The organism is Pantoea sp. nfd-35 (assembly GCF_056892255.1).
In genome coordinates, this window is record NZ_CP122403.1 from 4,314,515 (window position 1) to 4,372,185 (window position 57,671).

Genomic DNA, 57,671 nt, shown 5'->3' on the forward strand with positions numbered 1-57,671 from the left:
GTGCTGTTTTATGGTGAAACCGTTACGCCTGATAAAATGGTAACCTTTGGCTTTATCTGGCTGGCTCTGTTGGTCTTTATTCTGGATGCCGTGGCGTTTTCAGCGCGGAGCCGAATGCGCAAAGCGTGAAAGAAAGCGCGCCATTGCCGGCCCGGTCAGTAAGATGGTGAATAATCGCAGGGTCTGCATCGCCATCACAAAAGCCATATCTACCCGGCTTCCGGCAGCGATAATCGCCACCGTGTCCAGCCCGCCTGGGCTGGTGGCGAGATACGCCGTCATCAGGTCAATATGCAACACGCGGGTTAACATCCATGCCAGCCCACCGCACAGCAGCATCAGGCCAAAAATGGACAGCAGCATCTGCGGCAGCGTGCTTAACGCCAGCCTGAAGATCGGCCGGGTGAAACGTAACCCCACGCTCCAGCCAATCATGGCGTACGCCAGGGCAAGCAGCCATTCTGGCATCTGAAGCACCGCCGTACCGGTTGAATGCAGGGTTGCACCAATCAGCGCAGGTATCAGTAACGCGCCAGATGGGATACGCAGCCATGGGCCAAGCCATGCGCTGCAAACCACCAGGCACATTGTCACCAGGAAACCGCTGTTAAGCGCCGGAAACCACACCAGCGAGCCGGCATGACCGCCATCGCCCAGCCCGATCCGCGCCACCATGGCCGCCGCGCCCGCCACAAACAGCACCCGCAGATACTGCATGAACGCAACCAGCCGGACGTCCGCGCCAAATTCGCCCGCCATCGCGACCATCGCAGAGGCACCACCAGGGGAAGATCCCCATGCGCCCGTCGGGCCCGGAAGCTGGCTGAAACGCACCAGCAGAAAACCCGACAGCCCGCTGGCGGCCAGCGTCAGCAGCAGGACCGCTAACACGACTGGCCAGTCCTGCAGCAGCGGCGTCAGGATAGAAGGTGACAGGCTTTGCGCAATCATGCAGCCCAGCACCGCCTGCGACAGCAGAAATAACCGCTTGTTAATACGCAGTGTGGCACCGGACAGGCCCATGACCACGCCAACGATCATGGGTCCCAGCAACAGGGCGGCCGGCACGTGAAAATACTGGAAGATTGCGCCAAGTAATACAGATGACACTAACAGCAGCAGCCATTGCCAGCGCAACGAAAGAGCGTCCATAGAATGATTAATCAATTATGAAAATTGAGCGGCTAGAGTAGCAGAATTAAGGCGGCAGGCCAGCAAAATGGGCCGTATTAACAGCCCGTGCTGATGATTAAAGCCAGTTTTTACGCTTGAAATAGAGATAAGGTGCCAGGCCTGCAAGCATCATCAGGCAAATGGCGCCAGGATAGCCAAAGCTCCACTTCAGTTCAGGCATAAACTCAAAGTTCATGCCGTAGCTGGATGCCACCAGCGTCGGTGGCAGGAAAACCACGGATACCACCGAGAAGATCTTGATGATGCGGTTCTGCTCTATGTTGATAAAGCCCATCGCCGCCTGCATCAGGAAGTTGACCTTTTGAAACAGCGACTCATTGTGGGGCAGCAGAGATTCGATATCGCGCAGGATCTCGCGCGCCTGCTCCAGCTGATTACCCGGCAAACGGGCTTTTCGGACCAGAAAATTAAGCGCACGCTGCGTATCCATCAGACACAAGCGCACCTTCCAGCCGATATCTTCCAGCTCGGCTAAACGCGAGAGTGCCTGGTCGTATTCCTCACCCTGCTGGCCTTCCATGATGACGCGGCTGAGCTTTTCCAGTGCGCTGTAAATGTTCTCAATTTCATCTGCCAGTTGTTCGATTTTCGTCTCGAACAGATCAAGCAGCAGCTCATAGGCATTGCCATCGATCAATGTCTGGTTACGGGCACGCATTCGATAAAGACGAAAAGCGGGAAGCTCGCGCTCGCGCAGCGTATATAAACGCCCTTCGCGGATGGTAAACGCAACGGTGGAGTTACCGGCGTGATCTTCGGCATCTTCAAAAAAGAAGAAGGAGTGAATGTGCAGGCCGTCTTCATCTTCGAAGAAACGCGCCGAGGCTTCGATATCTTCCAGTTCAGGGCGCGTTGCCAGGCTCTGGCCCAGTTCAGATTGCACGCGGTCGCGCTCGCCTTCTTCAGGCTCGACCAGGTCAACCCACACTGACGTGGTCAGTTTATCGCTTTCATCTTCCAGTTCCAGACGCGTCAGGCGACTGTTATCAAGTTTAAATGCGCTCAGCATAGCAAGACTCCCCATTGCAGACTTTATGGGACAACGCTGTCGGCCGGTCTGAATGCAGACCCGCGAACCTGAACACGGATAAAGGATAAATCAGTGCTGACTCGTGCGACGGATTAAAAAGGGAGGTCGCTGATAACCGCTAAGGCTACCAGCGTAATGAGATAGCCTTAGATGTTATTCCTGAAAACCAGGTTAATGAGCCAGCATCGACTGGGCGTGTCCAAGGCATTGTCCTCTCATGATAATAGTGCGCGCATGTTACGCTGAGACGAAAAAGTCGTCAACCAGCGCCTAGACGGTTTCCAGTTTAGCGTAGGCGGCCACCAGCCACTTGATCCCCTGGCCCTGAAACGCCACCTGCAAGCGGCTGTGTTCTCCGCTGCCTTCGAGATTCACAATAGTGCCTTCACCAAATTTGGCGTGGCGAACGCGTTGCCCCAGGGCGAATCCCGTGTCGTTTTTGCTGATCGGTGTGCCCATGCGCTGATGACTGACCGGTCGCGTCACACTGGCGCGTAAACGGACTTCTTCAATACAGGCTTCAGGCAGTTCGCCAATAAAACGTGAAGGTCGATGGTAGACTTCTTTACCGTAAAGACGACGGGTTTCCGCATAGGTCAGCGTCAGCTTCATCATGGCACGCGTGACGCCGACGTAAGCCAGGCGACGCTCTTCTTCCAGTCGCCCGCCTTCATCCAGCGCCATCTGGCTCGGGAACATGCCCTCTTCCATCCCGACAATAAACACCTGGCTAAACTCCAGGCCTTTCGCGGAGTGCAACGTCATCAGCTGCACCGCATCCTGCCATTTGTCCGCCTGGCCTTCCCCGGCTTCGAGAGCCGCATGAGAAAGGAATGCCTGCAGCGGCATCAAATCTTCGTCTTCATCCTGGTAGCTGAACTGGCGCGTTGCCGTCACCAGTTCTTCCAGGTTTTCGATACGGGCCTGGCCCTTTTCACCCTTTTCCTGCTCGTACATGATCCACAGGCCAGAATCCTTGATGACTCTGTCGGTCTGCACGTGCAGCGGCATATCCACGGTTTCGCTTGCCAGCGAATCCACTAACTCACAGAAGCGTTGCAGCGCAGAGGCCGCACGACCGGCCAGGGCGCGCGACTGAAGCAGCTCGCGCGTTGCCTGCCATAAGGTCATCTGCTTTTCCCGAGCCGTCTGACGCACCACATCCAGCGTACGGTCGCCCACACCGCGCGTTGGCGTATTCACCACGCGCTCAAAGGCGGCGTCATCGTTGCGGTTGGCCATCAGTCGCAGATAAGCCAGCGCGTCCTTGATTTCCTGACGTTCGAAAAAGCGCATACCGCCATAGATACGGTACGGCATGCTGGCCTGTAGCAGGGCTTCTTCCAGCACACGCGATTGGGCATTGCTGCGATACAGGATGGCGCAATCCGCCAGCGCATTGCCGTTTTCCATCCAGGCCTTGATACGGTTGACCACAAAGCGGGATTCATCCAGCTCGTTAAAGGCGCAGTAAACCGAAATGGGCTCACCATCGCTGCCGTCAGTCCACAGTTCTTTCCCCAGTCGGCCGTTGTTATTGGCGATCAGGGCATTCGCTGACTTCAAAATGTTGTTGGTCGAGCGGTAGTTTTGCTCCAGGCGAATGGTATCCGCGCCGGGAAAATCCTTTAAAAAGCGCTGAATGTTTTCGACCTGCGCACCGCGCCAGCCGTAAATTGACTGATCGTCGTCACCCACGATAATCACTTTGCCGCTGTCGCCCGCCAGCATGCGAATCCAGGCGTACTGAATATTGTTGGTATCCTGAAACTCATCCACCAGAATGTTACTGAAGCGCTCACGGTAATGATTCAGGATATGGGGTTTGTTTAACCACAGCTCGTGAGCACGCAGCAACAGTTCAGCAAAGTCGACCAGCCCGGCGCGATCGCAGGCTTCCTGGTAGGCCTGGTATATCCGCAGCCAGGTTTGTTCGACCGGATTGCCGTAGCTTTCAATATGCTTGGGCCGCAAACCTTCATCTTTCTTGCCGTTGATGTACCACATGCCCTGGCGCGCTGGCCACTGCTTCTCATCCAGGTTCATCGCCTTAATCAGGCGCTTGAGCAGGCGCAGCTGGTCTTCACTGTCGAGGATCTGGAAATCCTGCGGCAGGCCTGCGTCAAGATGATGCGCGCGCAGCAGGCGGTGTGCCAGACCGTGGAACGTGCCTATCCACATTCCCCCCTGGCTGGTACCAATGAGCTGCTCAATACGGTGGCGCATCTCTGCGGCCGCCTTGTTGGTAAAGGTCACGGCCATAATGGAGTATGGGGAGCAGTTTTCTACCGACAGCAGCCAGGCGATGCGGTGCACCAGAACGCGTGTTTTTCCGCTGCCCGCGCCCGCCAGCACCAGCAGGTTACTGCGCGGCGCCGCAACGGCCTCGCGCTGTTTGTCATTCAAACCGTCGAGCAGTTCAGAAACGTCCATAAGCACCAATAAGTCAGAAAATGCGAAGCATAAGACTGGATAAATTTACAGCCATTATAACAGCGAGGTGAGTGATGCCAACTGGGAAATTTCAACGTGTGGCAGCAGACGGGCATCCTCGATCTGCATGAGATTACCCTCACGAAGGTTAATCCAGCAGGCCTGCATGCCAAAACGAATCGCGCCTGCCACATCGGTGGTGAGATCGTCGCCAACGTGCAGAATGTGTTCCGGGGCGATATTAAGACGTTGCGCGGCCAGCTGATACATATCCAGCCACGGCTTAGCGCGCCCGTCTGGCCCCGCCCGGAGTGAAAACTGGAAGTAGTGTGCCAGCCCGAGTTTTTCAGGCTGCGCGTTGCCATTGGTGATCGCCACCAGCGGCACTTTCTTCGCCATGGCGTTCAGCGTGTCATGGGTTTCAGCAGGCATATCGACCTGGCTGCGCCACTGATGGAACACATCCATAACCTGCGTCGCGCCCGCCGCGGCTTCGGATGGCGTTAAACCGGCCTGGCACATGACATGTTCAACTGAACGCCGACGCCACTCAGAGACATCATGGTAGATCTCAGGTTCGCTTGCACGTAACTGACTGCGCGAGGCGGCTACGTCTTCCGGCGTTATGGCTCGCAGCGCCGGGTGGAAAGCCTGCAGCGCAGCATGAGAGGCTTCCGTGGTTTTACGGATCACCGGATAGTTGTCGTAGAGCGTGTCGTCTAGATCGAAAGTGATCGCTTTGATGTCACGCAGAGGGCGATAAAACTTCATTCACTCTTTCCTCGTTTGGCGCGGGGATGCGCAGCATCATACACCGATGCCAGATGCTGGAAATCAAGATGGGTGTAAATCTGGGTGGTCGACAGATTCGCATGGCCCAGTAATTCCTGCACCGCGCGCAGATCGCCACTCGACTCCAACAAATGGGTGGCAAAAGAGTGGCGCAGCTTATGGGGATGTATATGACTGGAAAGACCCTGCTTAATTCCCCACTCGGCAAAGCGTTTCTGGACGTTGCGCGCAGAGATACGAGAGCCACGGCTGGAGAGAAACAGCGCATCATCCCCAGGGTTAAACGCGGTGCGTAGCGGCAACCACTGCTGGATCCAGCTGACGGCGGTGCGACCGATCGGCACGCGCCGCTCCTTGCTGCCTTTACCTAAAACCCAAACCTCTCCCGCCTCAAGATCGACATGGCGGCAGTCCATATTGACCAGCTCGGAAAGACGTAACCCTCCGCCGTACATCACTTCCAGCATCGTACGATCGCGGATCGCCAGCGGATCGGTGAGATCAATCTCCAGCAACTGGTTAACGTCATCAACATCGATATTTTTCGGTAGATGACGACCGTTGCGCGGCGTGGCGATCCCTTTCGCCGGATTAGCCGCCAGCATGTCGCGGCTCACCTGCCAGTCAAGGAAACTGCGTAATGCGGAAAGACGTAATGCCAGACTACTTGCAGCCAGACCTGCACGACGGCTGCGGGCCGCCATGCTCCGCACCATGGCGGGATCGAGCTGTGACCACGCGCTGATTTTCATCTCATCGGCAATTGTCACCAGTGCGGCAAGCTGACGCGCGTAGCTGCTCAGGGTAAGCGGGCTGAGCTGGCGTTCAACCTTCAGGTGGCGCAGAAAGCCGTCAACGGTCTCCTGCAACACGCTGCTCATGCGCGCTCCACCCAGCGTTCCAGCAGCGCAGGTATCATCTGCGAAAGGTGCTGAAGCAGTAAGGTGCCCATGCCCGACTGATAGTGCAGGCTGTCACGGCTACTGAAGATAATGATGCCAAGCTCGCCCTCATCACCCATCAGGGACATGGCGACTGAACCAATGGCCTTTGCCTGAGGCAGCAGCAGCAGCAGCTCCGGGCCATTGATATTCCCCAGATAGTGCTGCTCATTACCGAAGCGCTGAATGCGTAACGGTTCGAAAGCCTGACGGGCCAGGCCAAGCTGCACAAAGTCAGACGGCGCACCCAGTCGCCACTTGTCGTTAAACAAGCGGATATTGGCTCCCGCCAGTCCGAGATCGCGCGCCCAGCGATGCAGGCGATTAAGCATATCCTGGAGTGAGCTGGCGGCGGCCAGGTGACTTTGCAGTGAAAGCAGACGTGAGAATAACTGTTGATTTGCGGTCGCCAGCTCCATCAGCAGCGTAATTTCTTCTTCCAGACGCTGGATGTGATTGCGCTGGCGCGCCATGTGCCATTCCACCAGCGATACGCTGCCGCGAACCGGGTGCGGTACCGCCATCTGTTCCACCTGACGGGCGTTGCGCATAAAGAAATCAGGATTCTGACGCAGATAATCACTGACGGCCTGATCGTCCAGCAGGACAGTATTTTCCACCTGCTCTTCGATATTTTTCATAAGTGAATAAACCCATCGTAGACATGTGTGGCCGGACCGGTCATGTAGAGCGGCTGTCCGACGCCTTTCCAGGCGATATGTAACGTGCCGCCTGGTAAATCAACGCGTACTTTCTGACTTAAAATACCCTGCTGGATACCGCAGGCAACCGCCGCACAGGCACCGCTACCGCACGCCTGGGTTTCCCCTGCACCGCGTTCATAAACACGCAGCCGGATGTGTTCAGGGCTGATAATTTCCATAAAGCCCACATTGACGCGCTCCGGAAAACGCTCATGGCTTTCCAGGACCGGTCCCAGAAGCTCAACCTGGGCCGTTTTCGTGCTTTCCACCTGGATTACGCAGTGAGGGTTGCCCATGGAGACGGCACCAAACATCACCGTTTGTTCCGCCACGCGTAACAGGTAAAGGTTTTCGGCTTTATTGGCGCGGAAAGGCACCTGCTGGGGTTCGAAATTTGGCTCGCCCATATTCACACGTACCAGATCGTCTGGTGTCACGCTCAGAACCATGCGACCAGCCTGGGTGCTCACGCGAATATCGCTTTTATTCGTCAGCCCTTTTAACTGAACAAAACGGGCGAAGCAGCGGGCGCCATTCCCACACTGCGCGACTTCACTCCCGTCTGCATTAAAAATGCGGTAGTGAAAGTCGAGATCGGGATCGTAAGGCGGCTCAACGACCAGCAGCTGATCGAAGCCAATCCCGAGATGGCGATCGGACAGCCGGCGGATCAATTCCGGCGAAAAAAAGACATTTTGCGTTACGGCATCCACAACCATGAAATCATTGCCGAGACCGTGCATTTTGGAGAACTGCATTTTTTGCTCCGCCGGATGCGCCATAAGTGTTATTTCATTTGTGAGCTTGAGCTTGAACCACCCGTCACCAGACCACCTACATCCGCTTTAGACGCGTCGGCTTTCTGTTTTTGCGTGGGTGCTGACGTTGGCGCAGCTTGTTTTGGCGTGTCCTGCGGCGGGAAGTAGAGCGGTCCTTTTAATCCACAGCCTGCAAGGCTTGTTAATGCCATTGTCATTGCTAACAGGCTTATCGCTTTCTTCATTCTTTATGCTCTTCATGTCCTGTGACCTGGATGCTTATCATCGCAGTTGAAGTTGGAAAAGCAACAGGAAATGCCAGCTAATCACGTGAGCGCTGTGGCAAGCCCTGAAGATAGCATCATTGCGGGCTTACCGAACTCAATGTACCTGATAGCGTGGCTGATAATCGTTATTGTCGTTATCAGGCTGCGAGGCACAGAGATCGGTGAGGACCTGATTTCTGAATGGAATGACCTGATAACGTTCACCTGTGTTCACGATTTGATAGAACTGCGGCAGGTTAAAATTGATAAAACTTGAGCCATAGGTAAAACGGTCGTGCGACGAGGAGTAAAAACGGCTGACGTCCCGCACCAGCTCTTCCTTGCTGCCTTCACAATGGTGATAGACCTCGACGCGGTTACTTTCATCCAGAATATAAATGTTGAAACCGCGATCGTCGGTAGTATCTTCAAAAAAGAACTGAATGATCCCTTCGCTGGCATAGCCGTTAACCACAGGCGGCAGTGGCGTCTGATTAGACTCGACTTTAATCGACAGGCCGTGAAGCTTGTTGTTGGAAATGGCGCCATAAAACTCAACGGCGTTTTCCAGCTTCTGAACCGATACGCCCATGCGTTCAAAGAACAACCCCCAGGTCTGGCCCGCCATACGCAGTGCTTTGAACCGCCCTGGCTCCTGACGCGTACTGGAAAGGCGCAGTTCGATGCACTCTGACACCAGCTGCTGTACGCGGGTACGAATCAATCCACGTAAATGCTGGCTGTAGCAGAACACCTCAACGGTATCAGGCGGGGAAGCGTCCTGATGCATTTTACCCAGGATGGTTTTCAGGCCTTCGATCATCGCCTGTTCGCCACTGAAGTGCAGCGTACGCACCTCATTCCACGAGTTACGGTACAGCAGGTCGATACTGCCGATTAAACACTGCTGCTGCTGACCAAAGCTGAACACATCGAGTTTGCGGAAATCGAAATGCACCACCTGGTTACGAAACGCCGAGGTGGGATCGTGCTCAAGGTTAACAATGATGGCCAGATGGCGGATTTCACACGGGCTGTAGAGCGCCTTGGGCGTGGGCGCAGGCAGACGCAGCGGGAAATGGCTGGAGACATCGTCGACCAGTTCCTGCAGGCGCGCCAGATCGCATAGCTCATTGCCCTTAATGTGCAGCCGCGTTTTGCTGGTCAGCAGTCCGTTGAACCAGGCCCAGGCGACCAGCTTGTTAAGATAGCGGTTATATTCCAGCGGCTGATGGCTGATGATTGAGCTCATGTCCGGCGACTGGTTATACAGATACCAGCCTGGCCGGTTGGCACGGCCCGGCGGCACGTGAATGAAGGTCAGATTGGATTCGGACAGATCGGGAGAAATCTGCGGATTAACCAGCGTCACCTTGCCCGGCAAGGCCTCAAAGGCGGCGTACAATTTACGGGTCAGCACGCCGATATCCTGCGGGCTGGCGCTGACGCTTAAATTGTTGCGACGAGCAAAGCGGATAAGGTTGCGATAGCTTTGCATCATCGCATCCAGCAACTCATTGTGCGCTTCGCGCACGCGCTCGATTTTCCATTCGGCACGGTTGTCCAGAATAGCAATCTTTTCGTCGTCCCAGCCCCAGGCTTTAACCAGCTGCGACAGGATCTCACGGCGCCAGCCGCTACGCTGCGGGTGATCGTCACTGCTGAGTTTTTCGCAAACTTTTAAATAGAAGCAGCGGCGAACCAAATCAAGGCGGGGCTGATCGTCAATACTGGTGAGATAGCGTGTAACGCGTTCCAGCATCATACAGTAAGGATCAAGGCCAAAGCAGACGATTTCTCCGTCGTGCAGACGCTGCTTGATATCCATCGCGAGCAGTTTGGTATCCGGGTATTCCCAGCTATAAGCTTCCAGCAGCAGCGTTTTCAACACCGCTTTATAGGGCGAATCGATACTTTTATACAGCTGCCACAGGCTGGCACCGAAATACTCTTCTGCTGATAACGTGCTGAGGCCGCCCAAATCCAGCCACTCGTTTGGCGTGAGCACGCCTTTCGCATACAGCGACATCACGTAGTCATCATAGTGATGCTCTTCTTCGCCTGGCACCATATTCCACAGAATACGTTTACCGGCCATTCTTACCGCCGTGCGGTAGAACTCATCCAGCAGCAAAATATGTTGGGTAGAACCGCAGTCTTCACCACCAAGATTGCCGCTTTCGTTGTGGCGGAAGCGGTTTTCATCAATGAGGAAAAAGCTGACTTCGATGGCCTGCGAGGCACACCATTTTTGCAGCAGCGCACATTTACGCTGCAGATTCAGGCGCTCTTCATTATCCAGCCAGGATTGATGGCAAACCCAGATATCCAAATCGGACACGCTGTTTTGCCCAACGGAAGAGGTGCTGCCCATTGAGTAGATGCCAGTGATAGGCAGTTCACCTTTAGGGGCTTCGACCAGGGAGAGTTCCTGTTTGCCCGTTAACTCTGCAAGCAGCTGCAGTTGGTTTTCATCAGGCGTGAAGACGTTGATGCCGTGGGGAACGCTACCTTCGAGGTAACCCGGCATCAGCGGATGTTGATAATGTAGTAAGATCGGAAGCAGACTGTAGACTCGCTGAAAAGCGGGCCCCATGGCAGCGAGTGCGCGATCAACGCGCAGCTGGTTAATTGCATCCAGTCTCTGTTTTAGTGTCTCAATATAGAGGTACAAGACGTTTCGCCTGGTTGTCCTGGAGTTTAAGCACCCTGTTTCCAGTCTCTGCCGCTTAATAAGAGAGATGTCGTGCAGATAATTGCTGGAAACGTGATCAATCTATCACTCGCTGGATTGACCGTAAAGAAAGTTACGCTACCTGCATTTTAGCACGGTTTCGTCTACTTTTCGCTCACTCTGCGCCTGGCCTGAGATTACTGTCTGATATATCAGGTTTAATCCGCAGGCGGTTCTTTTCAATCCGTTGAAACTGACAGCATTCCCTCAACGATGATAGGATATTCGATGAACGATCTAAATGGTTAACGGCATGTTAAACAAAATTTTCAGAATTGCTACACGACAAAGCCCACTTGCCCTGTGGCAAGCACAATATGTACAGCAACGATTGATCAGTGCCCATCCTGGCCTGCGCGTGGAGCTGGTACCTATGGTGACAAAGGGCGATATCATTCTTGATACACCGCTCGCGAAAGTGGGGGGGAAAGGGCTGTTCGTTAAAGAGCTCGAGCAGGCAATGTTAGAAAACCGTGCCGATCTGGCCGTACATTCGATGAAAGATGTGCCCGTGGCATTTCCGGAAGGCCTGGGCCTGGTCACCATTTGCCAGCGGGACGATCCGCGCGATGCGTTTGTCTCCAATCACTACGCGTCAATTGATGAACTTCCACAGGGCGCTGTCATTGGAACGTCAAGCCTGCGGCGTCAGTGCCAGATTAGCGCGCGACGTCCCGATCTGGTGATTCGCTCGCTGCGCGGGAACGTGGGCACACGATTAAGTAAGCTTGATGCTGGCGAATATGACGCCATTATTCTTGCCGCCGCCGGGTTGAATCGACTTGGCCTGGCCGATCGTATTCGCCAACCGCTACCTGCGGATATTTCCTTACCCGCCGTGGGTCAGGGCGCAGTTGGCATCGAATGTCGGTTAGACGACAGCACGTTAATTGCGCTGTTACAGGCATTGAATCACGATGATACGGCGGTCTGTGTGAGAGCGGAACGCGCCATGAATACCCGACTTGAAGGCGGCTGCCAGGTTCCGATTGGTAGCTTTGCCGTACTTGAAGGCGACGAACTCTGGCTTCGCGGTCTGGTGGGTGCACCCGATGGGAGCGTCATGGTGAGCGGTGAACGCCGTGGGCCTCGCGATCAGGCAGAGCAAATGGGCATTTCGCTGGCAGACGAGTTGCTCAACGGTGGCGCACGTGAAATTCTGCGCGACGTTTATCAGGGGCAACCTCCCGTATGACGATTCTGGTGACGCGCCCGGAACCCGCAGCGGCGGAGCTGGTCTCGCGCCTGCACGCCCAGGGTAAACAGGCGTGGAGCCTGCCGCTGATAGAATTCGCGCCGGGTAACGATCTCCTGCAGTTACCGGCCACCCTTGCCACGTTGAAACGCGGCGATCTCGTTTTCCTCCTTTCGCAGCAGGTTATTCACTTTGCACAGCACGCCATCAAAGCATGGCCCGCTGACGTAGACTATTATGCAATTGGTCGCAGCACCGCTTTGGCTTTTCATACGATCAGCGGCCTGCAGGTGACCTACCCTCACGCGCATGAAACCAGCGAAGAGTTGATAAAACTGGCGACATTGCAGCAAATAGCGGGTAAGCATGCGCTTATCCTTCGAGGGAATCAGGGCCGCGAGCTGCTGTCAGAAACGCTGGTGGCACGTGGCGCGCAGGTCACCTATGCAGAGTGCTATCAACGTTGCCAAAAACACTATGACGGCGCCATCGAAGGCCGTCGCTGGCGCGATCGTAATATTCACACGCTGGTCGTGACCAGCGGTGAGATGCTGCATCAGCTGTATTCGCTGTTCCCCGAGGTCGATCGTGAGGAATGGCTGCTCCGCTGTCGACTAGTCGTCGTCAGCGAACGTTTGGCTTCCCTGGCCGCCGATCTTGGTTGGCAGACTATTCAGGTAGCCGATGGTGCCGATAACGATGCGCTGTTGCGCGCGTTATGTTGAACTTAACAATGGGATGTGCCAGATATGACGGAACAAAAAGACACCTCCGCCGTGGTTGACGAAACCACACCAGCGGTTGATCGCCCCTCTTCTACCCAGGAAAAATCACCGCGCAATCGCAATAATGGTGGCATGGTGCTGGGAGCAGTCGCGATTGTCATCGCACTGGCGATTGGCGCAGGGTTATACCTGAACGATAAACACCAGGCCGAACTGCAGGCACAAACCAACCAGGAACTGAGTGATCAGCTGTCCACGCTGCAGAAACAGGCAAACAGCGACAAACAGCAGCTGGCCCAACAGTTGAGCGCGACAGAAAAAGCATTAGAGACCGCTCAGTCACAGCAGGCGGCATCGGCCAAAGAGCTGGAAACGCTGCGTGAAAAAATGGCTTCAATTTCAGGTAATGACGTGCGCAGTTGGTTAGTGGCCCAGGCTGACTACCTGGTGAAGCTGGCCGGACGTAAATTGTGGAGCGATCAGGACGTGACCACCGCTGCAGCGCTGCTGAAAAGTGCAGATGCCAGCCTGGCAGACATGAACGATCCCAGCGTCATGAACGTGCGTCGTGCGTTAACTCAGGATATCAGTACGCTCTCCGCCATCTCCCAGGTGGATTATGACGGCATCATTTTGAAACTTAATCAGTTATCAAACGGTGTGGATAATCTGCGGCTGGCAGATAACGACAGCGATGATGCGCCTATGGACAGCGACAGCGGTGAACTTTCCAGTTCCATTCGTGAATGGCGTCAGAATCTGGTGAAGAGCTGGCATAACTTTATGGATGACTTTATTACCATCCGCCGTCGCGATAATACCGCACAGCCGCTGCTGGCACCGAATCAGGATGTTTATCTGCGCGAGAACATCCGCTCGCGCCTGCTCATCGCTGCTCAGGCCGTACCACGTCACCAGGAAGAGATTTACAAGCAGTCGCTTGAAACCGTCTCAACATGGGTACGCGCGTGGTATGACACCAATGATGCCTCAACCAAAGCGTTTCTGGCCCAGTTGGATGAATTAAGCCAGCAGAACATCAATATGGATCTGCCCGACAGCCTGGAGAGCCAGCCGCTGCTTGAAAAGCTGATGCAAACCCGCGTTCGTAATCTGATGGCACAGCCTTCTGCCGCCGCTAATCAGCAGGGAGGCTAATCATGCTTAAGGTATTTATCCTCTTTGTTCTGCTGATTGCCGGCATTGTACTGGGGCCGATGATTGCGGGTCATCAGGGCTACGTGCTGATTCAGACCGACAACTGGAACGTTGAAACCAGCGTGACGGGCCTGTCCATCATCCTGATTATTAGCCTGCTTGTGATCCTGGCTGTGGAATGGATACTGCGCCGTTTATTTCGCACCGGCGCGCGTACCCGCGGCTGGTTCACTGGCCGTAAGCGTCGTCGTGCCCAGCGCCATACGCAAAATGCCCTGATGAAACTGGCGGAAGGGGATTTCAGACAGGTAGAAAAACTGCTGTCTAAAGACGCAGAGCATGCTGATGTGCCTGTCGCTAACTACCTGCTAGCTGCAGAAGCCGCACAACAGCGTGGAGATGAAATGCGGGCCAACCAGCACCTAGAACGGGCGGCTGAGCTGGCTGGCAATGATGTGATTCCGGTCGAAATTACCCGTACCCGCATTCAATTGGCGCGTCGTGAAGATCATGCAGCGCGCCACAGCATCGATCGCCTGCTCGAAGTCGCGCCTCGTCATCCGGAAGTACTTCGTCTGGCTGAGCAGGCATATGTCCGCACCAGCGCCTGGAGCGCACTGCTGGATATTCTTCCCGCCATGGAAAAATCCGAGGTCGGGACAGAAGAGCAACGCACCCTGCTGCAGCAACAGGCCTGGCTGGGCCTGATGAACCAGGCGATGGCCGATCAGGGCAGCGAGGGACTGAAGCGCTGGTGGGGCAATCTGAGCCGTAAAACTCGCCATGAGACATCATTGCAGGTAGCGATGATTGACCATTTGATTGAGTGTGACGACCACGATACCGCGCAGGACATCTTGCTGGATGGGCTTAAACGTCATTACGATGATCGTCTGGTGCTGCTGATGCCACGTATTAAGAGCGGCAACCCAGAGGCACTGGAAAAAGCCTTACGTCAGCAAATCAAACAGCATGGCGCGACGCCCCTGTTGCACAGTACCCTGGGGCAGTTGTTAATGCGCCACGGTGAATGGCAGCAGGCAGCGGAAGCACTTCAGCAGGCACTGGCTCAGCGCCCTGACGCCTTTGACTACGCGTGGCTGGCTGACGTTTACGATCGCCTTCGCCGTCCGGAAGAGGCGGCAAAAATGCGTCGTGAAGGCCTGTTGCTGACGCTGAAAAATAACCCTGATGCCTGATAGCACAGCATCGCGTTAAGTAAAAAACCGGGCTCGCCCGGTTTTTTTGTGTCTGCGCTTTCAGGCAAAAAAAAAACACCTGCTAAAAGCAGGTGTAAGATCAGGTCGGTTAGACAACCGAGAGGTACCCGACTCAACGTGGTGTCTGATAACCCTGTAAGACTTTCGCGATACAGGCAGGCAGACAACAGGTACCCAAAATTGGCTCTGCGTCATTCCCAGGTTTATGTAGCCGAAGCAAACATAAGAGGTGGAATGAGCATCTACGCGTTAATTATTGCATAATCCATGCCAGTTGTTATTATTATTTTAATTATTTTTATAAATCAGTCACTTATATCTTAATGCTTTTTTTGGGGTTCTTTCTCTTTGCAATGAGCGTCGTGTTATTACGACAAACCAGACAATGGATGTCGCATACAGGCGACAAACAAGGTAAAGACTTGTCAATCCCTGTTAAAACAGTAATTTAAGCGTCTCATTTTTGCGACAGCCATTACTATGACTCCGCTCTGACTCACTTCCGAGAGAAATGACGTGCCCGTCTGAGCGGATTTTCGCCCCTGAAAGACGCCACTGCCTGCGCAACATTGTCTCGCTGACGCCCGGCGCGAATCGCCTTCGGCGGTGCTCATCCTCTTTCATTCAGGCGAAAAAAAACCTGTCTTTGCAGACAGGTTTCTTAAATATGGTCGGCGAGAGAGGATTACGCGCCCCTGCGGGACGCGCCCTTCGGGCCGTTGCGTTCGCAACGTTGTCTCGCTACGCTCGGCGCAACCCTCCTTCGGAGGTTCTCATCCTCTTTTATTCAGGCGAAAAAAAACCTGTCTTTGCAGACAGGTTTCTAAAAATGGTCGGCGAGAGAGGATTACGCGCCCCTGCGGGACGCGCCCTTCGGGCCGTTGCGTTCGCAACGTTGTCTCGCTGCGCTCGGCGCAACCCTCCTTCGGAGGTTCTCATCCTCTTTTATTCAGGCGAAAAAAAACCTGTCTTTTCAGACAGGTTTCTAAAAATGGTCGGCGAGAGAGGATTCGAACCTCCGACCCACTGGTCCCAAACCAGTTGCGCTACCAAGCTGCGCTACTCGCCGATTTTTTTATTTTGTTTTGCCTGGTGCGAAGAGAGGGACTTGAACCCTCACGTCCGTTAAGACACTAACACCTGAAGCTAGCGCGTCTACCAATTCCGCCACCTTCGCGTATCCCAGCAAAATCTGGGGTGGCTAATGGGACTCGAACCCACGACAACTGGAATCACAATCCAGGGCTCTACCAACTGAGCTATAGCCACCACTGTACTGAATGTTGCAAGTCAAACCCACAGCATTTAAATCTTTGTTACTAACGCGGTACTCAAACCACCGAAGCTCTTACGCACAAACTAAATGGCGCGCCCGACAGGATTCGAACCTGAGACCTCTGCCTCCGGAGGGCAGCGCTCTATCCAGCTGAGCTACGGGCGCGTAGCGCCGTTGCGGATGTGCATACTAGAGATAAGCGCCCACGCTGTCTAGTGCTTTTTAAAGAAAATAGCGCGTTTGATTACGCTTTGTGCATTTCGTCGACAATTAACGCATTTATGCCGTTACTCGTGCGAAAAACCTGGCGTTAATCAGCGATCTTACAGATCGCCACGCCAGTGATAACGCAAATATTTCACCAGCTTCAACTGCCTGCGTAGGCGACTGGGCTGTTTGATTAAGCGATAAAACCATTCCAGTCCAAGCTTCTGCCAGATTACAGGCGCGCGCTTTACATGACCGGTAAACACGTCATAGGTACCGCCTACGCCCATATACAACGCCTCAGGCCAGTGCTTCTGACACTCGGCCATTAAAAGTTCCTGACGCGGAGAGCCCATCGCTACCGTTACCAGCCTGGCTCCGCTGGCCGCAACCCTGGCAAACAGTGCATCGCGTTCCGCCGGGACAAAATAGCCATCCTGTGCACCCACAATATTCACGTTCCACTGACGACGCAGTTTATCGCAGGTTTCGTCCAACACTGCCTGCCGACCGCCGATCAAAAACACCGGCGTTCCGTTGCGTCCGGCACGTTCCATTAAGGCTTCCCAGAGATCGGCCCCTGCAATCCGCTGTACTGAGGCCTGCGGATATTTCTTGCGAACAGAGCGTACAATGCTGATGCCATCCGGATATTTGAATTCAGCCTGCTGAATTTGAGCACGCAGCGCTGCATCCTGCTCGGCATTCAGCACTTTTTCCGCATTGATGGCCACCAGCGTGCCGCTCCGGACAGCGGAATGCGGCATCAGGAAATCCACAAATGAAGCCATGCTGTCAAAGCCGTACAGCGTGATGCCGCGAATCACATAGCGTGGCGTTTCGGAAACTGTACTCATCTCTTTTTAATTCTTCCCTTAGATCCCAGAGGTTAATCAGGATGGGCTATGAAGCGCCCGCTCACGTCGGCTGCGAATCAGGCCGACATGATCCAGTAACCAGAAAAGCAATTTCGCCATCCCCAGACAGGCGGCAAAAATAATACAGAAAAACACAACACGTGAGCCAAACGCATCCAGCCCCTCGCGCGCCAGCACAATCATGTTGAATACGGCACCGAAACAAAAGCTTTGCAGAATCGCCCCGGTATAACGATTCGATTCATTGCGTCCGCGCTTATAGAGCGTGTCGAAAGATTTGATGATCAGCCCAACGGCCACAGCGCCTGGCGGAATGGCCCAGACGCCGCCCATCACCAGTAGCGAACCGATTAAGGTAGGCGAAATCGCCAGTCCGGAATGGTTGTTCAGTACATCCCAGGTAAAGTAATTAGCGCTGTTCAGTACTGACAGAGGACGATCGGGCCACAGCCAGGTTGGGATAAACACATAGAAATCGCGCCACATGGGCGCTAAGCCCTGAAAGTCTATCTTATGGTAATTCTCCAGCAGCAAAGCCAGGTTTTCCCATGGCGAAAACGTATCGCGCGTCAGGTACAGAAAGGTGTAAAAAGCCTCGTCGCCCATGACAGCCAGATTGTAGCGACGCAGCGCCAGCCAGAACATTCCCCCAATCGCCATCACGCCCGCAGCGGCCAGCATCCACAATGTGATCCAGCCACGTGTAATACCGATAAACAGAAATAACGCAAAAGCGATAATGATATTGGCACGCGTGCCACCCACCAGCGCGTAGGTCAGTAAGCCAAAGCTGACCGTGATGATGAGAAACAGCAGCCAGTTACGGCGCGTGGGATGCAAGAAATAGGGAATCAGCATCGCCGGGATGAAGAAATAAAAGAACCGCTTCAGTGCAACGCCAGACACTTCACTGGAAAAGATCTGGTTATAGGCCGTCAGTCGGAATAACAAAAATCCGTTATGGATAAAGAACACCGTTACGGTTGCAACCGCCACCAGCGCCAGTAGCCCACCGGTCAGATGCGTTTCGACCCGGTTCATTTGTAGCCAGGGCCGGGCAGGCGCTGCGGATGCCGGCCTGAGGCGCACCTTGTAACTGACAAAGTAAATAGCATAAAACGCCGTGGCCGACAGCATCGCCTGCAGCAGAAAATCCGCCGAAACCACCTGCGTATCAAACCGAAAGACCAGAATACTGGTTAGCGGAAAACCGAAGTAGAAGGTCAGTAAAAACAATAAGGTAAAAAACAGGTGGAAGTTAAATCGTTCCTGTTTAAGTTCGCGCATGTTTAGGGTCACAATGGTCACCAGTGACAGCACATACACGATCAGCAGACCACTAAATGCCATAAGACTCATGAGGGCTCTCCTTCGCAAAGGCGCAACGCTGTTCGCCAGCCTTCCAGATAGCCAGGGGCCAGGAAAGCAATGCGCTGTTTATCGCATCCCACAAGTTGCCGACGCGCCTCTGCGACGATATCAGGCGTCAGCGCATCGTCGTTGAACAAGACAGGGAGCTGCTGCGCGGTAACATCCCGCCAGAACGGATTTTTACGCGTCAGGACGAAAGGCACATTAGCCTGAATCAGCAAACATAGCGTTCCCACGCCCTGCTGCCGTTCGAACATAAAATAGCCCAAATGGCAGCGTGCCAACAGCGCCAGATAGTCGTCAAAAGCAAGATTATCCCGCAGTAACCTTACCTGCCCCTGCGGAAAGAGTCTGTCGGCGGCGTTCTGAATCTGTCCGATATACTCATCATTGTCAGGCGGATAACCCAGCGGCACGTCAATGCGCACATCTTCACCAAACTGAGCCTTGATCGCTGCAAGCCCCTCAATATGGCGGTTACTGGCGTCACCAGAATTACCCAGCAGCACGGTAAACGTCTTGTCTGGATGAGGCGTAATGGCGACTGCAGGTAACTTTGTGGGGAAATACAGTAAAGACTGCGGTACAGACTTGTGGCGTTGCTGGTAGTGATACAGATCGCCCTGGGTGGCGAACAGGTGTGCAACGCGCCCCTGCGCAGCACGGCGCAGGAAATAAAACAGCCGAAACTTCAGGCTGCGTGAATCTTCATACAAATCCGCTCCCCAGACGTGCCAGAACAGTTGAGAACGGCGTAACCTGCCGCTCAGCAACGCCAACCAAAGCCAGGGGTTAAACTGCCCGTGGCAAAAGAAGCGTTGGTCGCGATTTTTCGCCCGCTGCAACAGCGCCTCAGCCAGCGCTTTCTTACTGCTAAAGGTTTCAATGTGCAAAGCGCCAAAACCGGTGAGGTTTTCAGGCTGCGATGTCACCACCATAAAGTGACGCGGTGCAGTAACAGGCTGGTCGATGCTCATCACGTCGTTAAAAAAACGCAACACCGTCAGATTGTGATGGGGAATATTGGATCCCAAAACGTGAATTAAAGTCATTTTTTTCGGCAGTAAAGAATAAATGCGCCACAGCAGAGCGCGAAATAGGTAACGTAGGTGAACATATAGGCTTGCGCTGCCCCACTGGCCCCCTGTAACGGGATAAGCCAGCGCGAGAACAGCGTCAGCAAAATAAACTGACTGATTTCGGTCAGCACATAAAAGCGTAATGAGGCTTTCGCGATGACCAGATAGCCGAAAACGTAGGCGCCGACTTTGAAAGCATCGCCACAGAGTTGCCAGACAAACAAATCTCGCATGTCGTGAAATGCCGCGGAGAACAACAGGCTGATGGCGATATCACGCATCATCCACACGCTCAGGCTGGCCGCCGCGACCGCCGGTAACACAAAGCGTAACGCCCGGCCGATCTCACGCGCAATATCCTTTTTGTTATCTAACCGGGCCAGTGTCGGCAGTAGCCAGACGCTAAAGGTCGCGGTGATAAACTGCAGATAAGCATCAGATATACTGGTTACGCCCTGCCATAATCCTACCTGCGCCCAGCCGTTACTGGCCGCCAGTTGATTTCGCATCATCACCCAGGCAACCGGCAGGGTGACGGCGGTGATCAGCGCCATAATCGTGTATTTTGCCAGATGACGCGCCATTTCCGGCTGCCAGGTGGGCCGCAGCCAGCCTAAGGGGAGCGGGACACGACGTTTCAGTATCACCAGCGCTGGAAAAACGAGTAACGCGGGTACCAAAGCCAGCCCGGTCAATGCGCCCGCATAGCCCCCCAGCCACCAACACAGCACGTAACCGAGCACGCCCGTTATGCTACCGCAAATCAGGGCCAGCGCATTACCGCGCGCATCACGGTAGCCTTTTATGAACGCCAGAAGCAGGTTTGCCCACGCGATACCAAACTGAAGAAAGGCAACGATACGTATCACGTTTTGATAGCGATCGTGACCAAACAGCGCAGTGCTGATGGGAGCCGCAGCCAATAAAAAGACCAGCGCCAGTAGCGCTGAGAAGCCCGTCACCATTGCCGAGGCGGTGCCGATTAGCGCGCGGAGTTGCCGGGGCTGCTGCTGATATTGTGCAACATATGTGGTGACGCCGTTAAAGATACCCGCTCCGGCCAGCACGCCCAGCACGGTGATGAGCTGGCGAAAGTTACCGGCCTGGCCCACGCCTTCCGGACCAAAGCTGATGGCCAGTAACTTGACGACCAGCAGCCCAACCGCAATTTTTACTATCGTCGATGAGGCGGTCCATAACGATGCTTTGGCTAATGACATCAGGAAAAAAAGCTCAGTAGCGAGCCGATCACGGTGCTCTGATTGTTATCCGACAGATTATAAAACAGCGGTAAACGTAATAAGCGCTCACTCTCTGCTGTAGTAAAACGATCCTCACCGGCAAAACGTGAAAAACGCTGGCCCGCGGGCGAACTGTGCAAAGGGATATAATGGAAAACGGCCAGGATTTCGGCCTCTTTAAGCCAGTTGATCAGGGCCTGACGATGCTTCTCATCACGCAGCTTTATATAAAACATATGGGCGTTGTGCTGACAATCAGCCGGGATGGAAGGCAATGTAATCTTGCCGTTTTCCGCCAGCGGCTTCAGGGCATCGTAGTAACGTTGCCACAAGCGCAAGCGCTGTTGATTAATTCGTTCAGAGGACTCCAGCTGCGCCCAGAGATAAGCCGCCTGCAGGTCAGCCATCAGATAGCTGGACCCCATATCGCGCCAGGTATATTTATCTACCTGTCCCCGGAAAAACTGACTGCGATTGGTGCCCTTTTCGCGAATAATTTCTGCGCGTTCTACCAGGCTGGCATCGTTAATTAACGTCGCGCCGCCTTCTCCACCTGCGGTGTAATTCTTGGTTTCGTGGAAGCTGAAACAGCCGATATGACCAATGGTGCCTAATGCCCGGCCTTTGTACGCTGACATCACGCCCTGCGCAGCATCCTCAATAACAAACAGCTTATACTGTGCCGCCAGCGCCATAATCGTATCCATCTCACAGGCAACGCCCGCATAGTGGACCGGCACGATAGCGCGGGTTTTATCGGTTATCGCCGCTTCAATCAGCGTTTCATCCATGTTCATGGTGTCGGGGCGCACATCCACGAACACAATTTTCGCGCCACGTAATACAAAGGCGTTGGCGGTTGAAACAAAGGTGTAGCTCGGCATGATCACTTCATCACCCGGCTGGATATCGATCAGCAGCGCGGCCATCTCCAGCGAGGCGGTACAGGAAGGCGTCAGTAACACTTTCGCACTACCGAAGCGTTGCTCCATCCACTGCTGACAGCGGCGAGTATAACCGCCGTCGCCACACAGCTTGCCGCTGCTCATGGCAGACTGCATATACTCGATTTCGCTTCCCACAACCGGGGGCGCATTAAAGGGAATCATGACCTCTCCTGTAAAACCAGTACGCCGTGCTTTCAAGACGCGCGCCACTGCGTAGATAAAGACGCATCGCCGTAAGATTACTGATTTGCGTGGCAACCCGCAGACGTTCGAGCTGACGCGCACGGCCCCAGTCCGCTGCAGCCAGCATCAGGCGCTGACCGATACTTTGTCCCTGCGCCTCAGGCACCACCGCCAGCAGGCCAATACGCGCATCGCCTTCGACCTCACGTAAAGAGACAAAGCCCTGAAGCGCGCCGCGTTCATCACTGGCGACAAGGCACTGATGATCGAAGGTGCCGCGGACCGCATTTTCGATCCACTGCGCATAGAAGCGGGCACTGTCATCAGGCGCAAACCACGGCGTGCGAAAACGACTTTGACGGAAGGCCAGAGATGCGGCTTCGCGTAATGCTGGGATTTGTGCTTCCCGCGCAATACGAATGCCAGTCTGGCGTTCGGTGCGTTTGATCGTCAACGACAAATCCACTTCACCTTCCACCAGGTGAAACTGATGCTGATTTAACGCATCGATGATGTCGGTTTGTTCCGCTGACACTTTGATTTGAAACAGCGCGCAGGCGTGCCGAAGCGCGTTTTCGAGCGACAGATCCCCCCCGGTTTCCAGCCTCACGGCGTCAAAGCCGAAGAACTGGCTCTCCCAGGTGAGTGGATTAATACTGACGAGGACGGACATGCAGAAGATCCAACAAATATTGACCGTAACCTGTCTTAACTAACGCTTCGCCCGCAACACGTAATTGCTCATCACTTAACCAGCCATTTCGCCAGGCGATCTCTTCAAGGCATGCAATTTTAAACCCTTGTCTTTTCTCGACCGTTTGCACAAACATACTGGCCTCAACCAAACTGTCATGTGTTCCCGTATCTAGCCATGCAAATCCTCTACCGAGAAGTTCGACGGCTAGCGCTCCCCGTTCCAGATACATCTGGTTGATGGCGGTGATTTCGAGTTCACCCCGTGAGGAAGGTTTAACCTGTTTGGCAAACTCCACCACCTGACTGTCATAAAAATACAGGCCAGTTACCGCCCATCGTGACTTAGGCTGCGAGGGTTTTTCTTCGATCGAAATCGCATTGAAGTTTTCATCAAACTCCACTACGCCAAAACGCTCAGGATCCATGACCTGGTAACCGAATACAGTGGCACCTTTATTATGCATAACCACTTTTTTCAATTTAGGACTAAAACCCTGACCGAAATAAAGATTATCGCCCAGCACCAGGCAACATGACTCTCCGGCAATAAACGATTCGGCAATGATAAAGGCCTGAGCAAGTCCATCAGGACTGGGCTGCACGGCATAATTCAGGCGCAAGCCAAATTCGCTGCCATCTCCTAGCAAACGTTCAAAATGGGGCTTGTCTTCAGGTGTCGTGATCAACAAAATGTCGCGGATACCCGCCAGCATCAGTACCGACAAGGGATAATAAATCATCGGTTTATCGTAGACGGGTAAGAGTTGCTTCGATACGGCACGTGTTATCGGGTGTAATCGTGTCCCTGAGCCGCCAGCGAGAATGATGCCTTTCATCTCTGCTCCTTTTGTTGACTATTTTTTCAGACCAAGACGTTCACCGTCATAGCGATCATTGAGGATAGCTTGCCACCACGTGGCGTTATCCAGAAACCAACTGACGGTTTTACGCATCCCGCTTTCAAACGTTTCCAGCGGCGTCCAGCCTAGTTCGCGTTCAATTTTACGGGCATCAATCGCGTAGCGCTGATCGTGGCCGGGACGATCGGTGACATAGCTAATCAAATCTTTGTAGTTATGCAGACCTGTTAGTTTACGTTCTGGTGCAAGTTCTTCTAACAGACAACAAATGGTTTCAACCACTTCAATATTTTGACGCTCATTGTGACCGCCAATATTATAGGTTTCCCCAGTTTTACCACGCGTGACCACCGTATAAAGCGCGCGAGCATGATCCTCAACGTATAACCAGTCGCGCACCTGTTGCCCATTTCCATAAACAGGTAAGGATTTTCCTGCAAGCGCATTGATAATTGTCAGCGGGATCAGCTTTTCTGGAAAATGATAAGGACCATAATTATTTGAACAGTTGGTCACAATGACGGGCAATCCATAAGTGCGTAACCAAGCTCGTACCAAATGATCGCTGCTTGCCTTCGTTGCTGAGTAAGGACTGCTGGGGGCGTAGGGCGTATCCTCAGTAAAAAATGCCGAAGTATCATCTAGATCGCCAAAAACCTCATCCGTTGAGATATGGTGGAACAGGAAGTTTTTTTTCCTGTCACCCGTCAAGGCATTCCAGTAATGACGGGCCGCTTCCAGTAACTGATACGTTCCAACTATATTTGTTTCTATGAACGCTATTGGCCCATCAATTGAGCGATCAACATGGGTTTCTGCCGCCAGATGCATAACGCAGTCCGGTTGATGCTGACTAAAAACGCTGTCGAGCGCCGCGCGATCGCATATATCGACCCGTTCAAATTTAAAACGAGGATTCTCTGTAACGCAGGCGAGCGATGAGAGATTACCCGCATAGCTCAACTTATCAACAACCACCACGTTATGTTCTGTTTCGTTTATCAGGAATCGCACGAGCGCGGAGCCGATAAACCCGGCACCACCCGTAATCAAAAAATTTTTCATCGCCAGACACCTTTCGTATCAACAACCCATTGCTGAGTAATGTGCGCAGCATCAACACGGCGGAATGCATGGTGATCGACCAGCATCACCAAAATATCCGCCTCCTGCAGCGCCTGCTCGGTTGAAACCAGGGTGGCCTGTGTCGCCAGGATGTCGGGAATCTGCTGAATATGCGGTTCGGTTACCCACGTGCGGCCCTGATGCCAGTCGGCAATCAGGTGCGCCACTTCCATGGCTGGGCTTTCACGCAGGTCATCAATGTTCGGTTTAAACGCCAGGCCAAAGCAGGCAATGGTCAGATCGCTGGCACGTTTTCCGGTCTGCATCAGGCAGTCTGCCAGCGCTTTTTTTACCTGGTCCAGCACCCAGTGCGGCTTGGCATCATTCACTTCGCGAGCGGTACGAATCAGGCGTGCTAAGTCCGGATTCTGCGCCACGATAAACCAGGGGTCGACCGCAATGCAGTGCCCGCCGACGCCTGGCCCCGGCTGCAGGATATTGACGCGCGGATGACGATTCGCCAGTGCAATAAGCTCCCAGACATTAATCTGCTGCGCAGCACAAATTAGTGAAAGCTCATTGGCAAAGGCGATGTTTACGTCGCGGAAGCTGTTTTCTGTCAGCTTGCACATTTCAGCGGTGCGTGCATTTGTCTCGACGCACTCGCCCTGTAAAAAAATACGATACAAATCACTCGCACGGGCAGAACAGGCTGGCGTCATGCCGCCAATCACGCGATCGTTGCTGATCAGCTCAGTCATGATCTGACCGGGTAAAACGCGTTCGGGACAGTAGGCGACAAAGACGTCAGGATCCCCGTCGTGCTGTGGGAAACGCAAATCAGGTCGCGCCGCGGCCAGCCAGTCGGCCATCTGCTCTGTACTGCCAACCGGAGAAGTCGATTCCAGAATCACCAGATCGCCTTTTTTCAGTACCGGCGCAATCGACAGCGCAGCCGCACGCACAAAGCGTAAGTCCGGTTGGCGCTCCGCCATAAAGGGCGTGGGCACGGCGATCAAAAAAGCGTCAGCGGCTTCGGGTTGCGTCGTAGCACGTAAATCTCCACGCTCGACCGCAGCCTGAACCACCCGATCCAAATCGGGTTCGACAATATGAATGGCACCACGATTGATGGTGTCAACTGCGTGGGCATTGATATCGACGCCCACCACTTTCTTTCCCTTTGAGGCAAAAACGGCTGCGGTTGGCAGCCCAATGTAACCCAGTCCAATAACGGAAATGGTTTCAAAACTCATAAGTTGGCTCTGTTATCTTTTAAGGCTTGCAATATTCGCCCGCAGGCTTCGCCATCCCCATAAGGGTTATGGGCACGGCTCATGGTCTGCCAGGCCTCATCATCGTTAAGTAATGTACTGACCTCATTAACAATTCTTGCCGTGTCCGTACCAACCAGCTTCACCGTTCCGGCTTCGACGGCCTCTGGACGCTCGGTGGTTTCACGCATCACCAAAACCGGTTTACCCAGTGAAGGCGCTTCTTCCTGAATACCGCCAGAATCGGTGAGAATCAGCCACGCCCGGTTCATCAACCAGACAAACGGCAGATACTCCTGAGGATCAATCAACACAATGTTATCAATGCCGCGCAGAATGCGGTTAACGGGTTCATGTACGTTAGGATTGAGATGGACCGGATAAACGATTTGCGCATGAGGATGCTGGCGCGCAATCTGGGCCAGAGCGCTACAGATGCGCTCAAAACCTTCGCCGAAGCTTTCACGACGATGACCCGTCACCAGTACCAGCTTTTTACTGTCATCAAGAAAGGGATAGCGTGAAGCCAGCTGCGCGTTTATCTCATTATCGTCCAGCACCCGATCTCGCACCCATAGCAAGGCATCAATTACCGTATTACCGGTGACAACAATACTGTCGTCGGCGAGGTTTTCATCCAGCAGGTTCTGTCGGGAACGCAGTGTGGGCGTAAAGTGTAAACGGGCAAGATGTCCCGTCAGCTTACGATTCCCCTCTTCCGGCCACGGCGAAGCCAGATCGCCCGTGCGTAAACCTGCTTCGACATGCCCGACGGGGATTTGCTGATAGAAAGCCGCCAGGCTGGCCGCCAGCGTGGTCGTCGTATCCCCGTGGACCAGTACAATATCGGGTTTGAAATCGAGCAGTACGGTATGCATGCCTTGTAAAATACGGCAGGTTATCTCCGTTAATCCCTGTTCGGGTCGCATAACGTTGAGATCGTAGTCAGGTTGCAGCTGAAACAAGCTCAGCACCTGATCAAGCATTTCACGGTGTTGCGCAGTGACGCACAGCCGTGATTCAAAAGCAGGGTCCTGTGCCAGTGCCTGCACGAGTGGTGCCATCTTAATGGCTTCAGGTCGGGTGCCAAAAACTGTCAGAACTTTCACACTGTTTCTCTCAATCTTGTGTATCTGACATCGGACGCTGACGACGCGCTAGCGCCACGCCCGCACCAACCAGCGCACCTACCGCACCCCACATCACCATCATAAATGCCCGGCGGGGACTGTCACGTGAAACCGGCTCTTCCGGCGTACGCAAATAACGGTAGGTCTGGAATTTGCTGTTAAGCGTCGGGCCTGCATCCAGTGTGGTCAGCATCGCTTTATTTTGGTCGTAGCTGATATCAAAGCTCGGCCCGGTCGCTCTCAGGGTTTCTAACTGCCCCTGCAATAAAGGCTGGCCCATTAAAAACAGATCGCTGTCAGCCAGGTTTTCACTCACCTCACGCGTCTGCTTTTCATTAATGCCCTGCTGGCTGGCAATTTTCAGCGCCTGTTCCAGCCGATGTTGCCGTCGCAGGAATACCGCATTCGCTACGTCTTCCTGACGTTTGACCTGCGCCTTAAGCTGGCTGGTCCGTGCCTGCCACGCCCCCGTTAACTCTGCATTGAGATGGCGTGCAGCGCGTTCACTGGCATAGGCAATATACTGGCGCAGCAAATTGTTCGCATCCGCAGCAGTTTCTGCCTTGAGTTTGACGCTGTCGAAAATATTTCGTGCGCTATCCGCTGGCGTAAACTGAATGTTATCAATCATATCGTCCAACAAGGCAGCATCATTGTGGGCATTGCCGCTTTTTCGCGTTTTATAATAATCGGTTTGCTGCCAAAACTCCCGGCGGGTATCCCAGGATGAGAGCTGCATCAGGAACTCCTGATACACCTCGTCCATCACGGTAGGTGACGCCGTATTTAACGTTAAAGCGTTATTGCGCATATCCAGATTGTTCAGGAACTGTTGCTGGGAATAGTAGGATCCCAGCATATTCACCGTAGGCCGCCCTGTTATCGCGGTCGTGCTCCACACCTGTTTCATCAGCAGCGTTGCTATCCAGGCTACCAATGCAAACACGATTGCACAGCCGACTATCCAGCGCTTTCCACGCCATAGGCTGCAGCCCAGGCCGCGAATATCCAGTTCGTTCTCCACAACGTTAGCGCGCATCAGAGCGTTATCCTTTGTTAAGTCTAATCAAACTTTTCTTTATCAATATCACCAGGAGTATTCATCCGACGCTTAAAGCGCCGTATGCGTCTCGCTATACGCCAGGAGTGTTTCAGGCAATAGCCGTAGGCCATAAACGCTAGCAGAAAAAGGACTAGCATGACCCACTCAGGAACAAACGCGAGGTACTCACCCAACACACCCACGCCTGCAAGTAAGGCAGCAGCGACAGTTATCAGTACGAAAGCCTGACGCGAGCTAAACCCGGCACGCATTAATAAATGATGAATATGCTGGCGATCGGCAGAAAAGGGACTCATCCCCTTGCGCAGACGGCGGTACATAATGGCGACCATATCCATCAACGGGATGGCTATCAGCCATAATGCGGTCACTGGCGAAATGGGATGACTCAGCCCCTGGGTCGTTTCCAGCAAAATCCAGATAATGGTGAAGCCAATCATCGTGCTGCCTGCATCGCCCATAAAAACTTTATAGCGGCGACCCAGTAAACCCAGATTGAGAATGATATAGGGGAGGATGGCGGCAATCATTGCAAAGCACCACATCGCCAGGCTGTATTGACCATCCAGTGAGAGAATAAGGCCCATTGCGCCAAAGGTCACTGAAGAGAGCCCTCCCAGTAACCCATCAATACCATCAACCATATTGAAAGCATTGATTGCCGCCCAGACGGCAAAGAGCGTTAACACATAACCAAAGGGCCCCACAATTAACTCAACCGGACCAATAATGAATCCCAGGCTCAACAGATAGAGTTTCGCGCCAGCCATCATCACTATAGCCACCGCAGCCTGTATCACGGCACGGATTTTGACGCTGATATCGAACCGATCATCCAACGCCCCGACGATGACTAAAATTGCTGAGCAGGCCAGGTACAACGTGGCATGGGGCAAATAATAGTTAGTGATGGCAAAGGTGAAAGCAATGCCAGCAAAAACAGAAATACCGCCAACCAGTGGGATATCGCCATGATGGCGTTTACGCGAGTTAGGTGAGTCTACCAGACCAACCTTTTTAGCTGCTTTACGAGCAAGGAAAAGAAACACAAGGGAAAAGATAAAAACTAAACCAAGCTCAGTACTCATAGTGAGTAAATTCACGTTAAACGCTCTCAGCTATCATCCTGGAACTCACCATACGCTAAAAATCACGCCTGTTACCGTTCCAGATTCCGAATTCGGCATGAAGAGGTGCACGAACGGTTAATCGTCCACCACTGCCACCGTCATTATTATTACGTCTGCCAGCACTCAATCCTATAGCCCGAAAATAAAAAACGCCACGTCAGAACGTGGCGTCAGGGCTATTTTATGATCTTTTAAAGTAAAAAAACGCCATCTTGCTCAGATGACGCTCTACAGGATCAAGAACGCTTCATCATATCGAAGAATTCGTCGTTGGTTTTGGTCATGGCCAACTTGTTAATCAGGAATTCCATCGCGTCGATTTCACCCATTGGATGGATAATCTTACGCAGGATCCACATTTTCTGCAGCTCTTCCTGGGAGGTTAACAGCTCTTCTTTACGGGTACCTGAACGATTGTAGTCAATCGCCGGGAATACGCGTTTTTCCGCGATCTTACGTGAGAGATGCAGCTCCATGTTACCGGTGCCTTTAAACTCTTCATAAATCACTTCATCCATCTTCGAACCGGTATCCACCAGTGCCGTCGCAATGATGGTCAGGCTCCCGCCCTCTTCCACATTACGTGCCGCACCGAAGAAACGCTTAGGACGATGCAGGGCGTTGGCGTCCACACCACCGGTCAGTACTTTACCGGAGGCCGGAACGACGGTGTTGTAGGCACGGGCCAGACGCGTGATGGAGTCGAGTAAAATGATGACGTCTTTTTTGTGCTCGACCAGGCGCTTGGCCTTTTCGATCACCATCTCGGCCACCTGAACGTGACGCGAAGCCGGTTCATCGAAGGTAGACGCGATCACTTCACCTTTTACCAGGCGTTGCATCTCTGTCACTTCTTCCGGACGCTCATCGATTAGCAGCACCATCAGCACACAGTCTGGATGGTTGTAAGCAATGCTCTGCGCGATATTCTGCAGCAGCATCGTTTTACCGGCTTTCGGCGGTGCCACAATCAGACCACGCTGACCACGACCAATCGGTGACGCCAGGTCCAGTACGCGAGCGGTTAAGTCTTCAGTTGAGCCATTACCCCGCTCCATACGCAGACGGCTGTTAGCGTGCAGCGGCGTGAGGTTTTCGAACAGAATCTTGTTACGCGAGTTTTCTGGTTTGTCGTAGTTAACTTCGTTAACTTTCAGCAGGGCAAAGTAGCGCTCACCTTCTTTTGGTGGACGGATTTTGCCGGCGATGGTGTCACCAGTGCGGAGGTTAAAGCGGCGAATTTGGCTGGGAGAAACGTAGATGTCATCAGGACCGGCGAGGTAGGAGCTGTCTCCAGAGCGGAGGAATCCAAATCCATCCTGCAATATCTCCAGCACACCATCACCGAAGATGTCCTCGCCGCTTTTCGCGTGCTGCTTCAGGATTGAGAAAATAATGTCCTGCTTGCGCATACGAGCCTGATTTTCCAGCCCCATATTCTCGCCGAGGGTAATCAGCTCAGAAACCGGCGTATTCTTTAATTCGGTAAGATTCATATTGATGGGTTCTTAAACTCGGGGTAATACTCGAAATGTTTGTCGTGAATGGTATGGCAGTTAGTCCATGCCTGTTCTGTTAATGACTTTTTCAACTCTTCTCAACGATCATCGTCTTGAATAATGACTGGGAGCGAGGAGACGGTCGACTTAGTCAGAGTAGAGCTAGTCGTTAGATTGCTAAACCGCTGGTAGGTACAGTATGACAGGGTCTAACAAGAGAAAACTTTGAATGCTAACTACAAGGTATGTTCATAGTGCAGTGAAAATAAGTTAGCACGCTTAAAAGCGAACGTCCAGCAGCAGGCAAAAATTTAACCACTGCCGGACGCCCGGCCCGATTACGCCAGGTTGGCGTTCAGGAACTCTTTTAACTGACCTTTGGACAATGCGCCCACTTTTGTCGCAGCGACTTCACCGTTTTTGAACAGCAGCAGCGTCGGGATGCCGCGAATGCCGTATTTAGGCGCAGTGCCTGGGTTATCGTCAATATTCAGCTTAGCGATGGTCAGTTTGCCATCATACTCTTCTGCAACTTCATCAAGGATTGGCGCGATCATTTTACAAGGACCACACCATTCAGCCCAGAAATCTACCAGTATAACGCCGTCGGCTTTTAGCACGTCGGTGTCGAAACTGTCATCGGTCAGATGAACGATTTTATCGCTGCTCATGTTTTACTCCACAAGATTGTGCCTGGCGAATTGGCGTAATATAAACCAATGTTGGTTGACTTTATTTCATCGGATACGCTTTCGTAAAGCGATAGTAAGCTGATATTCTACCACACTATGAGCAAAACACACTTAACTGAACAGAAGTTTTCCGACTTCGCCCTGCACCCTCTGGTGGTGGAAGCCCTTGATAAAAAAGGGTTTCATAACTGCACGCCTATCCAGGCGTTAGCACTGCCGTTTACGCTTTCAGGGCGTGATGTCGCAGGTCAGGCGCAAACCGGTACCGGCAAAACGATGGCGTTTTTAACGTCAACGTTTCATCATCTTCTCTCTCACCCTGCTCCAGAGGGCCGCCAGGTTAACCAACCTCGCGCTTTAATTCTGGCCCCAACCCGTGAACTTGCGGTGCAAATTCACGCCGATGCTGAACCACTGGCGGCATCAACCGGCCTTAAATTAGGTCTGGCTTACGGTGGCGATGGCTACGACAAACAGTTAAAAGTACTGGAAAACGGTGTCGACATTCTGGTGGGTACCACCGGCCGTTTAATCGATTACGCCAAGCAGAATCACGTCAATCTCGGTGCCATTCAGGTCATGGTACTGGACGAAGCCGATCGCATGTTCGATCTCGGCTTTATAAAAGATATCCGCTGGTTGTTCCGTCGCATGCCTGCGGCCACGCAACGCCTGAGCATGCTGTTCTCCGCAACGCTCTCTTACCGCGTGCGTGAGCTGGCATTCGAGCACATGAACAGCGCCGAATACGTTGAAGTTGAACCTGAGCAAAAAACCGGTCATCGCATTAAAGAAGAGCTTTTCTACCCTTCGAATGAAGAGAAAATGCGCCTGTTACAGACGCTGGTAGAAGAAGAGTGGCCTGACCGAGCAATCATTTTTGCGAATACCAAGCATCGCTGTGAAGACATTTGGGGCCATCTGGCTGCAGACGGTCACCGGGTCGGCCTGCTGACGGGTGACGTGGCACAGAAGAAGCGTTTACGTATCCTGGATGACTTTACCAAAGGCGATATTGATATTCTGGTCGCGACCGACGTTGCGGCTCGTGGCCTGCATATTCCTGCGGTGACGCACGTATTTAACTATGACCTGCCGGACGATCGCGAAGACTATGTTCACCGCATTGGCCGTACGGGACGTGCAGGCGCAAGCGGTCACTCCATCAGCCTGGCCTGTGAAGAGTACGCATTAAACCTGCCCGGTATTGAAGAGTACATTGGTCACAGCATTCCGGTGAGTAAATACAACAGCGACGCGCTGTTAACTGAATTACCGCCACCGAAACGTCTGACGCGCAATCGCTCAGGCAACGGTCAGCGTCGCGGAGGCAACAATACCGGCCGTCGCGGTGCACCCCGTCATAGCAACCGTAAACGTTCGGGTTAAGTTGACCATGCTAAGCGCATCGACTCTCTATGCTGCAATTGATTTAGGCTCTAACAGCTTTCATATGCTGGTCGTCAGCGAAGTGTCAGGAAGTATCCAGACCATCGCCAAAATCAAGCGCAAGGTGCGCCTGGCAGCAGGCCTGGATAAATCCAATTGCCTGTCCGCCGAAGCCATGGCCCGGGGCTGGCAATGTCTGCGGCTTTTCTCTGAACAGCTTCAGGATATTCCTCCCGATCAAATTCGGGTAGTGGCAACCGCCACGTTACGCATTGCTGCTAATGCGCAGGCGTTTCTTGATAAGGCGCAACAGATTCTGGGTTGCACCATCAATGTGATTAGCGGCGAAGAAGAAGCGCGTCTGATTTATCAAGGCGTAGCACATACTACCGGGGGTTCCGATCAACGCCTGGTCGTGGATATCGGCGGTGGCAGCACAGAGTTAGCCACCGGCGATGGCTCCCATGCCAACGTGTTGTTTAGCCTGCAGATGGGCTGTGTCACCTGGCTGGAGCGATTCTTTGGCGATCGCCACCTGGCTAAAGAGAATTTTGACCAGGCTGAAGAGGCTGCCAAAGCGATGCTGAAACCTGTTGCCGGAGAACTGCGCAAACAGAGCTGGCAGGTGTGCGTTGGTGCGTCCGGAACCGTTCAGGCCCTGCAGGAAATCATGGTCGCCCAAGGCATGGATGAGCGCATCACCCTGAGTAAGCTACAGCAGTTAAAACAGCGGGCCATTCAGTGCGGCAAACTTGAAGAGCTTGAAATCGAAGGCCTGACGCTGGAGCGGGCGTTAGTGTTTCCAAGCGGTTTGTCCATTCTTATCGCCATCTTTCAGGAACTCAATATTGACAGCATGACGCTGGCCGGCGGCGCGCTGCGCGAAGGGCTGGTGTACGGAATGCTGCACCTGCCTGTCGATCGCGATATTCGCAGCCGCACGCTGCAAAATGTGCAGCGCCGGTTCAATATTGATGTCTGCCAGGCAGACAGAGTCCGGCAGCTAGCGGAAAGTTTTTTTCGCCAGGTCAGTGTTCACTGGAAACTGGATCAGCGCTGTCGGGAGCTTCTGCTAAGCGCCTGTGCGATTCATGAAATCGGGCTGAGCGTCGATTTCCGTCAGGCACCGCAGCACGCGGCCTATCTGGTTCGCCACCTCGATCTTCCGGGGTTCACCCCAGCGCAGAAAAAATTGCTGGCCTGTTTACTGCAAAATCAAAGTGGCAGCATCGACCTTGCGCTACTCACGCAACAAAACGCCCTGCCGCCGCGGCTAGCCGAGCGTTTGTGCCGTCTGCTACGGCTGTCCATTATCTTCTCGACTCGGCGTCGTGATGACACGTTACCCGCCGTTCGTATGCAGGCGGATGATGAAGCACTGCACGTTACGTTACCGGCGGGCTGGCTGGAAGCACATCCTCTGCGGGCCGAGCTGCTCGAACAGGAAAGCCACTATCAGTCCTATGTTCACTGGTCGTTAACGCTTTCCTGATCCCGTCTGCGACGGATTAGCTCTTTTTCGCCTTTTCCAGCATTGCACGCAACCCGGCCACCCGACTCTGGCCGGTTTTCATGCGCTCTTCTGCACTGACCACTTTGCGCTCGGTTTCCCACACTACGTCGTCCTGCGGCAGCTCCAGCAGAAAGCGGCTGGGTTCAGGGCGGATGAGCTCACCATACTGACGGCGCTCCCGACACAAGGTAAACGTCAGCTCTTTCTGAGCGCGGGTAATGCCAACGTAGGCCAGACGGCGCTCTTCCTCGATGTTGTTCTCATCGATACTGCTCTGATGCGGCAACAGCCCTTCTTCCATGCCGACCAGAAACACGTAGGGGAACTCCAGCCCTTTTGAGGCATGAAGCGTCATCAGCTGTACCTGATCAAGCTCTTCGTCGCTCTCACCGCGCTCCATCATGTCGCGCAGCGTAAAGCGGGTGACAACCTGCGCCAGCGTCATCGGCTCATCCAGATCGCTGCCCTCCAGCATTTCCGTCATCCACTGAAACAGCGTATTGACGTTTTTCATCCGCATTTCAGCGGCTTTGGGGCTGCCCGATGTCTCAAACAGCCAGCTTTCGTAATCGATGCCGCGAATCAGATCGCGCACGGCATTAACCGGTTCACGCTCACTGAGCTGGATAATGTCGTTGAGCCAGTGGGTGAAGCGCTGCAGATGTTCAAGGCCGCGCCCCGTCAGCGTTTGCCCAAGGCCCACATCAAAGCTGGCGTTAAACAGGCTTTTATTGCGGATATTGGCCCACTCACCGAGTTTTTGCAGCGTTGCCGGACCAATCTCGCGCCGTGGCGTATTCACAATACGCAAGAAAGCGCTGTCATCATCGGGATTGGTCAGCACCCGCAGATAAGCCAGCAGGTCTTTGATCTCAGGACGAGAGAAAAACGAGGTCCCGCCTGAAATGCGATAGGGAATGCGGTTCTGCATCAAGAATTTTTCGAACACGCGGGACTGATGATTACCGCGGTACAGTATCGCGTAATCTTTATACTGCGTTTTATTGATAAAGTGATGGGCAATGAGTTCGCCCGTTACCCGTTCGGCCTCATGTTCTTCGCTATTGGCACTCAGCACCTTGAGTTCACTGCCCAGACCCAGTTCAGAAAAAAGACGCTTCTCAAACACATGGGGATTATTGGCGATCAAAATATTCGCGGCTTTGAGAATACGCTGTGAAGAGCGGTAGTTTTGCTCAAGCTTGACCACCTCCAGCGCCGGAAAATCCTCATTAAGCAGGACCAGATTCTGTGGCCGGGCACCGCGCCAGGAGTAAATCGACTGATCGTCATCTCCTACAACGGTAAAACGCGCACGGGTGCCGACCAACAGCTTCACCAGTTCGTACTGACTGGTGTTTGTGTCCTGATATTCATCCACCAGCAGGTAGCGAATACGTTGTTGCCAGCGCTCGCGGACGTCCTGATTACGCTGTAGCAGAAGCGTAGGCAACAGAATGAGGTCGTCAAAATCCAGCACGTTACAGGATTTGAGATGCCGGTCATACAGGGCATAGCAATGGGCAAACACGTTATCCCGCTCCGAGCGGGCCAGCGCGGCCGCCTGCGGCGGATCGACCAGATCGTTTTTCCAGTTCGAAATGGTAGAAATGAGCTGCTGCAGTAACGTCTTGTCCTCTTCCAGCCACTCGCTGGTGAGGTCTTTGAGTAACGCCAACTGATCCTGATCGTCGAACAGGGAAAAGTTGGACTTCATGCCCAGCGCCACATATTCGCGCTTGATGATTTCCAGACCCAGCGTGTGAAACGTGGAGATCATCAGGCCGCGCGCCTCTTTGCGCCCCAGCGTTTGCGCCACGCGCTCTTTCATTTCGCGTGAGGCTTTATTGGTGAAGGTCACGGCGGCGATATGGCGGGCCTGATAGCCACACTCACGAATCAGATGCGCGATTTTGTTGGTGATTACGCGGGTTTTTCCCGAGCCAGCGCCTGCCAGCACCAGACAGGGACCGGTAACAAATTCGACGGCTCGTTGTTGGCTGGAGTTTAAACGCATCGGGACATCGCTCTGTTGAAATAAGATACCGATTTCAAACCGCAAGCCGGCATGTACAGGCTCAGTGAACAGGTGCGGTAAACGCATCTGCGATTTGAAAAGACAGGTTTATAATGGGGGACGATTATACACAACAGAGACATTATCATGGCGAAAACTGCCGCAGCTTTACATATTCTGGTGAAACACGAGGCGCAGGCTATCGCCCTGCTGGAAAAACTGCAAAAAGGCGAAAACTTCCAGCAGCTTGCCCGCAAGCATTCTGTGTGCCCTTCTGGTCGGAACGGGGGAGATTTAGGCGAGTTTCGTCGGGGAAAAATGGTCGCGGCTTTTGATAAAGCGGTATTCACCTGCCCGTTGCTACAACCTTTCGGGCCGGTGAAAACCGCTTTTGGTTATCACATTATCAAAGTGCTCTATCGCAACTGATCACTTCTTCTTCATTTGCTGCAGGACCCGGCTGCACTGATTCTCGTCAGTATCACTGGGTGAAATCAGCGCCAACAGCGCTGCCGCAGGCCCGACCACAGCACCTAATGCCACCGCCGCCGCCCCGCGTGCCAGTAAGGGACCGGTTTTCACGCCAGCGTCCGGATGCTTGAAGGTGCCCCGAACATACAAGGGCGAGCGCAGGGTCACGATTCGGATGCCTTTACTTTCTGGATTGACTGAAAGATCCAGCCGCTCGTTGGCAAAGTTCGCGTTGCCTGACACGTTAATGACGGCATTTTCCGTATCGAACACGAACAGGTTTGGCGTGGCCAGACCGTTTTGCAGTTTAAGATCGGTGGCCGCACAGTTAATACGAACTTCATCATCACCAAACAGCTTACCGACCAGATAGTTGCCGACGTTGAGTCCGGCAATTTCCATCAGGTTGCGGCTGATCAGTCCGTCGTTCATCAGCAGTTTCAACTGACCGTTGCTGGTTGCCAGCAGGTCAGCAACGGAGTTGCCGGTGCCGGTCAGGCTGGCATCGCCGTTCAACTGCCCAAGGCTGTTTTGCATTGCCTGTACGTCGGGGAACAGCTGGCGCAGGCGAAGTTTACGGGCATGAATATCGGCCCGGCCCCGCATCGGTGAGCGATTCCCTTCCAGGCGGATGGTGCTGTTCAGATTACCGCCCGCCATACCGAAACGGAGTGGATCAAGCAGCAGGTTTCCGTTATCGAGCTGCAAATGGGTATAAAGATCGCTCAACGGTAGTGAACTGCTGTGTTCGATGCGCTTGCCGCTAAACTTCACATCCGCATCCATAACGTCCCAGCTTTTGGTGTCGAACCTGTCGTGAGGCAGAACGCGATCCGCAGGCTGTACGGTTTTTTCACCGCGTTTTGCCTTGGCCTGTTCGGTTTTCTCGCTGCCCTTGCCCGAGTTAACGCCGATCAACGGGCCCAGATCCGCCATACGTAACTGATCCGATCTGAGTTCACCGACCAGTTTTGGCCGTGGCTTGCCCTGGCTGTAGGTCAGAGAGCCATGAATATCGCTGTCGCCAATATGACCATTAAATCCCTGGTAACGAAAAACGGCGCCGTCTTTGCCGGTAAATTTGGCAATCAGGCGGCCATCGGTTTCATAAGGCGGCGTATCCGGTAACAGAACGCCGGTCAGACCATAGAGGTTTGCCAACGTATCGCCAGAAAAACGTAGACGCACGTCCAGCCCGCCCAGATTCAGGGGATCCTGAACGCCGCCGGTCAGCTGTACGCGCGTGCTACCGTTCCGGACGTCTGCCTGAATCGGGAACGCTGTGGTCTGACTACGCAGGGATAACATGCCGCCAATCTTGCCCTGACCCGTGAGTTTTTCATTGTGGTAGCTGCCGCTTGCCTGCCAGCCAAAGACAAAATCACCCGCGCCTTGTTGTTTATCGTCTCCGCCCGCGATTTGTGAATAGGGCACAGGCTTGCCGAGCGGGTTAACCTTCAGCGTGACATCGGCCTGGTTAACGGCATCGCGGTAGAGAATGGTGCCCTGATCGAACAGAATATTATCGAGACGAAATGACCAGGCTGAAGGTGGCGCATTATCATCTTTGCTGTCGCTGTCAGCGAGGGTAAAGGTCCAGTTGTTTTTCTTATCGGCGGTCTGAATCAGGCGGGCATCAGGCTGCTGCAGTTTTATCCACGGGATAAAGACTTCTTTGTGCAGTAGGGCCAGAGGGGCAAGTGTGGCGTCCACGCGTTGCAGGTGGATCATGGTCACGTCAGGAATATCAGGGGGATTGCCCAACATAATGTCTTCGGCGTGCAGATGAGGCCAGGGTAACCAGCCGCGCCATCCGGGTTCTTCAGGGTTACGCTGCCATGCGACGCCCAAATCCCCCCGAATGGCAAAGGGACGGTTAAGTTCCGCAGACACTTTCTGATTAATAGTGGGTTTCAGGCGATTCCAGTCGAATGTTGCAATGACTATCACTACAACGACGATCAGCAATACAACAATCCCGCCAATCCAGCTTACAATTTTTCCGGCGCGTGACATTAGGCTTCCTCCCTGCTCTTTCACGGTCTCCGTTAAAGATAGTCGAGAGCGCGCGGGAAGGGATCAATCAAGCTGGACAGGAAGGCTTTCCAGTTCGGAAAAGGGAGCAGGACGAGAAAAAAAATACCCTTGAGCCGCCATCGCCGGGGACGATTTAACCTGATCCCACTCCTGTTGCGTCTCAACGCCTTCAACAATCACGCCGTTGCAGTAACGATTTATCAGCGACAACAGCATGGGAAAAAGTATCCGGCCTTCATCTGACGCACGTAAGAGAATAAAAAGTTCACGTGACAGCTTAATGTAGTCGTATTTAAGCTCGGTCAGTGCAGAGAAGTTCGCCATGCCCGAACCGAAATCATCCAGCCACAACGGCCCCAGTTCAGGCATTTGCGCGACCATCTCCTCCTGAGGCAGGACGTGGTGCTCGGTCAGCTCAAAGCGAACCCAGGGTAAACGGGTAATCAGACTGCGAATCGGTACATGGTTTTGTATCAACGACAACGAAGGGCCGTCAATATTCACTGATGCCATGACGTTATTGCGACCAAAGAACGATTCCCACTGGGTGAGTAATTCTAACTGCTCCTGAACAATATCAAGGCGTTGTGCTATTTCCAGCTCAGAAAAATAGGCTTCAGGAGACAGTTTCTTCTCTGGTTCAGACGGATGTGTGATGGCCGTCAGCAGTTCAATCGCCAGCAGTTGCCCCGAAACCTTATAGATGGGCTGAAAGGTATAGCTGCGTTGACACTGTTGCCAGATGAGACGTTTTTTTTGCTGCGGATTGATGTCAATTGAAGAAGGTAGCCATTGACTAAAATTCTCCATAACCATGGTCTTTTCCTGGTTGATAGTAAGCGCCTTCATCTGGCGGCCTGGCAGCGTTTATCGTTTAACATTCGACAACTTAGTGAAAACCCGGCCACGTTGAAGCAACGAGTCTACGCCTCTTTTAGTGCGACAATCGCCGAAACAAGCCGCTTTATCGGGTTAATTATCGCTTTACCTCACCCTAAATTAAATTAAAACGCTGTTTTAAAAAGTTGACGATGACGCTAACAAACGCGAGACTGAAGCAAATGTAAACTACAGGCCTTAAACCATGACGCATAAAAAAATCGCCGTTATCGGTGAATGCATGATTGAACTGTCCGAAAAAGGCGACAACATTAAACGCGGCTTTGGCGGTGATACGCTCAATACGGCCGTTTACCTTGCCCGACAGGTCGATCAACACAAAATCCGGGTGGATTACGTGACGGCGCTGGGAAACGATCCCTTTAGCGCACAGATGATCGCCCGCTGGCAGCAGGAAAACGTGCATACCGACCTTATCCAACGCCTTGAGGATAAAATGCCCGGTCTGTACATGATCCAGACAGACGACCAGGGCGAGCGCACATTCTGGTACTGGCGCAATGACGCGGCGGCACGCTACTGGCTTAATGGCCCTCTGGCAGAAGACATTTGCCAGCAGCTGGAACATTACGACTACCTTTATCTCAGCGGTATCAGTCTTGCTATCCTGACTGACGCCAGCCGTGCAAAGCTCATGCAGCTGCTGGCAAACTGCCGCAAAAACGGGGGCAAGGTGATTTTCGATAATAATTACCGGCCTCGCCTGTGGAAAGACAATGCCAGTACTCGCCAGGCCTATCAAAAGATGCTCGATAACACGGATATTGCCTTCCTGACGCTGGATGACGAGCATCTGTTATGGGGCGTGCAGCCTGTCGAAGACGTCATTGCCCGGGCACGTCAGGCAGGCGTTAGCGAGATCGTCATCAAGCGCGGTGCGGAATCCTGCCTGATTGCCGCGGAAGACCAGCCTGTTAGAGAGGTTCCGTCAATCATGCTGGCTAAAGAAAAGATTATTGACACCACGGCGGCGGGCGATTCGTTCAGTGCGGGCTATCTGGCTAAGCGTCTGGTTGGCGCCTCGGTCGAGGAGGCCGCCCAGCGTGGTCATCTCACTGCCAGCACGGTTATTCAGTTTCGTGGGGCGATTATTCCGCAGGAAGATATGCCTGCATAATTGCTCTGTCGCGTGGCCAGGGTGAGACGAGTATCCTGGCCATGCCTGACTGTAAACAGAGTCAGTATGAATCGCATCAATCTGGTCTGCCTGGGCGGGCGTTATAGGGAAAATCCCAGGCCTTTTATAAAGGCATCGGTTTTAAAACGCAGGTGACTGAGCAGAATCCGCCCATTTTGTTTTTCAATCATGCCGGCACCAGGCTTGAGCTTTATCCGCTGCAAAATCTGGCAAAAGATATCAATGAAAGCCATCCGCCTGCGCTGGCTGACGGCGGGTTCAACGGGATTACTTTTGCCATAAATGTTAAGTCAGAGCAGGAGGTCGATGATCTCATAGCTTTGGTACAACATCACGGCGGAACCAGGTCAAGCCGCCACAAAAAGTCCACTGGGGCGGCTACAGCGGTTATTTTCGCGATCCCGATGGCGATTACTGGGAGATTGCCTGGGCATCCTTCTGGAAGTTTAACGCTCGAAACAGGCTAATGATTGATGAAAGCGCGTAGCGCTCGCGTTCTGGCGCAGTGCAGCCCGTGCCAGACTTCCCGCTTGCACAGCGATTAACCGCGCAGCAACACATCACTTTCTTTAAATAAAAACACGATAAATATGTCCTCCGTTTCCGTCATGGCAAAAGGAAAATCCATTCATTTTACTTAAGTCAGCCAACCCGTTTTCTTCCTGCTTTATCCTGCCCTCGTCCGTTAATGCTGGCTAATCTTAATTCATTTTTATTCCTTTAAAATTATCGGCTTAGCACCATGTTCAGCATGCCAGGCATAGTCTGAATCTCGGCATTTTAGCGGTTTTGAGTTGGACGATTAGGCCAAAACAGGCCATCTTTTAAACAGCGACAGCAGGATGCTGTTTTCACGGCCGCGAACAAAACAACGACAACATCTCTCGCATCAGGACACAGCTATGAATACTGAAATCATTAATATCTGGCCTAATGGTGATGCGCCCGGTGCCAGCGATTCTCGCGCTCAGCCACAAATCGTCGATACGGCAAAAGAGTACGAACCCTACGATCGCGTGGCAACCGGCGTTCGCTGCCCGGAAATGGCTATCTGGCATCCTGTGGAATCCAACGGGATTACGCTCCTGGTCGCGCCCGGCGGTGGCTACCATCGCATCATGATTGACCGTGAAGGCAGCGCGCTGGCAACCTTTTTCACCTCTATGGGTTACACCCTGGCCGTCATGACCTATCGCCTGCCCTATGACGGACATCATGAAGGACCAGATGCTCCACTCGCCGATGCGCAGCGAGCCGTGCGCGTCCTGCGTGAGCGGGCGCAGCGTGGGCTGAACGGCAAATACATTGTTATGATGGGTTTTTCGGCTGGCGGCCACGTTGCCGCAAGTCTCGGCACGCGGTTTGCGGAGAAGATTTATCCCGTTCAGGACAACGCAGAGAATTTTTCGCCTCGTCCGGACGCTATGGTGCTGGTTTATCCTGTGATCAGTATGCGTGATGGCCTGGCCCATGAAGGCTCGCGCACCCGTTTATTAGGCGCATGGCCTGACCAGAAAGCGATTGATGCCTATTCACTCGAAACCCGGGTGCACAACCAGGTGCCGCCGACCTTGCTGATTCATGCCGCCGATGATGATGCCGTCCCGGTGAATAACAGCATGGTGTTTTTCAGCGCATTACGGGAACACAATGTTCCCGTCGAAGTGCATTTTTACCAGAAAGGCGGGCACGGTTTTGGCATCCGTGGCGTCGCGGATTTGCCCCTCGCCAGTTGGCCAATGTTAGTGACCGAATGGCTCAGGGCAAAAACCTGATGGATCAGGAGGTCGGTGGCGCTGCATCACCGGCAGCGTTACTGTCCGGCTGGCTGACGTCCCCGCCTGCCGCTGGTGCAGATGCTGTCGCAGGCAACGTCATCAGCTTATCCCAGCCCGTTTTAAGGCTCTTAACGTTGGTTTCTGATTCACCTTCCGGTTGAATCAGTACCATCATTAACTCCTGACTAAGTTGCTGCCGCAACTCCTGATTGAGCTGATCGCGCGTCAGGCCGGAGAGAAAATCCTGCCGCAGCTTTTGATACTGCTCCGGGGCAATATCTACCACTGAATTGCGCTGCGATCGTAAACGCTGGCTAATCAGCACGTCAGTATCTGTGCGCGCGTAGGTTGTGAACAGCTTATTCAGCTCCAGAAGTTTTTGGGCCATCAGGGCATCAAACTCTTCCTGTGGCAAACCGTTATCGCGCACGGCAGCCAGCTCGCGGGCAACCAGGTTCATATTCTGTTCCAGGCTGTCATTGCGCGTATCCATATTAATGGAACACTGCGCACGCTGGTAAAGCACCCGACAGTCAAATCCCACCTGCACACCCTGAACTTTTTTATTGCTCATCGCGCGCTGCACGTGCCAGAACAGCGCTTCGCGCGCCAGATCGCTACGCCAGTAACGCTGCAAGTTCTGTGAGTCCCGGATGGGCTGCCACGGCGTATCCCAGACAAGGGACAGGCGATCCTGCGCTAACGTGCCGCTGACCAGATTAACCGGATCGTGCGGTAAAGGAGACAAGGTGGGCATGGATGCAGGGGTGCTGCGCTTGCCTTCCAGCGGTGAAAACGCTTTGTTGATTTGTTCGGAAAGGTTGCGGCTGTCGACATTGCCGACGACATAAAGTGTCATGGCATCTGGCGTGTACCACTGCTGGTAGAAACTTTTCAGCTGCGCGACGTCAACGGGGGCACGCGGTTTCTCAGCCGGATCGTGCGCTAGCAACGCCGACCCTTTCAGCCGATAGCGCCACCAGACATCCTGAGTATCCGCAGGCCAGGTTCTTACCGGATCGGAAGCGGACAGAGCTGTATCGACAACCTGATTGGTAATCGCCATATCACCCGCCGTGGCCGCCAGCCAGTTCAGGGCTTCTTTCAGTAACTCAGGGCGGTTATTGGGCAGGCTTAAATTGTATTGCGTGTAATCATACGATGAAATAACCGGCGGCAGAGGCCGCTGTGGATCGATACTCTGCTGCCATAATGCGCGCTGCTGATTCGTATCCAGGGCGGTATTGTGTACCAGCGCCAGGCGTGACAAAAGGTGGCTAAAACCGGTTTGCTGGGCGCTTTCCACCAGTGAACCGGTATTAACAACCATGCGTAACTCAATGCGATCGCTTGGCCGTTGCGGTGTTGCCAACAGTTGCCAGTTAAATCCGTTGTCCAGTCTTCCCTGTTGCCAGGCTGGATCAGGTTGCAGCGTTTCTGCCGGCGCACCGTAACTGGTCGCTGCCAGTACTAATCCACCAACCAAAAGCCGAATTCTGGTGCCCTGCATGTGAACCCCTACTCAAACAATTCAAAAATCGTTATCACTGGCGCGTTTAGCCGCGTTTATAAGCAAACCGGACATGGCCGATTCGCGCTGCCGATCATTAACAACAGGTTTGACCACAGGAAGACCGGGATGTCACGCAACGAAGTGAAAAACGTTGAAAAAAACAAGTGAGGTTTATTATCCAAATGCCCGCTGTCAGGGCAAGTGACAGCGGGCATTTGAGAGGATTAAATCACATTCAAAGGTTAAATCGCAGATTCTGAGGGATTTTCTGCCTTATTTTTGCCCGCCAGCGTGTCACCCAACTGTTTTTTATCCAGCTGATCGACCCATTTTGCCACCACCACCGTGGCGACGCCGTTACCGACCAGATTGGTCAGCGCACGCGCTTCGGACATAAAGCGGTCAATACCTAAAATCAGCGCCAGGCCAGCAACCGGTAAATGTCCTACTGCTGAAAGCGTTGCCGCCAGCACAATAAACCCACTGCCCGTTACCCCGGCTGCGCCCTTGGAAGACAGCAGTAGCACGACCAGCAGCGTAATTTGATGGAAGATATCCATGTGGGCATTGGTGGCCTGGGCGATAAAGACAGCCGCCATCGTCAGGTAGATTGAGGTTCCGTCCAGGTTAAAGGAATATCCTGTTGGAATCACCAACCCCACCACGGACTTCTTACAACCCAGCCGTTCCATCTTATCCAGCATACGTGGCAGTGCAGATTCCGATGAAGAGGTGCCCAGTACAATCAGCAGCTCTTCTTTGATATAGGCAATGAATTTAAAGATGCTGAAGCCACCGAAGACGCGAGCGATGAGTCCCAGCACCACCACCACAAACAGAATACAGGTGATATAGAAGCAGATAATCAGCTGTCCAAGCTGGACCAGTGAACCTACGCCATATTTACCGATGGTAAAGGCCATGGCACCAAATGCCCCGATAGGCGCAAGGCGCATGATCATATTGATGATGCCAAAAATCACTTTGGAGAAGCTTTCGATCACGTTGAAAATTAACGTGCCCGTGTTGCCCAGACGATGCAGCGCAAAACCGAACAGGACGGCAAATAACAGGACCTGCAAAATGTTACCGCTGGCAAAAGCACCAATCACGCTGCCCGGAATCACATCCAGTAGGAAGGCAACGATGCCTTGCTGCTCGGCCTGCTGGGCATAAATGGCCACAGCTTTCGCATCCAGCGTCGCGGGATCAACGTTCATGCCCACACCAGGCTGTACAACGTTAACCACGATCAGACCGATAATCAGCGCAATAGTACTGACGATTTCAAAATAGAGCAGCGCAACCGCACCCGTGCGGCCGACGGCTTTCATGCTTTCCATCCCGGCGATACCGGTCACCACCGTACAGAAAATCACAGGCGCGATGATCATTTTGATCAATTTAACGAAGCCATCCCCTAACGGCTTCATTTGGGTACCTAAATCTGGATAGAAATGGCCCATAAGTACGCCGATAGCAATGGCGACCAGAACCTGGAAATAAAGGCTTTTAAATAGTTTCATAAACAGGTATCCACTAACGAATAGGGTAATGTTGTCGGATTTTTTATTGTGACTGGCTGGCGAGGCAGGCCGGGCCAGACAGTGGACAGAAAATAACACTCTGTTTACGCGATTAATACAGGGCTGCAAAGTCAGGGGAAATGATACAAGCGTAATTCTGAACTGAAACGCTTCAGCAAGGGGTTTTGTAACTAAAATTCTTGCAAAATCAAGGAATCAGAGGGTTAATCCTCCGGTTGAGGTGAGGGAACCCATTGCGCATTGAACTGCGCCAGCGGCAGGGCTTCAGAGTAAAGATAACCCTGACCAATCGTGATGCCACGCGCAAGCAGCCAGTCACGCTGCTCACAGGTTTCCACCCCTTCAGCAATCACATCCAGATCGATAATATCCGCAATGGCCGCAACGATGCGCACCATGGTGTCATCTTCAGGTAAGGCGGCCACGAAGCTGCGGTCCATTTTAAGCTTATTGACTGGCAATGACTTAAACTGGTGCAGATAGTTCAGGTTGGAATAGCCCATCCCAAAGTCATCAAGCGCGACGGCAACACCGGTTTTTTGCAACATTCTCAGCAGAGAAATAGCCTGCTCGGCATCGCCAATCTGCGCGGTTTCGGTAATCTCCAGCACCAGAGAACCGGGCGCAATGCGATGCCGCTCAAGCAGAGCGTGCAAATGGCTGACGATGCTGGCATCGCGTAACTGTACGGCAGAAATATTGATACTCAGCGGCACCGTTACGCCGTGACGCTGCCAGCCCGCCAGAATGCGACAGGCTTCCTCAACGACCCAACGGCCAATGGCGGAAATCACCCCGATCTCTTCAGCACTGGCAATGAATTCTTCGGATAAGCCATAGCTGCCGTCGGCCTGACGCATGCGTAACAGCGCTTCCGCACCGGCTAACCTGCCGGTCTGCATATCGATTTGAGGCTGCAGATAAAGGGCAAACTGTTCGTCGTGCAGGCCTTGTAAAATATCATGTTCCTGGGTCAATCGTTTTTGCGCACGCTCGGTTAACGCGGCATCAAAAAACAGGATCTGATTTTTGCCCTGACGGCGTGCTGACATCATGGCCGAGGTCGCTCTGTCCAGCATCTCACCGGCGCCCATCGACTCGCCCTCTTCACCTAATGCCAGGCCGATGCTGGCGTTAGGCCGTAGCTGCAATTGATGCAGATTGACGGGCTGGTTTAGGCGAATCATCAGATTACGGGCCAGACGCAGGGCGCGAAACGGGTTATTGGCCGATTTCATCAACAGAACGAAATCGCTGGTTGTGGTCTGCGCTAAGACAGTGTGGTCATCAATGGTGCTGCGAATTTTCTCGACCAGCGTCAACATCAGCGTATCGCGCTGATCGTCGCTTAATACGCCATTGGCTTCCTGCAGCGTTTCAATGCGAATGACCATCAAACTAAAAGGCTGTCTCCGGGAAGAGATAAACTGGTCCAACAGTGCTAAAAACAATGCCCGGTTAGGCAGATCGGTAACGGCAAAGTGCGTCGTTAACCGGCTCATCTCATCGTGGATGGACTCCAGCACGTGTTGATTGCGGTTATAACTGCGAATCAACATACCAATTTCATCGTCGCGATGATCGGCAGGCAGGGTGAGTTTGTGCGTCAGGATTGACTGGGGCGGCAACTCCTGGATCTCACGCGAAATTCGCCGCAGTGGATGCACCACTAACCGGTTGATGCACCAGCTGATCGAGACCGACAGTATCAGCGCCAGCAGTAGGTAGGTGATGATCATCGTCGAGAGCGTGCTCAGGATAAACTGATAAACACGCGTTGAATTGGCCTGTAACACCAGATAGGCCAGCGGCTTAGGTAAGCCAGTATGTTCCACCGAATAGAGCGGTAGCGTGATTTGCACCGGCAGCTCAAACAGACGGGCCACCAGCCTGGGAATCGGCTTTTCGTTTTCAAAATTCGCGTGGAGCGCCTGAAAAGCATTGGGCAACACCACATCCGCGCGCGATAAGATGCCTGCCGGCTTAAGAGAGTGAAGAATGCGTTCGGCCTGGGGAATATCGGCTTTCAGGACGGCTTCAGACAGCGGCTGACGCACGGTATGCGCGATATTCTCCATTTGCTGGGCGTAGTCGATCCTGCGCTGCTGCACAAAATGGAACAGTTGAATAACGATAAAAATGCTGATGGTGACCGTCGCAATCAGAGAAACGGCTGCCATCTGTTTTATCGTCAGTGATCGGCTTACGCGCAAAAATTTTACTCCCGGCTCGCTAAGAGCCTAGATATCCGTCTGGAAAAGCGCGTCAAGTATATCCTATTGCAGCGTTATTTTGTGGCTTAAGGGGGCGGAAGCAGACGATTCAGAAAGGAGGAAGTAACAAAAAGAGAGTTGCCTCAGCAGCATCCCCTCAATGTGGAACCGTGAAGGAATGCTGCCGTCTGTGTTCAGGCCACGATCAACGCTTTTCCTGATAAGCCATCCAGGTCAGTAACTGCAGGCTGGCAGAAAAGTAGTTCTGCTCAGGAGACAGTTTGTCACTCAGGTAGCCTGTTTCGTTGAGCACCAAATCACGTACCGCCAGCAAGCCGCCTTCCAGATGGTAAGGCGCCGCCGTATTGGCCAGCACATCAAACCAGGCCGGCGTATTCATACGACCATAGCCCTGCCATAGTCGCTGGAAAGGCCCCAGCGCCAGGCTTTGCGGATCGTACCACCAGATATTCAGCGGCACGCGGATGGCATCGTAACTAAAGCGATTTGAATAACCCACCGCGGGCGCGACGGAGCCGTCGGCGTTCAGCGCGACCCAGTCAAGCGGCAGATCGCTGTTGCCAAAATGCATCTTGCCCAGCAGCGCCATCCCGCCGTCAATCAGCTTGTTCCAGACCTGCAAATGGCTGCGCTGGCCGAACTCCTGCCAGGCGACAAACAGGAAATAAGAGGGATTCAAAACCACATAGCTGTTCTTATTGAATCCCTGCGCGCCCGGCATCATTACGGTGTAGCCACCGAAGTTCGTCACATCGAGTTTGACTATCGCACGCTGAATGCGGTCCGATTCCTGCTGATAATCGCTTGCATTCCATTTTTGCGCAGCCCGTTGCAACGCCCATGCAATCAGCACATCGCCATCGGACGCGTTATTTTTATCCGCGACAGGATCCTGTGCATCAGGAATGTAGCGCCAGTAGAACAGATCGTTTTGCGGATTGCGCAGGTTCGTGCGCGTCCACTTCCAGAGTTTATCGAAGGTCGCGCGATCGTTATAAGCAACCGCCAGCAACATGCCGTAACCCTGGCCTTCCGTGTGACTGACATTATTATTTGCCGTATCAATAATGCGTCCGTCTGACTGAAGAAAGCGGCTTTTATAGGTATCCCAACCACTTGCCATCGCCTGGGTGCTGAAAAACATCATAAACAAGACCAGAATACCGGACCACACTGGCTTAACTCTCATCAGAGCACCTTATTGATATCGAAAATGCATGGTATGACCATCGTTCAGCTCCAGCACAACCGGTACGGTTTTACTGCCGCCCTGGCCCTGAAGCCAGCCAGAAAACATCCCCGCCAGGATGGCGCTCAATGCCGCCTGCCAGTGAGCGACCGACTGTGTGCTGTCGCCGACAGGCAGAGCATGATGCTTAATCAACAGGGCGTTTTCCTGCGGCTGTAACTGCACAAATCCCCAACTGAACCGGGCCAGCTGCAGGTTCACTTCTCGTTCGAAATCCTGCACCGTACGCGATTCAGGTAAAGGATAGCGTGTCGCCAGCGATTCGCCCATGCTGTGCAGAAACGCCTCCGCCTGCTCCTGGCCTGCGTTGGCGATCATTCCTTCGACCATAACGCTGACCAGATCAAACCAGCCAGGCTGATACGGGTGGGTCATCCCGCTAAATGCTTCACTCATTACTTCTCTCCGAATAAATAACGGAAATAGAGCTGCGCCGTGCTCTCGTTATAGTCACCAAAGGTGTCATAACCCAGCTGTCCGCCAATCGTGACATCTTTATCAATTTTGTAATCCGCGCCCGCATGCAGGTTATAACCTACACCGTTTTTACTGTTGCCTTCATAGAAGGCGCTTTTCACATTGCCATTGGCAGCCAGCTGCTCCAGCTGCGCCTGACGGCCCGCATCGCCCGGGAAATAAGCACTCTTATCCTGACTGTAGCTCTGGTAACCCACTGCGCCGCCAATGTTAACTTTAAGATCGTCAAACGTGCGTGAGAAGTCGACTGGGAAAGAAATCGACGCATAGTCCTGCGGGCTGAAATAACCGCCCTGACCATAGCTAAAGTAGCTGAGGTTTTTCGAGAAATTCATCCAGGACAGGCTCATGCCGACCTTTAGTTCACGATCGTCAGCATAGAAAGGACGGACATAAACACCCGCATTGGCTTGCAGGTTATTGTTACTGGCCACGTTATTCCCCACGTAGCTGTAAGCGCCTGCCCCGACAAATAATCCGGCATCGCCGTTGTCATAACTCAGAAGCGCATTGCCGCCGTTTTTGGTGACATTACCCCAACGTTTGCCGCTGGATTTGTCTTCCGCGCCAACGTAAGACAGCAGGCTGTCGGTAATAGCCCGGCGCTCACCGGTCAGAATCAGCGTCAGGAAATCCGTGAGTTTCGGCGACCATTGCACCCCTCCCACCAGCGTATTGAGATCCTGGCCCAGTGGCGTGCTGCCCAGATCGACTTTATAGCTGTCGCCCTGAAGGGCAAGATTCAGCTCCACACCGGATGCGCTTTGCGAATCAGTTGTGGCAGTCGGGACATCGTCAACTTTGGCAAGACCGGCCGCGACCACTTTGCCCTGCTCCAGCGCATTCGTGCCAAAGCGACGCCAGGCATCGCCTGCACCGCTACCCGCCGTGAGTGAAACGGGTGTCATGGTAAAGTTGAAACGCGCATCGCCAAAGGGCACGGTAGAGAAGGTCAGCGGTGCTTTGGCTTCCGATAACTGACTCAACCCTGACTCACCGTCACGCCCGCGCACCTGCACGGTGCCCTGCGCCCAGGTGCCGGTCTTTTCCTGCAACGTCTCCATCATGGCGTCAACATCGTGCAGCGTCTGAGCCTGCTGAGAGGAAACCGTGTTGGCACTGGCCAGGGTGCCCTCCTGCGCGCCCTCTGCGGATACCGGCGCAACCTGCCACGGCAGCACGGTGCCATAGCTGGACGGCGTGCGCCCCACGGGCGAGGTACTGCGATTGATAAAGGGATTGTCGGCCAGGGCCAGTCCGCCAATGGTCGGCGTGGCACCCGGCTGTGCGCCTTGCAAACCAATAATCTGACCGCGCGCCGAGCGTAGATAGCGCATGGCCTGCATGTGATCGCCATTGGCCTCGGCGACCTGCGCCAGGAGCAACTGACGCTGTGGCGTCTGGCTAGACGTCAGTCCTTTTGCCAGCTCATTGGCACGCTGCACGTTATTTTGTGCCAGCGCGACATTGATTGCGCCAACGCGCGCATCCTGGGATGGCGTATCCTGGGTCATCAAATAGTCGTAGACGACGCCCGCGTCTTTATTCATTTTGCCGTCCTGATACAGACGGGCCATGGCGAACATCAAATCACGGTTCTGCGGATCGCGCTGCAGTGCACCAATCAGCTTATCGTAGGCAGCTGCATACTGCTTCTGCTGTCGCAGCCGATCAACGTCGTTAATCAGGTAACCTTCACGTATCTCTGCCAGCTGCTTTGGTGTACTGCGTGTCTGCAGTTCGGGCAGGCTAAGAAAACGTTGTGCCTCATTGTCCAGCCCGGCCTGATTCAGTACGGCTATCTGAGCGGCATAATCTCCGGCATTCCCCTGAACACCGCGCTGCATATTTCCGCGAACCACCGCCACCGCACTGTTGATATCGCCGGCCTTGGCCAGCTTTTGTGCCAGGTTCCCGGCATCAACAGGATTATCAGGCGGATTCACCGCCAGCGCTTTCAGCGTGTTTGCCGCTGCGGCATTCGATCCTTGCGCCAGATACTGGTCGGCCGTGGCCATTTGCAAATTGAAATTCACACGCTGCGCCAGTTCCCGCATATCACGGTTTTGCTCGCGGGCAGGGATACCCGCCAACAGGGAACTTGCCTGCTGCCAGGCTCCACTTTCACTGGCGTTGATAGCGCCCGCATAGCGTTCCGTGGTGCTGGCACCACTCCGCATCACCGGCTGCATGACGCCTGCCGCCAGCAGGGTATTCCCTTGCTGGCGATAAAGGCGGGCGAGGTCGAGGCGTAACCAGCCATCCTGCGGATAACGCTGGATACCTTGCTGCAGGGTGGCAATCGCGGCATTGATATTGCCTGCCGCGACCTGACGTTTCGCCTGCTGGCGAATCGGATCAACGCTGCTGCCTCGCGGCGCCACACTTTGCCTGACGCTTTCCGGCAATGAGGCCAGTAACGTATTGGCTTCAGCGCTGCGGTTCTGCTGACGCAGCACGTAGAACAATCCTTCGCGTGCGCTCCGGTTATCGGGATCGGTTTTCAGAATCGCGCGGTAAGCCTGCTCTGCCTGATCGGGCTGATTACTGCGGCGCAAAATATCGGCACGGAATAAGCCGGCCGCAACGCCCTTCTCACCTTCGGCATGCGTCAGCGGTTCGCTCAGCGCCAGTGCCTGCGCGCTGTCGCCATTTTTAAAGGCCTGCTGGGCGCTGGCTAACTGCGCATAAAAACGCGCATCAGCAGCCTGCTTCTGGCGATCGGCGCTTTGATCGCCACCCAGTTGCGCCGCGCGCTGCAGATAATCCGCTGCGTCCTGATAACGGCCTTCTCGCTGCGCGACGTATCCCATCCCGGCCAGCGCATCCGCATCCTGCGGGTTAGCCTGTAACACTTTGCCGAAATTGCTTTCTGCCGTGTTCACGTCGCCGCTGTTAAGCGCGCTAAATCCCGCGCCTTTTTCGGCTCCGCCCACGTTCTTGCGGTAATAGTCCATTACCGCATTATCCTGGGGATGTCGCTGCTGCCAGGTCTGGTAAAGCGAGGCATCCGATGCCTGTGGACCCAGCCACAACAGCGCCTGACGAAGAGAACGATCGGCATCCTGATTGCCACTTGCCAGCGTACTCAGCAAGTCAATGCCTTCACGTCGGGTCGAGTCCTGATAAGTCAGCGCCTTGCCCAACGCCAGTTTGGCCCCCGTATCCTGAGGATGCTGGGCTGAAAACTCGCGCAACGCTTCAATCGCCTGTGGCAGCAGCGTGCGATCGCCGGCCATGGTCAGATAATATTCGGCAGCCACGCTGGCGGGCGGTTCGTTGCCGCTAAAGGTATTGCGCCAGGTCTGCAAGGCCGCCGCAATATTTCCGCTTCTGGCCTGCTGACGGGCCAGCGAGAGTTGCGCCTGGGGAATCGTCTGCAACTGACGGGCATTATCCAGTTCAGCAAGGTGCGGATTGTCAGGTGAAACCTGACTGAGACGCGTGCGATACTGCATCGCTCCTGCGTTGTCACCGCTTTGTTGCGAATAGAGCGCCAGCAGATAAAGCGCCTGAGTATTGTTCGGCTCAACCATGAGCACTTTTTGCAGTGACGCTTTCGCCAGGTCGTCATGAGCCTTTTGATGCCAGTAGGCCGCCTGATCAAAGAGCGCCTGCAAGGCCGGGTTGCTGCTCTCCGCCGCCTGCAATGGCAAAGACAGCGAGAGCGCCCCGCCCAGTAACAACGCACGACAGATACCGGCACTGATTTGGTTTTTATTCATTATGATGACCCTTACTTCTTACCGGCATCGCGATTGTGTTTTGACTGTAGACGCCGCGACGCATGTCGTTTCAGCATCACCCACGCGGCACTCCCCACGATGGCGGAGAACAGCAGTGCAGCCAGCGCCATTAATACCGAATGCTGATTCGCGTACCACACCACCATCATGTACCACGGCATCTCGCCGCTAGGGAACTGTGGCCCCACCCGGAAACTCCGGATACCGTTCTCATCGGTGATAATCGCCGTATCACCGCGTACCGCCGCGTTGATGCGGGCCGAGCCTAAATCACCGTGCAGGCGCAGCAGTTGATCGTCGCTGGTCGCCACTGCCATGACCACCAGACGATCCGGATTCCACATTGAGCGGTAGCTCAGAAACCCACGCCAGGACTCATTCGAAGAGAAGTAGCGATCGGCATCCAGCGGCTGGCGATACCAGTCGCCCACCAGCCAGCTACGTAATTTTTCGAGCGCAGACGGCTCTTTAACCCCTAACGCACTGCCGTTGGCCTCGTACGGGGAGTTCGCCAGCATCGCCTGGTTAAACGCACTGTTGCCTGTCGTGCTCACTGCCAGTATGTCACTTTGCTGAACGCGAGCCAGGTTATTGCCGCCGACTGGCAGACCAAACAGAACCTGATTTTGTGCCAGCGCCACGCCGGTAGCATTTCCTGCCCTGGCAGACAGGTTTAACAGTGTTGAGATCTCCGCATCGCTTGGATTTTCAGGCAACAGCAGCGTGGTTTGCGAAAAGTCAGCCAGCCGGGAAAACGGGAAAGAGGCACCCACAAAATAGGAGAGATTGGGCAGCATACTGAAATGCCGCGTGTGGCTGAGATCAATCCAGGAATCGTCTTCGATTCGACTTTTGATATTGTTGTTCAGCAAAACGCCGCAGGGCGCATCGGCTTTAGGCTTGATGTTAAAATAAAGCGCCAACTGGTTGTCGCCATAAATCAAATAGGGATCAAGGTTAATCTGGTAATGTTCCTGACGCGCATCTCCCCCTAAGCGATGCCAGGCGCTTTCAAGTAAGCCCACTTTATTCACCGTCAGATTGCGCAAAAACGTGCCGTTCAACGTGACGTTAAGCAGCGAGTTTTTCTCGTCAATCCAGTTTTCCGACGGGAAACGGTAGTGCAAATAGAGTGGGACCGTATCGCCATCCCAGAGGAACAGGTCGGGTGCAGCGCGGAAATTCACCCGCATAGCATCGTGCCAGATGCCGGTCGCCGTCAGGCTTTGATCTTTACGCAGCAGTTCACTCAGTCGCACGGGATGCGTCGTATTGATCCAGTGCGGCGCATCGTAAGGACTGCGCAGGACAATGGACTGCGGTTTGACCTGCATGCTGTTGCTATCGGTCGCCAGTGGCTGGGTGGTCAGACGATAAGCGGCCTGGCGCAGCTGACTTTCATCTTCGCCACTGACCAGCAGGAGCTTATAAACCGGATTACCCGGATTATCGACCATCTGCAGGGATGGACCACGACTGGCTGGGAAGGTTAGCGTACCGATCCTGTCACCAGGATGACCAAACAGGATGCCGTTTTTTTCCGGCAGATTACCGCGCACGACAGGAAAATGGATGCCACGATAATCACTCTGAATACCCAACCAGGAGGCCACCAGCACCGCCGCAGTCACCGTATCCGGCGTGACATTGTCGGCAAAGCTAAACGTCACGTCAGCCGCAGTCATACGCTGAGGATCGATAAATGGACGCGGGAAATTACGCAGGCTGGTGCCAATATTTAACTGCTGGCCTTCAAGGCTCAGCATCGTTTTAGGCAGAATAGTGACCTGGTACTGCTCTGCGCTGTCTTTTTCACACAGCAGCTTGTCCGCGTCGTTAATTTTGAAACTCAAATTGTTACTGGACACAATCATCGCTGCCGGAATGTCCAGCTGATAATCGCTTTCATCGCTGTCACCCGACCCCAGCGGCAGCGTGCCAAGCGGCTGTCCGTTTAACATCAGCTGCAATGAGGTATTGCGCGCGGCGAGCGCCTGGGAAACGCGCAGGGACAGGTTGAGACGCGCGTTGGTCACCACCTCGTCGCCCGGTAGGGTAAAAATGATGCCTGACTGCAGTTGTCCGCCAGTCAGCGTAATGCCCTGACGTTGTCCCATCTGTGCCACGTTTAGCGTGCTGCTCACCGGCTGGTTGAGCATGCTGCTGACCATTGAGGTTGTGTCGACGGAGGAAGCGGCCTGGCCTGGTCTGTAGGGCGTTTCGCCTGCGGCGGCCTCCAGACCCGTTTCCGCATTACCGAGGCCGGCTGGCGGTGGCACGCTGGATAACGCGCTGCTGTCCTGAGTGACGGGCGAAGCGCTGCCGGCAGGCTGTGCATCCGCCGTTGCGGGAACCTTTTCTCCGATCTGTGTGGCCGAATCGGCAACGGCGGCACCCTTAACGGGCGCCGTCGGGCTGGCAGATACCGTACTGTTCTCAGGCGCGCCAGTCGCAACACTCGATGCCGAGCGGTTATCCGCCGCACTGCTGTCCGCAGGCGTGATCTGGCTGCTAAGTGCAGGGTCGCTGCCCGGGGCCGCGCTGTTATTTGGCGCCACACTGTTATTCGGTACCGAACTGTTATTTGGCACCGCACTGTCGGTCGGAGCCGCACTGTTATTTGGTACCGCACTGTCGCTCGGAGCCGCACTGTTATTCGGTACTGCACTGTCGGTCGGAGCCGCACTGTTATGCGGTACCGCACTGTCGGTCGGAGCCGCGCTGTTATTTGGTGCCGCACTGCTGTTTGGCATCACACTGTTGTCTGCAAGGGGCGTTTCAGCCGAGGCCGGAATGACCCACAGCACCGCCGAGAGAGAACCGGCCAGCATCGACTGTATCAAGATCCTCATACTGCGCTGTCCTCTTTCGCCGCAACGTCTGGGCCGCTCTTACGCTTCTCACGACGATCTCGCCAGGTCAGCCAGAACAGTTCAAAAACCGTTCGAATGATGGTGCCCAGAGAGGTTAACGGATTGTCCTGCTTATATTCAGGCTGGATCCACGCATCGGCACGCGCCAGTACCACGCGCACCAGTTCGCGGCGACGTGCCAACGGCATGGCACCAAAGCTCAGACGAATGCTTTCTTCATCGCCCGATATTTTGGTCGCCGGAATAGTAATGGTGCCTGATTTCAGTATCAGATCGATCTCTTCAATCGTATCGTGCTCATGACGATTATCTGGCGCATCCAGATTCGCGCCGCCCATCGACAGATCGCTGGTCATCGTGCGGGATGAGATGCCGCTGGCATAGTGGATAATGGCCGGAATCTGTACCTCGATACGAATCGTTTTTCGTACCTGCTTGGTTTCGCGTGCCACGGCAATGGCTGCCATCAAAATGATTAAGCTAAAGACTGCCCACCCGACGTTGAGCGCAATCACGTAGGGATCCACGCCAAAATAGTCATGCATGGTGGCGCGCACGATGCCCGCCACAATGCCGATGCTGAGCAGAAATGCAACGATGACGTGAGGACGAACGATATGGAAATCAAAGAATCCCTGATCCAGTACGCCGCCCTTATCCGTCACGTTAAATTTTCCGTGTTTGGGTGAAAGCAACGTGAGGATAGTCGGGATGACCAGATGAAAGCACATGACCGTTTCATAGATTTCACCCCAGAAGGTGTAACGGAAACGGCCATTCATGCGTGAGTTAACATACAAGGAGAGGACAAGATGCGGCAAAACGTAGGCGAAAATCAGCGACGCCGACGAATGGATGATATTCAGATTAAACAGCAGATAGGCAAGCGGCGCGGTCAGGAAGACCACTCGCGGCAGACCAAACTGGAAATGCAACATGGCATTCAGGTAGCACAGCCGCTGTTGCCATTTTAAGCCACGGCCGAACAGCGGGTTATCCACGCGAAAAATCTGCGTCATACCACGGGCCCAGCGTGTACGTTGAATAA

At 53.8% G+C, this 57,671-nt stretch carries 46 protein-coding genes, 4 tRNA genes and 2 other RNA genes (2 of these 52 running past the window's edge); 11 read left to right on the forward strand and 41 right to left on the reverse strand.

Annotated features, from left to right (window positions below):
* Positions 1 to 129 carry the final stretch of an EamA family transporter RarD gene (rarD, locus tag P9J57_RS19925; protein WP_014595016.1) on the forward strand. It extends 771 nt beyond the left edge of the window, so only the last 129 of its 900 coding nucleotides appear in the window; its start codon lies beyond the left edge, outside the window; the stop codon is at positions 127 to 129.
* Here the strand turns inward: rarD and P9J57_RS19930 are convergent.
* The 10 genes from P9J57_RS19930 to P9J57_RS19975 form a co-directional block, all read right to left on the reverse strand.
* Positions 100 to 1,152, reverse strand: coding sequence for an AbrB family transcriptional regulator (locus P9J57_RS19930; RefSeq protein ID WP_024471029.1), 1,053 nt, complete (start codon positions 1,150 to 1,152; stop codon positions 100 to 102). The two genes, rarD and P9J57_RS19930, sit on opposite strands and share 30 nt — an antisense overlap.
* 97 nt (positions 1,153 to 1,249) lie before the next feature.
* Positions 1,250 to 2,203, reverse strand: coding sequence for a magnesium/cobalt transporter CorA (gene corA / locus P9J57_RS19935; protein ID WP_014606985.1), 954 nt, complete (start codon positions 2,201 to 2,203; stop codon positions 1,250 to 1,252).
* A gap of 167 nt (positions 2,204 to 2,370) precedes the next feature.
* A complete protein-coding gene (gene ysgD, locus P9J57_RS19940; protein WP_349887138.1) occupies positions 2,371 to 2,427 on the reverse strand; it encodes a YsgD/CorL family protein in 57 nt (18 codons plus the stop codon).
* 67 nt (positions 2,428 to 2,494) lie between these two features.
* Positions 2,495 to 4,657, reverse strand: coding sequence for a DNA helicase II (gene uvrD, locus P9J57_RS19945; protein WP_014606986.1), 2,163 nt, complete (start codon positions 4,655 to 4,657; stop codon positions 2,495 to 2,497).
* Between the two features lie 54 nt (positions 4,658 to 4,711).
* Positions 4,712 to 5,428, reverse strand: a complete 717-nt coding sequence (gene yigB / locus P9J57_RS19950; protein WP_483279355.1) for a 5-amino-6-(5-phospho-D-ribitylamino)uracil phosphatase YigB — start codon at positions 5,426 to 5,428, stop codon at positions 4,712 to 4,714.
* Positions 5,425 to 6,330, reverse strand: a complete 906-nt coding sequence (gene xerC, locus P9J57_RS19955) for a tyrosine recombinase XerC (protein WP_013024072.1) — start codon at positions 6,328 to 6,330, stop codon at positions 5,425 to 5,427. The genes yigB and xerC overlap by 4 nt, the downstream gene beginning before the upstream one ends.
* Positions 6,327 to 7,031 carry a DUF484 domain-containing protein gene (locus tag P9J57_RS19960; RefSeq protein ID WP_483279356.1) on the reverse strand — a complete coding sequence of 235 codons (705 nt, stop codon included), beginning with the start codon at positions 7,029 to 7,031 and terminating at the stop codon, positions 6,327 to 6,329. The genes xerC and P9J57_RS19960 overlap by 4 nt, the downstream gene beginning before the upstream one ends.
* Positions 7,028 to 7,852: a diaminopimelate epimerase gene (gene dapF, locus P9J57_RS19965; RefSeq protein ID WP_015701292.1), complete on the reverse strand. Its 825-nt coding sequence runs from the start codon at positions 7,850 to 7,852 to the stop codon at positions 7,028 to 7,030. Before dapF ends, P9J57_RS19960 begins: the two co-directional genes overlap by 4 nt.
* Before the next feature lie 29 nt (positions 7,853 to 7,881).
* On the reverse strand, positions 7,882 to 8,097 hold the full coding sequence (gene lptM, locus P9J57_RS19970) for an LPS translocon maturation chaperone LptM (protein WP_013024069.1): 216 nt from the start codon (positions 8,095 to 8,097) through the stop codon (positions 7,882 to 7,884).
* Positions 8,098 to 8,233: 136 nt separating this feature from the next.
* The gene (locus tag P9J57_RS19975; protein WP_019106245.1) at positions 8,234 to 10,792 is read right to left on the reverse strand and encodes a class I adenylate cyclase; all 2,559 of its coding nucleotides are present in this window, start codon (positions 10,790 to 10,792) and stop codon (positions 8,234 to 8,236) included.
* Between the two features lie 313 nt (positions 10,793 to 11,105).
* Here P9J57_RS19975 and hemC point away from each other — a divergent pair, with 313 nt between their 5' ends.
* Genes hemC through hemY form a run of 4 tightly spaced genes read left to right on the forward strand, consistent with a single transcriptional unit; the run spans position 11,106 to position 15,129 of the window.
* The gene (gene hemC, locus P9J57_RS19980; protein WP_024471032.1) at positions 11,106 to 12,047 is read left to right on the forward strand and encodes a hydroxymethylbilane synthase; all 942 of its coding nucleotides are present in this window, start codon (positions 11,106 to 11,108) and stop codon (positions 12,045 to 12,047) included.
* Positions 12,044 to 12,772, forward strand: a complete 729-nt coding sequence (gene hemD / locus P9J57_RS19985; protein WP_014595009.1) for a uroporphyrinogen-III synthase — start codon at positions 12,044 to 12,046, stop codon at positions 12,770 to 12,772. Before hemC ends, hemD begins: the two co-directional genes overlap by 4 nt.
* 24 nt (positions 12,773 to 12,796) lie before the next feature.
* Positions 12,797 to 13,930 carry a uroporphyrinogen-III C-methyltransferase gene (gene hemX, locus P9J57_RS19990; protein ID WP_014595008.1) on the forward strand — a complete coding sequence of 378 codons (1,134 nt, stop codon included), beginning with the start codon at positions 12,797 to 12,799 and terminating at the stop codon, positions 13,928 to 13,930.
* Positions 13,931 to 13,932: 2 nt separating this feature from the next.
* Complete coding sequence (gene hemY / locus P9J57_RS19995) at positions 13,933 to 15,129, forward strand: protoheme IX biogenesis protein HemY (RefSeq protein ID WP_105088842.1); 1,197 nt, start codon at positions 13,933 to 13,935, stop codon at positions 15,127 to 15,129.
* 689 nt (positions 15,130 to 15,818) lie between these two features.
* On the opposite strand, the gene P9J57_RS20000 is transcribed toward hemY, so the two are convergent.
* From P9J57_RS20000 to trxA, 20 genes are all read right to left on the reverse strand, one after another.
* A non-coding RNA gene (locus tag P9J57_RS20000) (RtT sRNA) lies at positions 15,819 to 15,948 on the reverse strand.
* A 32-nt stretch (positions 15,949 to 15,980) separates the two neighbouring features.
* Positions 15,981 to 16,110, reverse strand: a non-coding RNA gene (locus tag P9J57_RS20005) — RtT sRNA.
* A 32-nt stretch (positions 16,111 to 16,142) separates the two neighbouring features.
* A tRNA-Pro gene (locus P9J57_RS20010) sits at positions 16,143 to 16,219 on the reverse strand.
* Positions 16,220 to 16,240: 21 nt separating this feature from the next.
* Positions 16,241 to 16,327, reverse strand: a tRNA-Leu gene (locus P9J57_RS20015).
* A 16-nt stretch (positions 16,328 to 16,343) separates the two neighbouring features.
* Positions 16,344 to 16,419 (reverse strand) — tRNA-His (locus P9J57_RS20020).
* Positions 16,420 to 16,514: 95 nt separating this feature from the next.
* Positions 16,515 to 16,591 (reverse strand) — tRNA-Arg (locus P9J57_RS20025).
* A 158-nt stretch (positions 16,592 to 16,749) separates the two neighbouring features.
* Positions 16,750 to 17,490: a lipopolysaccharide N-acetylmannosaminouronosyltransferase gene (gene wecG / locus P9J57_RS20030; protein WP_013024063.1), complete on the reverse strand. Its 741-nt coding sequence runs from the start codon at positions 17,488 to 17,490 to the stop codon at positions 16,750 to 16,752.
* 36 nt (positions 17,491 to 17,526) lie between these two features.
* Positions 17,527 to 18,870, reverse strand: a complete 1,344-nt coding sequence (gene wzyE, locus P9J57_RS20035) for an ECA oligosaccharide polymerase (RefSeq protein ID WP_014595006.1) — start codon at positions 18,868 to 18,870, stop codon at positions 17,527 to 17,529.
* Positions 18,867 to 19,934, reverse strand: a complete 1,068-nt coding sequence (locus tag P9J57_RS20040) for a TDP-N-acetylfucosamine:lipid II N-acetylfucosaminyltransferase (protein ID WP_014595005.1) — start codon at positions 19,932 to 19,934, stop codon at positions 18,867 to 18,869. The genes wzyE and P9J57_RS20040 overlap by 4 nt, the downstream gene beginning before the upstream one ends.
* Positions 19,931 to 21,181: a lipid III flippase WzxE gene (gene wzxE, locus P9J57_RS20045; protein ID WP_072137731.1), complete on the reverse strand. Its 1,251-nt coding sequence runs from the start codon at positions 21,179 to 21,181 to the stop codon at positions 19,931 to 19,933. Before wzxE ends, P9J57_RS20040 begins: the two co-directional genes overlap by 4 nt.
* Positions 21,181 to 22,311: a dTDP-4-amino-4,6-dideoxygalactose transaminase gene (gene rffA / locus P9J57_RS20050; protein ID WP_042677045.1), complete on the reverse strand. Its 1,131-nt coding sequence runs from the start codon at positions 22,309 to 22,311 to the stop codon at positions 21,181 to 21,183. The genes wzxE and rffA overlap by 1 nt, the downstream gene beginning before the upstream one ends.
* A complete protein-coding gene (rffC, locus tag P9J57_RS20055; RefSeq protein ID WP_014595003.1) occupies positions 22,298 to 23,005 on the reverse strand; it encodes a dTDP-4-amino-4,6-dideoxy-D-galactose acyltransferase in 708 nt (235 codons plus the stop codon). Before rffC ends, rffA begins: the two co-directional genes overlap by 14 nt.
* Positions 22,983 to 23,864, reverse strand: a complete 882-nt coding sequence (gene rfbA, locus P9J57_RS20060; RefSeq protein WP_013024057.1) for a glucose-1-phosphate thymidylyltransferase RfbA — start codon at positions 23,862 to 23,864, stop codon at positions 22,983 to 22,985. The genes rffC and rfbA overlap by 23 nt, the downstream gene beginning before the upstream one ends.
* 18 nt (positions 23,865 to 23,882) lie before the next feature.
* Positions 23,883 to 24,953, reverse strand: coding sequence for a dTDP-glucose 4,6-dehydratase (gene rfbB / locus P9J57_RS20065; RefSeq protein ID WP_014595002.1), 1,071 nt, complete (start codon positions 24,951 to 24,953; stop codon positions 23,883 to 23,885).
* Positions 24,950 to 26,209, reverse strand: a complete 1,260-nt coding sequence (wecC, locus tag P9J57_RS20070) for a UDP-N-acetyl-D-mannosamine dehydrogenase (protein ID WP_013024055.1) — start codon at positions 26,207 to 26,209, stop codon at positions 24,950 to 24,952. The genes rfbB and wecC overlap by 4 nt, the downstream gene beginning before the upstream one ends.
* On the reverse strand, positions 26,206 to 27,336 hold the full coding sequence (gene wecB, locus P9J57_RS20075; RefSeq protein WP_013024054.1) for a non-hydrolyzing UDP-N-acetylglucosamine 2-epimerase: 1,131 nt from the start codon (positions 27,334 to 27,336) through the stop codon (positions 26,206 to 26,208). The genes wecC and wecB overlap by 4 nt, the downstream gene beginning before the upstream one ends.
* Positions 27,337 to 27,346: 10 nt before the next feature.
* A complete protein-coding gene (wzzE, locus tag P9J57_RS20080; RefSeq protein ID WP_013024053.1) occupies positions 27,347 to 28,396 on the reverse strand; it encodes an ECA polysaccharide chain length modulation protein in 1,050 nt (349 codons plus the stop codon).
* Positions 28,397 to 28,419: 23 nt separating this feature from the next.
* On the reverse strand, positions 28,420 to 29,508 hold the full coding sequence (gene wecA / locus P9J57_RS20085; protein ID WP_014595000.1) for a UDP-N-acetylglucosamine--undecaprenyl-phosphate N-acetylglucosaminephosphotransferase: 1,089 nt from the start codon (positions 29,506 to 29,508) through the stop codon (positions 28,420 to 28,422).
* A 278-nt stretch (positions 29,509 to 29,786) separates the two neighbouring features.
* Entirely contained in the window at positions 29,787 to 31,046 is a 1,260-nt protein-coding gene (rho, locus tag P9J57_RS20090; RefSeq protein WP_006121431.1) for a transcription termination factor Rho, read from the reverse strand.
* A gap of 341 nt (positions 31,047 to 31,387) precedes the next feature.
* Positions 31,388 to 31,720, reverse strand: a complete 333-nt coding sequence (gene trxA, locus P9J57_RS20095; protein WP_006121430.1) for a thioredoxin TrxA — start codon at positions 31,718 to 31,720, stop codon at positions 31,388 to 31,390.
* Between the two features lie 117 nt (positions 31,721 to 31,837).
* On the opposite strand from trxA, the gene rhlB reads away from it, so the two are divergent.
* Positions 31,838 to 33,130, forward strand: a complete 1,293-nt coding sequence (rhlB, locus tag P9J57_RS20100) for an ATP-dependent RNA helicase RhlB (protein ID WP_013024051.1) — start codon at positions 31,838 to 31,840, stop codon at positions 33,128 to 33,130.
* A gap of 7 nt (positions 33,131 to 33,137) precedes the next feature.
* Positions 33,138 to 34,622, forward strand: a complete 1,485-nt coding sequence (gppA, locus tag P9J57_RS20105; protein ID WP_014594999.1) for a guanosine-5'-triphosphate,3'-diphosphate diphosphatase — start codon at positions 33,138 to 33,140, stop codon at positions 34,620 to 34,622.
* Between the two features lie 16 nt (positions 34,623 to 34,638).
* On the opposite strand, the gene rep is transcribed toward gppA, so the two are convergent.
* Entirely contained in the window at positions 34,639 to 36,660 is a 2,022-nt protein-coding gene (gene rep, locus P9J57_RS20110; RefSeq protein WP_029569329.1) for a DNA helicase Rep, read from the reverse strand.
* Between the two features lie 147 nt (positions 36,661 to 36,807).
* Here rep and ppiC point away from each other — a divergent pair, with 147 nt between their 5' ends.
* The gene (gene ppiC / locus P9J57_RS20115; protein WP_013024048.1) at positions 36,808 to 37,089 is read left to right on the forward strand and encodes a peptidylprolyl isomerase PpiC; all 282 of its coding nucleotides are present in this window, start codon (positions 36,808 to 36,810) and stop codon (positions 37,087 to 37,089) included.
* On the opposite strand, the gene P9J57_RS20120 is transcribed toward ppiC, so the two are convergent.
* Both P9J57_RS20120 and pdeH read right to left on the reverse strand, forming a co-directional pair.
* Positions 37,090 to 39,147 carry an AsmA family protein gene (locus P9J57_RS20120; RefSeq protein WP_014594998.1) on the reverse strand — a complete coding sequence of 686 codons (2,058 nt, stop codon included), beginning with the start codon at positions 39,145 to 39,147 and terminating at the stop codon, positions 37,090 to 37,092.
* Positions 39,148 to 39,210: 63 nt separating this feature from the next.
* A complete protein-coding gene (gene pdeH, locus P9J57_RS20125) occupies positions 39,211 to 39,984 on the reverse strand; it encodes a cyclic-guanylate-specific phosphodiesterase (protein WP_024472018.1) in 774 nt (257 codons plus the stop codon).
* 268 nt (positions 39,985 to 40,252) lie between these two features.
* Between pdeH and kdgK the strand changes: the two genes are divergently transcribed.
* The 3 genes from kdgK to P9J57_RS20140 all read left to right on the forward strand — a co-directional run bounded on the left by kdgK (position 40,253) and on the right by P9J57_RS20140 (position 42,981).
* Positions 40,253 to 41,185: a 2-dehydro-3-deoxygluconokinase gene (gene kdgK, locus P9J57_RS20130; RefSeq protein WP_014594997.1), complete on the forward strand. Its 933-nt coding sequence runs from the start codon at positions 40,253 to 40,255 to the stop codon at positions 41,183 to 41,185.
* 152 nt (positions 41,186 to 41,337) lie between these two features.
* Positions 41,338 to 41,673, forward strand: a complete 336-nt coding sequence (locus P9J57_RS20135) for a VOC family protein (RefSeq protein ID WP_246873511.1) — start codon at positions 41,338 to 41,340, stop codon at positions 41,671 to 41,673.
* A gap of 435 nt (positions 41,674 to 42,108) precedes the next feature.
* Positions 42,109 to 42,981, forward strand: a complete 873-nt coding sequence (locus P9J57_RS20140; protein WP_014607005.1) for an alpha/beta hydrolase — start codon at positions 42,109 to 42,111, stop codon at positions 42,979 to 42,981.
* 4 nt (positions 42,982 to 42,985) lie between these two features.
* On the opposite strand, the gene P9J57_RS20145 is transcribed toward P9J57_RS20140, so the two are convergent.
* From P9J57_RS20145 to bcsA, 8 genes are all read right to left on the reverse strand, one after another.
* Entirely contained in the window at positions 42,986 to 44,494 is a 1,509-nt protein-coding gene (locus tag P9J57_RS20145) for a M16 family metallopeptidase (RefSeq protein ID WP_024472019.1), read from the reverse strand.
* Between the two features lie 245 nt (positions 44,495 to 44,739).
* Entirely contained in the window at positions 44,740 to 46,029 is a 1,290-nt protein-coding gene (locus P9J57_RS20150; RefSeq protein ID WP_170934936.1) for a dicarboxylate/amino acid:cation symporter, read from the reverse strand.
* 218 nt (positions 46,030 to 46,247) lie between these two features.
* A complete protein-coding gene (gene hmsP, locus P9J57_RS20155; protein ID WP_024472020.1) occupies positions 46,248 to 48,257 on the reverse strand; it encodes a biofilm formation regulator HmsP in 2,010 nt (669 codons plus the stop codon).
* A 205-nt stretch (positions 48,258 to 48,462) separates the two neighbouring features.
* Positions 48,463 to 49,467 carry a family 8 glycosyl hydrolase gene (locus P9J57_RS20160; RefSeq protein WP_014607007.1) on the reverse strand — a complete coding sequence of 335 codons (1,005 nt, stop codon included), beginning with the start codon at positions 49,465 to 49,467 and terminating at the stop codon, positions 48,463 to 48,465.
* Positions 49,468 to 49,476: 9 nt separating this feature from the next.
* Positions 49,477 to 49,923, reverse strand: a complete 447-nt coding sequence (gene bcsD / locus P9J57_RS20165; RefSeq protein ID WP_013024038.1) for a cellulose biosynthesis protein BcsD — start codon at positions 49,921 to 49,923, stop codon at positions 49,477 to 49,479.
* Entirely contained in the window at positions 49,923 to 53,729 is a 3,807-nt protein-coding gene (locus P9J57_RS20170) for a cellulose biosynthesis protein BcsC (protein ID WP_483279357.1), read from the reverse strand. Before P9J57_RS20170 ends, bcsD begins: the two co-directional genes overlap by 1 nt.
* Before the next feature lie 11 nt (positions 53,730 to 53,740).
* Positions 53,741 to 56,602 carry a cellulose biosynthesis cyclic di-GMP-binding regulatory protein BcsB gene (gene bcsB, locus P9J57_RS20175; RefSeq protein WP_015701307.1) on the reverse strand — a complete coding sequence of 954 codons (2,862 nt, stop codon included), beginning with the start codon at positions 56,600 to 56,602 and terminating at the stop codon, positions 53,741 to 53,743.
* On the reverse strand, positions 56,599 to 57,671 hold the 3' portion of the coding sequence (gene bcsA / locus P9J57_RS20180; protein ID WP_207806462.1) for a UDP-forming cellulose synthase catalytic subunit. 1,033 nt of this gene lie beyond the right edge of the window; only the last 1,073 of its 2,106 coding nucleotides appear in the window; its start codon lies beyond the right edge, outside the window — the gene reads right to left on this strand; the stop codon is at positions 56,599 to 56,601. The genes bcsB and bcsA overlap by 4 nt, the downstream gene beginning before the upstream one ends.

What these genes read in the sequence shown, in the direction of transcription:
- P9J57_RS19930 (WP_024471029.1), bottom strand. Translation starts at nt 1,152, where the DNA reads ATGGACGCTCTTTCGTTGCGCTGGCAATGGCTGCTGCTGTTAGTGTCA.
- corA (WP_014606985.1), bottom strand. Translation starts at nt 2,203, where the DNA reads ATGCTGAGCGCATTTAAACTTGATAACAGTCGCCTGACGCGTCTGGAA.
- uvrD (WP_014606986.1), bottom strand. Translation starts at nt 4,657, where the DNA reads ATGGACGTTTCTGAACTGCTCGACGGTTTGAATGACAAACAGCGCGAG.
- yigB (WP_483279355.1), bottom strand. Translation starts at nt 5,428, where the DNA reads ATGAAGTTTTATCGCCCTCTGCGTGACATCAAAGCGATCACTTTCGAT.
- xerC (WP_013024072.1), bottom strand. Translation starts at nt 6,330, where the DNA reads ATGAGCAGCGTGTTGCAGGAGACCGTTGACGGCTTTCTGCGCCACCTG.
- P9J57_RS19960 (WP_483279356.1), bottom strand. Translation starts at nt 7,031, where the DNA reads ATGAAAAATATCGAAGAGCAGGTGGAAAATACTGTCCTGCTGGACGAT.
- dapF (WP_015701292.1), bottom strand. Translation starts at nt 7,852, where the DNA reads ATGCAGTTCTCCAAAATGCACGGTCTCGGCAATGATTTCATGGTTGTG.
- lptM (WP_013024069.1), bottom strand. Translation starts at nt 8,097, where the DNA reads ATGAAGAAAGCGATAAGCCTGTTAGCAATGACAATGGCATTAACAAGC.
- hemC (WP_024471032.1), top strand. Translation starts at nt 11,106, where the DNA reads ATGTTAAACAAAATTTTCAGAATTGCTACACGACAAAGCCCACTTGCC.
- hemD (WP_014595009.1), top strand. Translation starts at nt 12,044, where the DNA reads ATGACGATTCTGGTGACGCGCCCGGAACCCGCAGCGGCGGAGCTGGTC.
- hemX (WP_014595008.1), top strand. Translation starts at nt 12,797, where the DNA reads ATGACGGAACAAAAAGACACCTCCGCCGTGGTTGACGAAACCACACCA.
- hemY (WP_105088842.1), top strand. Translation starts at nt 13,933, where the DNA reads ATGCTTAAGGTATTTATCCTCTTTGTTCTGCTGATTGCCGGCATTGTA.
- wecG (WP_013024063.1), bottom strand. Translation starts at nt 17,490, where the DNA reads ATGAGTACAGTTTCCGAAACGCCACGCTATGTGATTCGCGGCATCACG.
- wzyE (WP_014595006.1), bottom strand. Translation starts at nt 18,870, where the DNA reads ATGAGTCTTATGGCATTTAGTGGTCTGCTGATCGTGTATGTGCTGTCA.
- P9J57_RS20040 (WP_014595005.1), bottom strand. Translation starts at nt 19,934, where the DNA reads ATGACTTTAATTCACGTTTTGGGATCCAATATTCCCCATCACAATCTG.
- wzxE (WP_072137731.1), bottom strand. Translation starts at nt 21,181, where the DNA reads ATGTCATTAGCCAAAGCATCGTTATGGACCGCCTCATCGACGATAGTA.
- rffA (WP_042677045.1), bottom strand. Translation starts at nt 22,311, where the DNA reads ATGATTCCCTTTAATGCGCCCCCGGTTGTGGGAAGCGAAATCGAGTAT.
- rffC (WP_014595003.1), bottom strand. Translation starts at nt 23,005, where the DNA reads ATGTCCGTCCTCGTCAGTATTAATCCACTCACCTGGGAGAGCCAGTTC.
- rfbA (WP_013024057.1), bottom strand. Translation starts at nt 23,864, where the DNA reads ATGAAAGGCATCATTCTCGCTGGCGGCTCAGGGACACGATTACACCCG.
- rfbB (WP_014595002.1), bottom strand. Translation starts at nt 24,953, where the DNA reads ATGAAAAATTTTTTGATTACGGGTGGTGCCGGGTTTATCGGCTCCGCG.
- wecC (WP_013024055.1), bottom strand. Translation starts at nt 26,209, where the DNA reads ATGAGTTTTGAAACCATTTCCGTTATTGGACTGGGTTACATTGGGCTG.
- wzzE (WP_013024053.1), bottom strand. Translation starts at nt 28,396, where the DNA reads ATGCGCGCTAACGTTGTGGAGAACGAACTGGATATTCGCGGCCTGGGC.
- wecA (WP_014595000.1), bottom strand. Translation starts at nt 29,508, where the DNA reads ATGAGTACTGAGCTTGGTTTAGTTTTTATCTTTTCCCTTGTGTTTCTT.
- rho (WP_006121431.1), bottom strand. Translation starts at nt 31,046, where the DNA reads ATGAATCTTACCGAATTAAAGAATACGCCGGTTTCTGAGCTGATTACC.
- trxA (WP_006121430.1), bottom strand. Translation starts at nt 31,720, where the DNA reads ATGAGCAGCGATAAAATCGTTCATCTGACCGATGACAGTTTCGACACC.
- rhlB (WP_013024051.1), top strand. Translation starts at nt 31,838, where the DNA reads ATGAGCAAAACACACTTAACTGAACAGAAGTTTTCCGACTTCGCCCTG.
- gppA (WP_014594999.1), top strand. Translation starts at nt 33,138, where the DNA reads ATGCTAAGCGCATCGACTCTCTATGCTGCAATTGATTTAGGCTCTAAC.
- rep (WP_029569329.1), bottom strand. Translation starts at nt 36,660, where the DNA reads ATGCGTTTAAACTCCAGCCAACAACGAGCCGTCGAATTTGTTACCGGT.
- ppiC (WP_013024048.1), top strand. Translation starts at nt 36,808, where the DNA reads ATGGCGAAAACTGCCGCAGCTTTACATATTCTGGTGAAACACGAGGCG.
- P9J57_RS20120 (WP_014594998.1), bottom strand. Translation starts at nt 39,147, where the DNA reads ATGTCACGCGCCGGAAAAATTGTAAGCTGGATTGGCGGGATTGTTGTA.
- pdeH (WP_024472018.1), bottom strand. Translation starts at nt 39,984, where the DNA reads ATGGTTATGGAGAATTTTAGTCAATGGCTACCTTCTTCAATTGACATC.
- kdgK (WP_014594997.1), top strand. Translation starts at nt 40,253, where the DNA reads ATGACGCATAAAAAAATCGCCGTTATCGGTGAATGCATGATTGAACTG.
- P9J57_RS20140 (WP_014607005.1), top strand. Translation starts at nt 42,109, where the DNA reads ATGAATACTGAAATCATTAATATCTGGCCTAATGGTGATGCGCCCGGT.
- P9J57_RS20145 (WP_024472019.1), bottom strand. Translation starts at nt 44,494, where the DNA reads ATGCAGGGCACCAGAATTCGGCTTTTGGTTGGTGGATTAGTACTGGCA.
- P9J57_RS20160 (WP_014607007.1), bottom strand. Translation starts at nt 49,467, where the DNA reads ATGAGAGTTAAGCCAGTGTGGTCCGGTATTCTGGTCTTGTTTATGATG.
- bcsD (WP_013024038.1), bottom strand. Translation starts at nt 49,923, where the DNA reads ATGAGTGAAGCATTTAGCGGGATGACCCACCCGTATCAGCCTGGCTGG.
- P9J57_RS20170 (WP_483279357.1), bottom strand. Translation starts at nt 53,729, where the DNA reads ATGAATAAAAACCAAATCAGTGCCGGTATCTGTCGTGCGTTGTTACTG.
- bcsB (WP_015701307.1), bottom strand. Translation starts at nt 56,602, where the DNA reads ATGAGGATCTTGATACAGTCGATGCTGGCCGGTTCTCTCTCGGCGGTG.